The sequence below is a fragment of the Streptomyces sp. NPDC048172 genome (assembly GCF_043202595.1).
Classification (GTDB): domain Bacteria; phylum Actinomycetota; class Actinomycetes; order Streptomycetales; family Streptomycetaceae; genus Streptomyces.
Genome location: NZ_JBIDAT010000011.1, coordinates 223,519 through 273,973, shown reverse-complemented (window position 1 = coordinate 273,973; position 50,455 = coordinate 223,519). Strand labels below are relative to the sequence as shown.

The following is a 50,455-nucleotide window of genomic DNA, read 5'->3' as shown; positions in this document are numbered from 1 at the left end:
GTGTCGCAGACCGCGGGTTGTGGGTGGTTGCTCGCGCAGTTCCCCGCGCCCCTGAGGCCTCAGGGGCGCGGGGAACTGCGCGACAAGCCACGACGCAGCCGCAGTCTGCAACGCGCGGCACGGGGCAGCCCCTGCCCAGCGGCCACGTCGGCCTAGCCCCGACGGCGGAGCAGGAGCTCGAAGTGGCGCAGGTCGCGAGGGCCTCGGGCGAAGGTCTGGATCGCGAGCGGAGCGGCAAAGCGGCGGCGGGTCACGGCCTGCGGCGCGGCGAACTCGCGCAGGCCGTCGGCCCCGTGGATGCGGCCGAAGCCCGAGCGCCCCCGGCCGCCGAACGGCAGCGCGCCCACCGCCGTGAAGGTCAGCACGTCGTTGACGCTCACCATGCCGGTGCGCATGGCCCGCGCCAGCCGTACGCCGCCGCGCCGCGCGAACACCGCCCCGCCCAGCCCGTACGCGCTCGCGTTGGCCCGCGCCACACCCTCCTCCGCGTCCCGCACGCGGTTCACGACGAGCACGGGTCCGAACGTCTCCTCGCGCACCGCGTCCGCGTCCTCGGGGACGTCGGCGAGGACGACGGGCCCGGTGACGACGTCCGGCGGCACCACCGAGCCGGGGCCGCCCACGACGGCCCGTGCGCCGCGCGCGAGCGCGTCGTCGATGTGGCGCCGTACGACGTCGAGCTGGCCCGGCAGCGCCATCCGCCCGTAGTCGCCGCCGGTCCCGCCGCCCCTGATCTCCGGGGCCCGCCGGGCGATCCGGGCGAGGAAGCGCTCGTACACCCCCTCGGCCACGTACACCCGCTCGATGCCCGCGCACGACTGCCCCGCGTTGGCGCAGCCGCCCCAGAGCGCCGCCTCCACGGCCGCGTCCACGTCCGCGTCGTCCGCGACCACCAGCGCGTCCTTGCCGCCGAGTTCGAGCAGTACGGGCGTGAGCGAGGGCGCGCAGGCGGCGAGGACGCGCGCGCCGGTGCCGGGCGAGCCGGTGAAGGCGACCTTGTCGACCCCGGCGGCGCAGAGCGCGGCGCCCGTGCCGCCGTCGCCCGTCACCACGCCGAGGACGGGCATGTCCGGGACGGCCTCGGCGAAGGTCTCCGCGAGCCAGCGGCCCGTGCCCGGGGTGTGCTCGCTGGGCTTGAGGACGACGGCGTTGCCCGCGGCGAGCGCGTAGGAGACGGAGCCGAGCGGGGTGTGGACGGGGTAGTTCCAGGGGCCGATGACGCCGACGACCCCGTAGGGCCGGTACTCCACGGTGGACCGCTGGTTGAACATGAGCGGCCCCGAACGCACCGTACGGCGGCGCAGCACGGGCCCCGCGTGGCGCGCGGCCCAGCCCAGGTGCTCGAAGGCGGCGGCCAGTTCGACGAGCGCGTCCGCGCGCACCTTGCCCGCCTCGCGCTCCAGGAGAGCCACGATCTCGTCGAGGCGGCCCGCCATCACGCGCCGCCACCGCAGCAGCCGCGCGCCGCGCTCGCGGTGGCCCAGCGCCTCCCACGCGGGAGCGGCGGCACGGGCCTGCCCGACGGCCGCGCGTACGGCCTCCGGCTCCTCGTCCGCGCGCGGCTGCTCATGGCTCACGGTGCTCCGGGCGTACGGCATGGCACGATCCCTCCCTCGGTCAGAACGATACGGTCCGTTCTGACCTTAGCCCCGCCCGCCCCTCTGGTCGAGAGGTCAAGACGGTCCGTATCGTGTTGACCTCAGGAGCGACGACGGGAGCAGCACCATGGGCAGGACGCGGACCCTCCACGCCGTGGACGACGACGCCGACGCCGGGTCCACGCGGGGCCGCCGCGACCTGGAGGCGCGCGAGCGCATCCTGGCCGCCACCCTCGCGCTGCTCCAGGAGCGCGGTTACGCGCGCCTCACCATCGAGGGCGTGGCCACCGAGGCGTCCGTGGGCAAGGCCACCGTCTACCGCTCGTGGCCGAACAAGGCGGCCCTCGTCCTGGCCGCCGTCCAGGACCGGTTGACCGACGTCCCGACCGAGCCCACCGGCGACACCCGTGCCGAACTGCTCGCCGTGGCCGAGCAGGCGATGGCCCGCTTCTACGGCTCCGGCGAGGTCCGGCTCGTCCTCCCCGCCCTCATCGCCGAGGCGGCACGCGAGCCCGCGCTCCTGGAGCGGCTGCGCACCGAGGTCCTCGAACCCCGCAACGCCCAGGCCCGCGCCGTCGTCGAACGAGCCGTCGCCCGCGGCGCTCTCCCCGAGGACACCGACGTCGCCATGGTCCTGGAGCAGTGGGCCGGATACATGCTCTTCCGGGGGCTGTGGCACGACGACCCGCTGCCCGAAGGGACGGTCGAACGGCTCGTCGACGCGACCCTCGCCTCACCGCCGCGCAGTGCGGTCTGGCAGGCGCGGTGATCCGCCCCGTAGCATCACCGCCCATGAGCGGCGCACTCCGATTCGCGGGACGCACCATCATCGTGACCGGCGGCGGGGCGGGCATCGGCGCCGCCACCGCACACCGGCTCTCCGACGAGGGCGCGGCCGTGGTGATCCTCGACAACGAGGAGGAGGGCGGGCGGCGTACGGCCCGCGAGATCACCTCCTCCGGCGGCCGGGCCGCCTTCGTCCTCGGCGACGTGACCGACGAACCCGCCTGGGCGCGGGCCGTGGACACCGCGCGCCGGGGCTTCGGGCCCGTCGACGGGCTGGTCAGCAACGCGGCGCTGGTGCGCCCCGGGCCGGCCGACGCGATCTCGCTGCACGACTGGGAGGGCCAGCTCGGCGTGGGCCTCACGGGCTCGTTCCTGGGGGTGCGGGCCTGCATCAAGGACCTGCGGGAGCGGCGCGGAGCCGTGGTGCTGACGTCCTCGGTGCAGGCGCTGGTGGGCCTGCCGGGGCGTCCGGCGTACGCGGCGGCCAAGGCGGGGCTGACCGGACTGGGCCGTCAGCTCGCCGTGGACTTCGGCCCGGACGTACGGGTCAACAGCGTGCTGCCGGGGCCGATCCTGACCCGCGCCTGGAGCGGGATCGGGGAGGACGAGCGCGCCCGCGCGGCGAGCGAGACCGTGGCGGGGCGGCACGGACGTCCTGAAGAGGTCGCGTCCGTCGTCGCGTTCCTGCTCTCCGCCGACGCCTCGTACGTCACGGGGACGAGCATGGTCGTCGACGGCGGCTGGAGCGTGTTCAAGAACTCGCCCTGAGAACTGGGCAGAGCACTGGGCTGAGCGCCGGGCAGAGCGCCGGGCCGGAAACCGTCCCGCGAGCCCGGGGACCGGGGGCCGTGGGTGTCGGTGTCGGGGGAAGCCGGTGTCGGCTAGCGCGCCGGGGCCGGTTCCAGCTCGGCCGGGCCGACGCCCGCGCGGCGAGCCAGCGCGACGGCGGCGAGAGTGGAGTGGACGCCCAGCTTTCCCAGCACGTTCTGCATATGGGTCCGGACGGTGTGCGGCGAGAGATACAGGCGCTCGGCGACCGCCTTGCGCCCCAGCCCCGCCACCATGCACCGGAGCACCTCGCGCTCCCGGGGCGTGAGCGACTCGACGAGGCGCTCGCTCTCGGTGCGGTGCTTGCGCGTGGCTGTCAGCTCCTTGAGCACGCCGGTCAGCAGCGCGGGCGGCAGATGCGTCTCGTCCTTGAGGACGCCGCGGATCACCTGGAGCAGCCGGGAGAGCGAGCAGTCCTTGGCGACCCAGCCCCCGGCGCCCGCCTGGAGCGCGGCTGCCGCGTGCCGGGGATCGTCGCGCTCGGCGAGGACCACTGTCCTTAACTGCGGATAGTCCGCGCGCACGCGCGCCACCAGCGGCAGTCCGCCCGAGGGGTCGGGGGTCCGCGCGCCGTCGTCGAGCGTGCTGAGCGCCCGGCCCGGCACCTCACCGTTCGCGCTGCCGCCCACCACGCCGATCGGGCCGCCCAGGCCGGGGCTCGGACCGCCGGGGCCACCGGGGCCCCCGGGACCGCCGGGCCCTGGGCCCGGTCCATGTCCGGGTCCCGGACCACCCGGCCCTCCCGGACCACCCGGCCCGCCCGCTCCGGGCGACGGGCCGCCGTGGCCCGGTCCCGGTCCGGGATGCAGCGGCGCTCCCAGATCCGCGTCCACGAGCAGCACGTCGAAGCGGCGGCCCTCTGCCGAGGCACGCTCCAAGTGGCGCAGCGCGGCGGCTCCGCTGCCCGCCGCGGCGACCTCGACGTCCTGCTCCGCCGCCAGCGCGGCGGCCAAGGACTCGGCAAAAATGCGATGGTCATCGACCACTAGCACACGAATACGTTGCATGGCACCCCCTGGCAGTGCGGGCACGGCGCCCGGTGCGGGGACGCGAAACCGCACGACCGCCGCCGTGGTTCGCTGTTACCCCGCCTCCGGGCGTCGTACCCGGCTGTCTCGCCCCCTGATCAGCACACGCACCGGCCCCCACCGGCTGTGTGCATCAGAATCAGAGTACGACTGGGGTCGGACAACGGAAGCCAAACGGCAAAACTGTTTGGGCACGACGTCAGAAGTGAGACAACCTGACGCCCCAGGGGCCGAAGTTGACCCTTCATCCTCCTATGCGCCCGTCACACGCGCCGCGCGCCGGCGCTCGGCACCGCCTCGAACACCCTCGGCGCGCGGAAACCCGCCGTGCCGAACGCCGCGAGGACGGCCTCGGTGACCCGCTCCGCGTCGTCCGCCTCGACGAGCACGATCGCGGAGCCGCCGAAGCCGCCGCCCGTCATCCGGGCGCCGATCGCGCCCGCGGCGTTCGCGGACTCGACCACGGTGTCCAGCTCCGCGCACGAGACGCGGAAGTCGTCGCGCAGCGAGTCGTGTCCGGCGTCGAGCACCGGGCCGATGGCGCGGGTCTCGCCGTGCTCCAGCAGCTCGACGACCGTCTCCACGCGCCGGTCCTCGGTGACGACGTGCCGTACGCAGCGGCGCACGTCGGGGTCGTCGATACGGGCCGCCAGCTCCGCGTCCAGGTCCTCGTAGGGGATGTCGACGTCGCGCAGGGCGGGAACGCCGAGGATCTCCGCGCCCTTCTCGCACCAGCGGCGCTGCTGCGCGTAGGCGCCGTCGCTCAGGGTGTGCTTGACGCGGGTGTCGACGACGAGCAGCCGCAGCCCCTGCGCCGCGAGGTCGAACGGGATCTGGCGCTGGGACAGATCGCGGGTGTCGAGGAAGAGGACGTGACCCTCGGTGCAGCAGGCGGAGGCCATCTGGTCCATGATCCCGCAGGGCATGCCCACGAAGTCGTTCTCCGCGCGCTGGCACAGCTGCGCGAGGCGCTCACGGGAGAGCCCGAGGCCGTAGAGCTCGTCGAGGGCGAGCCCGGTGGAGACCTCCAGCGCGGCGGACGAGGAGAGCCCGGCGCCGGTCGGCACGGTGCTGGTGAAGTGCAGATCGGCGCCGCCCACCGGGAGCCCGTCCTCACGCAGCGCCCAGACGACACCCGCGGGGTACGCGGCCCAGCCGCCGTCGGCACCGGGGACGAGGGAGCCCAGCGTCAGCTCGTAGACCCCGCCGGGCACGTCGGCCGAGTGCAGCCGCAGCACCCCGTCGTCGCGGCGCGCGGCCTCGACACGGCAGGTGTGCGGGAGGGCGAGCGGCATCACGAAGCCGTCGTTGTAGTCGGTGTGCTCCCCGATGAGGTTGACGCGGCCGGGGGCCTCCCAGGCGCCCTCGGGATCGCGGCCGTAGATCTCGCGGAAGCTCGTGGGGCTCATGGGGCCAGCACCTTCTGTGTGAAGTTCCAGGCGTCCTCGACGATTCCGGCGAGTTCGGGGCGCTTGGGCTGCCAGCCCAGGGACTGGCGGGCGCGGTCGGCGGAGGCGACGAGGACGGCGGGGTCGCCGCCGCGGCGGGGGGCGACGGTCTCGGGGACCGGGTGGCCGGTGACCTCGCGGACGGTCTCGATGACCTCGCGGACGGAGAAGCCGTTCCCGTTGCCGAGGTTGCAGATCAGGTGCTCGCCCTCGCGCGCCGCGTCGAGGGCGAGGAGGTGGGCGTCGGCGAGGTCGGCGACGTGGATGTAGTCGCGCACGCAGGTGCCGTCCGGGGTCGGGTAGTCGTCGCCGAAGACGGAGATCGTCTCGCGGCGGCCCGCGGCGACCTGGAGGACGAGCGGGATGAGGTGCGACTCGGGGTCGTGCCGCTCGCCGAAGTCACCCCCGGCGCCCGCGTACGCGCCCGCGACGTTGAAGTAGCGCAGCGAGGCCGCGGACAGCCCGTAGGCGTGGCAGTAGCCGGTGATGAGCTGGTCCATGGCGAGCTTGGACGCGCCGTACGGGCTGGTGGGCGCGGTCGGCATGTCCTCCGTGATCGGGCTGCTCGCGGGCTCGCCGTAGACGGCGGCCGTGGAGGAGAAGACGAGCTTGGCGACGCCCTTCTCGCGCATGGCGCCCAGGAGTTCGAGGGTGCCGCCGACGTTGTTGCGCCAGTACTTCTCCGGCTCGATCACGGACTCGCCGACCTGCGAGGACGCGGCGAAGTGCAGCACGCCCTCGTACGAGCCGTCGAGCCACTCGGCCGCGTCCTGGATGCGGGCCTCGACGAACTCGGCGCCGTCCGGGACCCCGGCGCGGAAGCCGGTGGACAGGTCGTCGACGACGGTGACGGTGTGGCCGGCCTCCAGCAGATGGGCGGCGACCACGCTTCCGACGTATCCGGCTCCCCCGGTGACCAGGAACTTGCTCATGTGCTCGCTACCTCTCTCAGCCGCTGCGCCGCCGCCTCCGGCGGGACGTCGTTGATGAACACATTCATGCCGGACTCGGAACCCGCGAGGAACTTCAGCTTGCCGGGAGCCCGGCGGATGGTGAAGAGCTCCAGATGCAGGGCGAATTCCTCACGCGCGGCGAAGCGCTCCGCACGGCCCTGGCCGCTCTGCGATCCCTTGGGGAACGGGGCCTGGTGCCAGGCCGCGATGTACGGCGTACGGGGCTGGTCCGCGCCGAAGATCCGGTCGAAGCGGCGCAGGAGTTCCAGATAGAGCCCCGGGAACTCCTCGCGCGCCTCCTCGCTCAGCGCGAGCAGGTCCGGCACCCGGGGCTTGGGGTACAGGTGCACCTCGTACGGCCAGTGCGCGGCGTAGGGCACGAAGGCCGTCCAGTGCTCGCCGTCCAGCACGACGCGGTCGCCGACGGCGAGCTCGGCGGCCACCAGGTCGTCGAAGAGGTTGTCCCCCGCGGGCCGTTCGCCGTACGCCGCCACCGAGCGCAGCATCCGCTCGGTGCGCGGGGTGGTGAACGGATAGGCGTAGATCTGCCCGTGCGGGTGGGAGAGGGTCACGCCGATCTCCTCGCCGCGGTTCTCGAAGCAGAAGACCTGCTCGACGCCGGGGAGCTGGGAGAGCTCGGCCGTGCGGTCGGTCCAGGCGTCGAGGACGAGGCGGGCCTGCTCCTCGGTCAGGTCGGCGAACGAGGCGTCGTGGTCGGAGGTGAAGCTGACGACCTCGCAGCGCCCGGCGCCGGGGCGGCGCGCGAAGAGGGGGCTGCCGTCGTGGACCTCGTCGCCGGGGGCGCCGCGGAAGGAGGGGAAGCGGTTCTCGAAGACCGCGACGTCGTAGTCGGCCTCGGGGATCTCGCTCATCCGCCCGTCTCGCGAGGGGCAGAGGGGGCACTCGTCGGCCGGCGGGTGGTACGTACGGGCGTTGCGGTGCGCGGTGACGCCGACCCAGTCGTCGAGCAGCGGGTCGTGGCGGATCTCCGACGCGGTCTCGATCGGCGGCAGGGGACGCCTGTCGGCGGCGGTACGGACGGCTGATTCTGCGGTGGCGCTCAGGTCGTAATAGATGATCTCGCGACCGTCGGCAAGGCGGTTTGAGGTCTTCTTCACCGTGCGGGCTCCTCGTTGCTGGACCTCAACATAATCGCACACAACGAACCACGAGCCAACAGACGAAGTTGCCCAGCGCGGCCCGTGGATCACAAGCTACAAAAACGACATTCTGGATGCCAGATCACCGACACCCATCGAGATTCATCACAATCAAACAAACTCCAGCAACAAGTCCTTTCAGAAGGTGAAGCAAGGGGGGTACCTTCTCGTCCGTTCCCGTCACGCAATGAAGCGAGTGACCCATGTTGTACCTGGCCGAACGGCTACGGCTCCCCACCAACGGACTCGATTACACACTTCTCGGCATCTACTTCGCCGTCGTGCTCGGGATCGGCTTCGCCGCCCGGCGCAGCGTGAAGACCAGCCTCGACTTCTTCCTCTCGGGCCGGTCACTGCCCGCCTGGATCACCGGTCTCGCGTTCGTCGCCGCCAACCTCGGCGCCACCGAGATCCTCGGCATGGCCGCCAACGGCGCGCAGTACGGCGTCTACACCGTGCACTGGTACTGGATCGGCGCCATCCCCGCCATGGTCTTCCTCGGCCTGGTGATGATGCCCTTCTACTACGGCTCGAAGGTGCGCTCCGTCCCGGAGTTCCTGCTCCACCGCTTCGGGCCCGCCTCCCACCTGCTCAGCTCCGTCATCTTCGCGGTCTCCGCTGTGCTCATCGCGGGCGTGAACCTCTACGCGCTCGCGATCGTGCTGGAGGCCCTGCTCGGCTGGGAGCAGTGGATCGCCATCGTCGTCGCGGGCTTCTTCGTCCTCGCGTACATCACGCTCGGTGGGCTCTCCTCGGCGATCTACACCGAGGTGCTGCAGTTCTTCGTCATCCTCGCCGCGCTGATCCCGCTGACCATCGTCGGCCTCAAGCGCGTCGGCGGCTGGGACGGCATCTCCGACACCCTCAGCGGCAAGAAGGGCGAGGCCTTCATGACCGCGTGGGACGGCACGGGCATCGGCTCGGGCAACCCGCTCGGCGCCAACTGGCTGACGATCGTGCTCGGCCTGGGCTTCGTGATGAGCTTCGGCTACTGGACCACGAACTTCGCCGAGGTCCAGCGCGCCCTGTCGGCGAAGAACCTCTCGGCGGCCCAGCGCACCCCGCTCATCGCCGCGTTCCCCAAGATCCTGATCCCCGCCGTCGTCGTCATCCCCGGGCTGATCGCCCTGGTGATGGAGCCCGCGCTGGGCAAGCCGGGCAGCGGTCTGGAGTACAACGACGCGATCCCCGTGCTCATGCGGGACCTGCTGCCGAACGGCGTGCTGGGCATCGCGGTCACCGGTCTGCTCGCCGCGTTCATGGCGGGCATGGCGGCGAACATCTCCTCCTTCAACACCGTCTTCACCAACGACATCTGGCGGCCGTACCTGAAGAAGGACAAGCCCGACTCGTACTACGTCACCACGGCCCGCTGGACCACCGTGGTCGGCGTGCTGATCGGCATGGGCACGGCGTTCATCGCGTCCTCGTTCAGCAACATCATGAACTACCTCCAGACCCTGTTCTCCTTCTTCAACGTGCCGCTGTTCGTGGTCTTCATCATCGGCATGTTCTGGAAGAAGACCACGCCCGCCGCCGGGTTCTGGGGTCTGCTGAGCGGCACCGTGGCCGCGATGATCAACTACTTCTGGTTCTACAAGCAGGGCGTCATCGAGATCCCCAGCGACCAGGGCGCGAACTTCGTCTCCTCGATCGTGGCCTTCGTCGTGGGCGCCGTGGTGATGTTCGTGGTCACGATGGTCACCAAGCCGAAGCCCGTCGAACAGCTCGCCGGGCTCGTCTACGGGACCGTCTCGCCAGGCCTTGAGGAGCCGCCGGAGAAGGGCGACGACGCGTGGTACCGCAAGCCCGCGCTGCTCGGCTGGGGCGCGGTCATCCTTGCCGCCCTCTGCTACATCCCCTTCTCCTTCTGATCCGCGAGGAGCGCTGACGCACCATGACGACAGACGACGGCAACACCCCGCCCCGGTCCGACTCCGAGGCCGCACAGATCGCCCGCGAGGTCGAGGAGCTGGAGCGGAAGTCCGAGACCGCCGCCCGCCTCTTCGACGTACGCCGCATCATCGGCGGGCTCTTCGTGGTCTACGGAGTGATCGTCACGATCGCCGGGATCACCGCCTCGGACGCGGACATCGACAAGGCCGAGGGCATCAACATCAACCTCTGGACCGGCATCGGGATGCTGCTCCTGGGGCTGGCCTTCCTGCTGTGGCTGAAACTCAGCCCGACCATCCCGCCCCCGCCCCCCTCGGAGGCCGAGGCCGCGGAGGCAGCGGAGAGGTGACCCCGGAGGAGGGGGGAGCGTGCGGGCGGCGCCCGCTCACTCCCCCCTCCCCGCGGCCGCCGTTCCGGAGGCCCTGTCCAGCAGGCCCGTACGGGCTGCCAGGGCAGCGGCCTCCAGGCGCGAGCCCACGCCCAGCTTCATCAGCACCCGCTGGACATGCGTACGGGCCGTGCTCGGGGCGATGCCCATGCCGGCCGCTATGAGCCGGGTGTCCTCGCCCTCGGCGACGCGCACCAGGACCTCGACCTCGCGCGGCGTCAGCATCTGCAGCAGCCGCGCGCCCTCGTCGTCCGGCTCCGTCGCCGGGTTGAGCAGCTCGGTGAAGGACTGCTGCAGGAGCTGCGGCGCGACCGCCGCCTCCCCCGCGCGGGCCTTCACCATCGCCCGTTCGACACCCTCGATCCGCTCGTCGTGCCGCACATAGCCGGACGCCCCCGCCGCGAAGGCGGAGGCGATGCCACGCGGGCTGGGAACGGGACCGAGCACCACGACCGCGATCTGCGGTTTCTCTCTCTTGATCCTGACCACCGGGTCGAAGACGCCGGGCTCCGCCGGCGTCGCCGTGCCCAGCAGGCACACCTCCGGGGCCCGGCTGATCACCAGCTCGGCCGCACCGCCACTGGGCGCCGCCGCGGCGAGCACCCGGTGGCCCCGGAGTTTCAGGGCCGAGGCCAGCGCCTCGGCGAGCAGGCGGTGGTCGTCGACCACCATGAGCCGCACGCTCATAGAGCTACCCCCCACAGTCCTGAAGGGTCGGCACCCCCCAGTCCCAACCCCTCTCCTGTTCCTGGAAGCTACACGGTCACCGACAGTTCCGCTCCCCTTACGAGGGGAAATCCCCTCGGGTCGGCGTGAAGTGCCCGCCTCCGGGAACACGTACGGGCCCGCCATGGCAACCATGACGGGCCCACACGGAGTCCACAAGCGGAACGTCGGCTACTGGCGCGCTTCCGCCCGTTTCCGGCTCCTCACTCGGCGCCGAATCCGACGGCCAGCTTCGGCACGTCGTTGCCGACCGACGAGCTCCGCTCGGAGATCAGCTTGTCCGAGAGGAACATCCTCCGGCCGTCCCAGACGATCGGCTGGTCCACCGAGTACGAGCTGACGTTGATCGCCTGCTCGCCCTCGCCGACGTCGGAGACCGGCATCTTCAGCAGCCGGGTCTGCTTGCCCTTCTGCGGGTCGAGGCTGACGATCTCGCCGCCCGAGTCGTAGGAGGGGAGCTTGTACGCGAGGACGTTCGAGCCCTGCGTCTTGAACGGGATGATCGCCCGCTTCTCCCCGGCCGGGGACTTCCACTTGGCGCGGCCGGTGTTGAAGTCGAAGGCCATGACCTCGTTGGTCCTGCCGTACTCGGACGAGCCGGAGTGCTCGGCGGTCGAGAGGTAGACCGTGTTCTGGTCGACGGCCATGCCGTAGCAGCCGTCGACCTCCAGCTCGCAGGGCTTGTTGTAGCGCTTGCCCATGGAGATCTTGGCCTTGAGCTTCTTGTCCTCGCCGACCGTGAAGATGTCGCTGGTCAGCTCGTCGCCCGCGCCCGCCACCAGGACGACGGGGTCGGTCGAGGCGACGCGGACGTTCTTGGCGCCCTTGGGCATCTTGTACTTCCAGTTGGCCTTCCCCGTGTCCGGGTCGAGCTTCTGGACCGACACCTCGGGGTTGTCCAGGTCGTTGCCGCACTCGACGACGGCGACCAGGGACTTGCCGCCCGCGTAGCCGACGTCACGGCAGGTGCTGGGCGTGGCGCTCCAGATCTTCTTGCCGGTCGAGATCTTGTACCCGGCGGAGCCGCCGATCCAGGCGGAGGCGACGGTGTCGCCGCTGATCGCGACGTTCTCGATGCTGCGGGTGTCCGCGTTGGGCATCGTCTTGTCCTGAAGGATCTTGCCCTTGTTGACGTCCACGATGACCATGCGCGTGCAGTCGGCGCCGCTGGAGATCGTCTCCTGGACGACCATCGCGGCCAGGCCGTCCTTGGTCGTCTCGTTCGACGCGGCGCAGACGTTGCCCTTGAGCGGCAGCTTGTACTTCTGCTTGTTCGTCGCGAGGTCCATGCCGATCAGCGCGTTGACCGTGGACTTCGCGAAGACCTTGCCCGTGGACCAGGCGCCGACGACGGTGGTCACGTCCTTGACCTTGGGCGCGTCGATGTCGACGATCTGCTTGCCCTTGGTGCTCTTCGGCTTCGCGTTCGGGTCCGAGCCGCCGACACCCTGCGAGGTGCCGCCCTTCTTGCCCTTGGACTCGTCCTTCTTGTCCCCGCCGTCGTCCTTCGTGAGGAAGAACACGGAGCCGCCCGCCACGAGCAGCACGGCGACGACGGCCGCCACGATGATGATGACCTTGTTGTTGTTCCGGCCGGGCCCGCCCGCGCTGCCCATCGGCTGCGTCGTGTACATCCCGGGCTGCTGGCCCATCTGCTGCCCGTACGGACCGGGCTGGCCCATGGGCGGAGTGGGCGCCCCGAAGCCCCCGCCGGGCGGCGGGGTCTGCGGCGGCTGGCCGGGAGGTCCGGGCTGCTGCGGGTAGCCGTACCCCCCGGGCGGGGCCTGGGGGGCCTGCGGCGGCTGACCGGGCTGCTGGGGCGGCTGGCCGGGCTGCTGCGGGTAGCCGTACGACGGCTGCCCGGGCTGGCCCTGCGGGGGCTCCTGCGGCGCGCCGAAGCCACCCGGCGGCGGCTGACTCGGCGGCGGAGGCGGCTGCGACATGACAATCCCTCGTTACGGGCAGACCGGGCGCCCGGCACCTCAAACCCCCGTAGGGCCGAGCAACTCGGACATCATGGCCCGCCATCGGCAGACTTCTGAGCGGAAGTTCTTTCTACCATCGGACACTGCGGACCCAGGTCCCGGTTCCGTTACATACCCGTCACCCACGCATCGCCGTCACCCTCCGAAGCCCATGGCCAGGGGCGCGGCGTCCTTCTCGTACTTCCCGGAGAGCAGCCCGCGCTGGAGGAACAGATGTCCCCCGGCCCAGAGCACCGAATTGCTCGTGCCGACCGTCGGGACCCGGAACTCGTCCTGCGTGTCCGCGCTGTCGTCGGGCAGGGTGAGCAGGCCGCGCTGCTTGCCGCCGTCCGGCGAGACGCTGACGACCTGGCCGCCCTTGTCGAGCTTCGGCGGGACGTACGCCACGGCCTTGTCACCCTCCGTCGCGACCGGGTACACGGTGCGGTCCGCTCCCGCGCTCGACTTCCAGCGGAGCTTGCCGGTGCGGAAGTCGAAGCCCATGACCTCGTTCGTCCGCTCCAGCGTGCTGTCGCCCTTGCCCGTGTGCTCCTTGGTGGAGACGTAGACCACATCGTCGGTGGCCACGACGTTGAAGCACGCCTCGCCGCCCAGCCCGCCCAGGCCGCAGCCGGGCTCGTAGCGCTTGCCGAGGCTGAAGGTGCCCGCGATCGTGCCCTTGTCGTCGACCGTCATGACCTCGGACGCCGTCTCGCCGCCGGTGCCCAGCACCAGCACCACCGGGTCCGTGTCGATCACGCGGACGTCCCGTCCGTCGTCCAGGCCGCGGGGCAGCTTGACGTCCCAGGTGGAGTGGCCGGTCCTCGGGTCGAGCCGGTTGACGGTCAGCGAGCCCTCGCAGTCGAGGACGACCAGCAGCTTGGCGCCGCCGCCGTAGCGGGCGTGCTCGCAGGTCTCGCCGGTCTCTTTGCTCTTCCAGAGCGGCGGGCCGCCGTCGATGTCGAAGGCCGCGTAGCCGCCGATCCAGGAGAGGGCGACGGTGTTCTCCGCGACGGTCAGGCTGACGTCGCCGCCGCCGAAGATGTGCTCGCCCTTGGGGATGGGCTTGTCCCACAGCTTCTTGCCGGTGTCGAGGTCGAGGACGGCGACGCTGTTGCAGCCGCCGCTGCCGCCCTCGTAGGCGACGGCCGTGCGGTGGTCGGCGGTCATGTGCGGCGAGGCCGAGCACACGGGGCCGCCGAGCGGGACGCGCCAGGCGCGGGCGCCGTTCATCCGGTAGCCCTCGACCGCGTTGATCGAGGACTTGGCGTAGATCTTCTTCGTGGCCCAGCTGCCGTCGGCGCCCTGGCTGTCCTCGACGTGGGTGTCGGGCTGCTTCAGCGAGAAGAGCTGCTTGGCCGTGCCGCCGCCGGGGACGGCGCCGCCCTTGGCCTCGCCGCCGCCGTCGTCACCGCCGGAGAACGCCCATACGCCGCCCGCGATCAGCGCGACCGCCAGCACGGCGCCGACGATCGCGACCACCTTCGCGTTGAGCCCGCCCCCGCCGCCGGAGGGGGACACCGGCGGAACCGGAGGCATCGGAGGTGCCTGCCCGAAGGCGCCGGGAGGCTGGAGCGGAGGTGGCGGTGGCGGATTTCCGTCACCCTGGGGAGCACCCTGGGGAGGTTGCCACTGAGGCGGAGGAGGCGGCTGTGACATGGGAGTTCCTAGGGACGGAGGGGGTCACTCTTTCTACCACCGGCCCCGGAACTCTTGTCATGCCCCCTCGGTATCGGCCAGTTCAAGCCACCGCAGCTCCAGCGTCTCGCGCTGCTCGGCGAGTTCGCGCAGCGTCGCGTCCAGCCCCGCGACGCGCTCGAAGTCCGTCGCGTGCTCCGCCATCTCGGCGTGCAGCTTCGCCTCCTGCTGCTCGGTCTTCTCCAACTGCCGCTCGATGCGCTGCATCTCCTTCTGCGCCGCGCGCGAGAGCCCCGCGGGCTTGGCCGCCTTGGGCTCGGCGCTCGCCGCGGCGGGCGCGGGCGCGGCCGAAGCGGCCTCCGCGGCCCGTGCGCGCTCGCGCCGCTCCAGGTACTCGTCGATGCCGCGCGGCAGCATCCGCAGCGTCTTGTCGCCGAGCAGCGCCAGCACCCGGTCCGTGGTCCGCTCGACGAAGAACCGGTCGTGGGAGATCACCACGAGCGAGCCCGCCCAGCCGTCGAGCAGGTCTTCGAGCTGGGTCAGCGTCTCGATGTCCAGGTCGTTCGTCGGCTCGTCCAGGAAGAGGACGTTGGGCTCGTCCATCAGCAGCCGCAGGATCTGCAGCCGCCGCCGCTCACCGCCCGACAGATCGCCGACCGGCGTCCACTGCTTCTCCTTGGCGAAGCCGAACTTCTCGCAGAGCTGCGAGGCCGTCATCTCGCGCCCCTTGCCGAGATCGACGCGCTGCCGTACGGCCTCCACGGCCTCCAGCACCCGCAGCCCCGGGTCGAGTTCGGCGACCTCCTGCGAGAGATACGCCAGCTTGACCGTCTTGCCGACCTTCACATGCCCGGCGGCGGGCTGCTTCTCCCCCTCGGAGAACGCGGCGTCCGCCAGCGCCCGCAGCAGCGAGGTCTTGCCCGCGCCGTTCACCCCGACCAGGCCGATACGGTCGCCGGGCCCGAGCTGCCAGGTCAGATGCTTCAGCAGCACCTTCGGACCCGCCTGGACGGTGACATCCTCCAGGTCCAGCACGGTCTTGCCGAGCCGGGAGCCCGCGAACCGCATCAGCTCCTGGCTGTCGCGCGGCGGGGGCTCACCCTCGATCAGCTCGTTCGCGGCCTCGATACGGAACCGGGGCTTGCTCGTACGGGCGGGAGCGCCGCGCCGCAGCCAGGCCAGCTCCTTGCGCATCAGGTTCTGCCGCTTGGTCTCCTCCTGCTGCGCGATGCGCTCGCGCTCGGCCCGCGCGAAGACGTAGTCCGAGTACCCGCCCTCGTACTCGTGGATCGCGCCGCGCTGCACGTCCCACATGCTCGTCGCGACCTGATCCAGGAACCAGCGGTCGTGCGTGACGCAGACGAGCGCCGAACGGCGCGTGCGCAGATGCCCGGCGAGCCAGGCGATGCCCTCGACGTCGAGGTGGTTCGTCGGCTCGTCGAGGACGATCAGATCCTGCTCGGCGATGAGCAGCTTGGCGAGCGCGATGCGGCGGCGCTCGCCGCCGGAGAGGGGGCCGATGACGGTGTCGAGCCCCTGCGGGAATCCGGGCAGCGCGAGACCGCCGAAGAGTCCGGTGAGGACGTCACGGATCTTGGCGTTCCCGGCCCACTCGTGATCGGCCATGTCGCCGACGACCTCGTGCCGCACGGTCGCGGCGGAGTCGAGCGAGTCGTGCTGGCTGAGCACGCCGAGGCGCAGCCCGCCCGAGTGCGTCACGCGTCCCGCGTCGGGCGTCTCCAGCTTGGCCAGCAGCCGGATCAGGGTGGTCTTGCCGTCCCCGTTCCGGCCGACGACGCCGATACGGTCGCCCTCGCTCACGCCGAGCGAGACGCCGTCTAGCAGGGCGCGGGTGCCGTACACCTTGTCGACGGCTTCCAGATTGACGAGGTTGACTGCCATTTTTCTCCTGTACGGGGGGCCAGCGTCCCAGGGTAGGCCTGCCCAGCCCTTGCCGCGTCCCGCGCCCCTTGAAGTGCCCCGTCAGGGGCACGCCCCTGTCTCCCATGCGCGGCTCCGCCACGACCGGTCACAACGCCTCGGAGCTTGCCCCTTCTCCCTCAGGGGCGCGGGGCTGTGCTCGATATGCGGCTCCGCCGCGCGGGCGCGACCGGTCACAACACCTCGGGGCTTGCCCCCTCAGGGGCGCGGGCCTGTGTCCATTTGCGGCTCCGCCGCGTGGGCGCGACCGGTCACTGCACGTCGGGGCTTGCCCGTCAAGGGGCGCGGGGAACTGCGCGCCAAGCCACGACGCGGGCGCGCCCCGCGAAGCACAGCCCGGGGCACCCCGGGCGCGGCCCTTTCGCCGGAGCACCCGGCATGGGGGGCTGCGCTTGCCAACCCTGCGCCTTGCGCAGACTTCCCAAGCTTCGCAGGGGGCGGAGGGAGAAGCATGGGGGCGAACCCCCTCTTTGACGGCTAGCTTCCGTGGAGCATGAGGGCTATGCCGCCGACCATGAGCGCGGAAGCGCCGATGCGGGGCCAGCCGAAGCGTTCCTTGAAGAAGACGGCACCAATCGCCGCGCCCGCGATGATCGAGGACTCGCGGAGGGCCGCCACCGGCGCCAGAGGGGCTCGGGTCTGGGCCCAGAGGACGAGCCCGTACGCGACGACGGACAGCGCCCCGCCCAGCAGACCCCGCAGCGCGATGGGCCGCAGTTGGGCGACCAGTGCGCCACGGCGCGTGGCCAAGGCGTACGCCGGTATCGCCAGCCCCTCCAGGATCATCAGCCACGCGATGTACCCGAGGGAGGTGCCGGAGGCGCGTACGCCCACGCCGTCCACCACCGTGTACGAGGCGATGGCGAGGCCCGTGCAGACCGCGGCGAGGAGCGCGGGCCAGTCAGGGGCGGAGCCCTTGCCGCGCAGGCCCCACAGGGCGACGCCGACGAGGCCCGCCGAGGCGAGGAGGACGCCCGCCAACTGCCAGGCGTCCGGCATCTCGTGCACGAAGACGGCCGCGAGGACGGTGACCACGAGCGGCGCAGTGCCGCGCGCGATGGGGTACATCTGCCCGAACTCACCGAGGTGGAACGAGCGCATCAGCAGCATCTGGTAGACCACGTGCAGCACGACCGAGGCCAGCAGCGCGGGCCACGCCTCGGCGTCCGGCAGCGGCGCGAAGCAGGCGAGCAGCGCGCCGCAGAGCGTGCCGCCACCGCCGACGAGGGTGAAGGCGAGCAGCTGGTCCTTGATGCCGTGCGCCAGGGCGTTCCAGCTCGCGTGGGTGAGCGCGGCGGCGAGGACGGCCGCGACGACCAGCGGGGTCACCGGGCAGCGGCTTCGCGGACGTCCACGAGCGTGCCGCCCGCGTGGTCCACCAGCTCCTCCGGAGGCAGGGGGAAGACGGTGTGCGGGGTGCCCGCCGCCGCCCAGACGACCTCGTGCGCGAGCAGGCCCCGGTCGGCGAGCACCCGCATCCGCGAGACATGGCCGAACGGGGGCACGCCGCCGATCGCGTACCCGGTCGCCGCCCGTACGGTGTCGGCGTTCGCGCGCTTCACCGTGCCGCCGAGGGCCTGGGAGACCAGGCCGAGGTCGACGCGGGAGGAGCCGTCCATCAGCACGAGGACCGGCTCGCCGTCGACCTCGAAGATCAGCGACTTGACGATCTGGCTGAGCTCGCAGCCGATGGCGTCGGCGGCCTCCCTGGCCGTACGGGTCGCGTCCGGGAAGCTCCGGATCTCGACGCCGGAGAGGCCGAGGGCGGCGAGGGCCTGGGCGAAGCGGGGGTGGGCGGCGGGGGCTTGCGGGGCTTGCTCGGTCATGGCCGCGACGTTACCGCCAGGTGTACAGGGCACGCGAAGCCGTTTCGGTTACCGGAACGCCGAAGGGCGGACCGGCGTTGCGCCGGTCCGCCCTTCATGGGTTCGGGTGCGTCAGCCCGCGGCTTCGAGGACCTTGCGGACGACGGGGCCCGCGTTGTCGCCGCCGTGGCCGGAGGCCGGGACGACGGCGGCGGAGGCGACGTCGCCCTTGTACGCCGTGAACCAGGCGTTCGGCTTCTTCTGGCCGTCGACCTCGGCGGAGCCCGTCTTGCCGCCGACGTCACCGCTGAGCCCCGACAGGGCCTTGGCGGCGGTGCCGCTCGTCGCGGTGAGCTTCATCAGGGACTTGAGGTCCTTGGCGACGCCCGGCTTCATCGTGCGCGCGGCCTTCGCCAGCGAGCGCTTGTCCAGCGAGGCGGGCACGATGACCGGCTGCTTGAAGCTGCCGTTCTGCACGGTCGCGGCGACCGAGGCCATGGTGAGCGGGTTCATCCGCACGCCGCCCTGGCCGATGAGCGAGGACGCCATCTGCGCGTCGGACTGGACGGGGACGGAGCCGTCGAAGGTGCCGGTGCCCGTCTTCCAGTCGAGGCCGATGCCGAAGACGTCGCGGGCCTCCTTGGTGAGGTCGTCGTCCTTCAGCTTCTTGGCCTGGGTGATGAAGGCGGTGTTGCAGGAGCGGGCGAAGCTCTGCGCGAAGGTGCCGTTCTTGATCTCGAACTTGTCGAGGTTCTGGAACTTCCAGCCGCCGTACGTCGCGTACTTGGGGCACGGGTGCGACTTGCCCGGCGAGGCGAGGCCCTTGTCCAGCAGCATCGCGCCGGTGACGACCTTCATGGTGGAGCCGGGCGCCAGCGAGCCGCGCAGGGCGCTGTTGAAGCCCGTGGCCGGGGAGTTGGCGACGGCGAGGATCTCGCCGGTGCTGGGCTTGACGGCGACGACGGACGCCTTGGACTTGCCCTTGACCGCCTTCTCCGCGGCGGTCTGCGCCTTGGCGTCGAGGGTCGTCTTCAGCTCGCCGGGGGTGGACTTGGAGAGCTGGCGCAGGATGCCCTGGTTCTTGCCCTTGGCGTCGACGACGCGGGTCTGGACGCCCGAGGAGCCGTCGGTCTTGTCGCCGTAGCGCTTGCGCAGGTCGTCGAGGACGTCGCCGAGGGTGGGGTGGTCGTCCTTGGAGAGCGCGGCGCCGCTGCGGTCCACCGCGTTGATCGGCGGGGTCCCGGCCTCGTCGGTCTTGACCGCCTGGCCGTCCTTGAGCTTGGGGTGCAGGACCGAGGACTTCCAGCCGACGACGGCCTTGCCGGTCTTCTTGTCCCGCACGACCTCCAGCTGGGAGCCGTAGTTGAGGGTGGCCTTCTTGCCCTTGTAGGCGATCTGCGCGGTGACGGCGTAGGGCACCTTGGGGCCCTTGGCCGAGCGCGGCGCCGTGACGACCTTGGCGAAGCGGCCCTGCGTGCGGAGGCCCTTCAGCTCCTTGGCGGCCTGCGCGGTGTCGTCCGTGAGGCGGGCGGCCTTCTTGACGTCCCCGGCGGACCAGGCGGAGAGGAAGCCCTTGGCGGTGGTGCGGACCTCCGCCGAGCTGGGCGGGCCCTTCTTGATCTCGCCGTCGGGCCCCTTGCCGTCGTCGGGCGCGGCGACGCTCCCCTTCGTCTTGTCCTCGCCGCCCTCGTCGCTGTCGCTCCCGACCAGGGCATAGACGCCGACGCCGGTGAGTCCGACGACGGCGGCGGCCACCCCGCCGATCACGGCCATCTTCTGACTGTCACGCATTCGAGTCTCTGCCCCTCCGCCCCGCCCCGGCCGACATGGCCGAGGACCTGTGCGAGGCACCCTAGAGCACACCCGTCACGGCTCGTGTCCCGGTATGCCCGTTCAGCCCCGCTTCCTGGGGAAGTGCGTTCCAGGATTCACCGGTTCCGGCGGTTTGCGGCCCGAAGTGGAACCGGTACGGGAGTGACGTGAGTTGCCTCGGCCTCTTGAGCAGACGAACGAAACGGCGCGGATAGTTCCGGATGTCGGCCGGATTCTGCGAGGAACTCCCAGATCCGGCGGAGCTGTCAGATCCAGGTGTCGAACCACATGCGTTGCCGCCACTCGGACATGGGGATCGTCTGCCCGGTGTAGATGGGCCAGAAGTAGATGAAGTTCCAGACGATGAGCAGCCCCAGGACGCCGACGGCCACCACCCCCGTCGTACGGCGTCTGTCGCTCACGCCCGGTGGCCCGGCCAGCGCCCCCGCCGCCATCGCCAGCCCCAGGCAGAGGAACGGCAGGAACACCACCGCGTAGAAGAGGAAGATCGTGCGCTCCTGGTACATGAACCAGGGGAGGTAGCCCGCGGCGATGCCGCACAGGATCGCGCCCGCGCGCCAGTCCCGCCGGAAGAGCCAGCGGTAGACCACGTACAGCAGCGCCACGCACGCCACCCACCACAGCACGGGGGTGCCCAGCGCGAGGACCTCGCGGGCGCAGCCCTCCCGGTCGGCGCAGCCGTCGGAGCCCGCCTTCGGGGACTCGTAGAAGTAGGAGACGGGGCGGCCCAGGACCAGCCAGCTCCACGGGTTGGACTGGTACGTGTGGTGCGAGGTGAGGCTGACGTGGAAGTCGTAGACCTCGCTCTCGTAGTGCCACAGGCTGCGCAGCGGGCCGGGCAGCCAGCCCCAGGGGCCCGCGGCGCCCTCCCTGGCCGCCCAGTCCCGGAAGTAGCCGCCGGAGGTGGCGAACCAGCCCGACCAGGACGCGACGTACGTGCCCACGGCGACCACGGGCAGCGAGACGAAGGCGGGCAGCGCGTCCTTGCGGAGCATCGCGCGGAACGGGCGCGCGGCACCGGCCGTACGGCGCGCGCCCATGTCCCACAGGACGGTGAGGATGCCGAACGCGGCGAGCACGTACAGCCCGTTCCACTTCGTCGCGAAGCCCAGGCCCAGGCAGACGCCCGCCGCGATCCGCCAGGGGCGCCAGCCGAGCCCCAGCCGGGCGCCGGTCCACGCGTCGGGGCGCAGCTCTCCCGTACGTCCGTCCTCGTCGAGCGGCGGCAGTGCGCGGGCGAGTCTCTCCCGTGTCCTGTCGCGGTCCACGAGCAGGCAGCCGAACGCGGCCAGCACCCAGAACATCAGCACCAGGTCGAGCAGCGCCGTGCGGCTCATCACGAAGTGCAGGCCGTCCACGGCCATCAGGCCGCCCGCCAGGCAGCCGAGCGCCGTCGAGCGGAACAGCCGGCGCCCGATCCGGCAGAGCATCAGCACCGAGAGCGTGCCGAGCACCGCCGTCATGAACCGCCAGCCGAAGGGGTCGAGCCCGAAGAGCCACTCCCCCGCGCCGATGATCCACTTTCCGACGGGCGGGTGGACGACGTACGAGCCCTCCGGGGAGAGGGGGATGTGCTGGGGGTCGGCGAGGATCTTGTCGTTGGCCTTCTCGGGCCAGGTGCCCTCGTAGCCGTACTGCCACAGGGACCAGGCGTCCTTGGCGTAGTACGTCTCGTCGAATATCACCGCGTGCGGCGAGCCGAGCTGCCAGAAGCGCAGCACCCCGGCGACGAGCGCGACGAGCAGCGGGCCGCCCCACGCCGACCACCGCACCAGCTTCGCCGCGGTCCCGGGCGCGAGGCCGAACACCGCGGCCAGCCGTGGGTCCGGCTTCGGGAACGGGGGTTCCAGCCGGTCACGGACCCCCGGGCGGGGCCGCGCCGCGTAGCCGAAGCGGCGCAGTCTCGTCTGCCAGGAGGGCATCTCCTCCTGGTCGCCGCCGCTCTGCCGACGGTCGGGGTCCGCCACGGTGTCACTCGTCGTCACGCGGGCCATCGTAGGGACCGCCGCCCGCGCGCGCTGGGCGGCGTACGACGGCGGCGTCGCGCGCGGGGCCCCTGCTGGGACGATGGAGGCGTGACTGGAACCCTCGTGCTCGCCGGAACGCCCATCGGCGACCCCTCGGACGCCCCGCCCCGCCTGGCCGCCGAACTCGGCGCCGCCGACATCGTCGCCGCCGAGGACACGCGCCGCCTGCGCCGCCTCACGCAGGCGCTGGGCGCCGAGCCGAAGGGCCGCGTCGTCTCGTACTTCGAGGGCAACGAGGCGGCGCGCACGCCCGAGCTGGCCGACGCGCTGGAAAACGGTGCCAGGGTCGTACTCGTGACGGACGCCGGGATGCCCTCGGTGTCGGACCCCGGCTACCGTCTCGTCGCCGCAGCGGTGGAGCGCGGCGTGCGGGTCACCGCCGTCCCCGGGCCCTCGGCCGTGCTGACGGCGCTGGCGCTCTCGGGGCTGCCGGTCGACCGGTTCTGCTTCGAGGGCTTCCCGCCGCGCAAGCAGGGCGAGCGGCTCACCAGGCTGCGCGAGGTCGCGGACGAGCGGCGCACCCTCGTCTGGTTCGAGTCGCCGCACCGGCTGGAGGCCACGCTCTCGGCGATGGCCGAGGTCTTCGGCGCCGAGCGCCCCGCCGCCGTGTGCCGGGAGCTGACGAAGACGTACGAGGAGGTGAAGCGCGGCCCCCTGGGCGAGCTGGCCGCGTGGGCCGCCGGGGACGTGCGGGGCGAGATCACGGTCGTGGTGCGCGGCGCCGAGCCGCCCGAGCCGGGCGCGCTGGACGCCGCCGAGCTGGCCCGCAGGGTCGCGGTCCGCGAGGAGGCGGGCGAGCGGCGCAAGGAGGCCATCGCGGAGGTCGCGAAGGAGGCCGGGGTACCCAAGCGCGAGGTCTTCGACGCCGTGGTGGCCGCGAAGAATACGCGTTCCTGACGCCGCCCCCATGCCGACCAGCGGGTAAAGGACTAACGTAAAAAAGCAAAGGCAAGCCTTACATCCTCCGCTTCTTGGATACGCAGGAACAAAATCTGACCCAATAAAGGGAAAGGGACCTGCGTTCCCACCGGAGAAGGAGTCCACTGAGAAGTGGGCGCACCGCCCGGAGAGAGGAGCTGCCATGAAGCACGCCAGCAGCGGCACGGTTCACGAAGCGTACTCGTTCGCCTGCATGAAGTGCGGTTACGGCTGGGAGCAGGAGTACGAGATACGGCACCTCGAATACGCGGACGGTCGCCCGTTGATCGTGTATTACGCGGACGGGGAGCAGGTTCCCTCTCCGCTCACGCATCCCACGTGCCGCAATTGCGAGGGGCATGTCGTCAGGATCATGCGCTCCGGTCGTGTTTCGCTGGCAGAGGCGGCACTTCCGCACCACTGAACCGCACTTCTGAACCGTACTTCGCACGTCACGGCGGGGGCGCTTTATCATCGCGGGTATGCCGTCGGACAGTTCAGCGCCCCCGCTCCCCGAGCCGCTCCGGATCGCCGTGGCGGACTCGCACACGCACCTCGATATGCAGGACCCCTCCGTGGGGGAGGCGCTGAGCGCCGCCGCCTCGGTCGGGGTCACCACCGTGGTGCAGGTGGGCTGCGACCTGGAGCGTTCACGCTGGGCCGCCGAGACGGCCGCTGCACACGAGGCGGTGCACGCGGCCGTCGCGCTCCACCCCAACGAGGCGCCCCGGCTGCCCGGCGGCGAGCTCGACGAGGCCCTCACCGAGATCGAGAAGCTCGCGGCGCTGCCGCAGGTGCTGGCCGTCGGCGAGACGGGCCTCGACTACTTCCGTACCGGCGAGGACGGCGTCGCCGCGCAGCAGCGCTCGTTCCGCGAGCACATCGCGATCGCCAAGCGCCAGGACAAGGCGCTCGTCATCCACGACCGGGACGCGCACGCGGACGTGCTGCGGATCCTCGACGAGGAGGGCGCGCCCGAGCGCACCGTCTTCCACTGCTACTCCGGTGACGCGGCGATGGCCGAACACTGCGCGGCGAAGGGCTGGTTCATGTCCTTCGCCGGAAACGTCACGTTCAAGAACGCCCAGCCGCTGCGCGACGCGCTCGCCGTCGCGCCGCCCGAGCTCGTGCTGGTCGAGACGGACGCCCCGTTCCTGACCCCGATGCCGTACCGCGGTCGGCCTAACGCGCCGTATCTCGTTCCGGTCACGCTCCGGGCCATGGCGGAGACCAAGGGGATGACGGAGGACGCGCTCGCCACGCACGTCGCGGCCAACACGGCGCGCGCCTTCGGCTACCGGGCCCCCTAGCGACCCCCGGCGACCCCCTATCGGTCGCGACACAGAGTGGTCAAGCCGCTTTGGAGCGTGACCACCTGCTCCGCTACAGTCCCCGCCCGCCGGGCCTGTCCGACAGGCTCTCAACGGCCGGAGCGCTTGGAGTGACGTCGTGAGCCAGTCGCAGGAGAGCGTGGGGACGGTGCTGCAGCCGTCGCCCTACGAGGACTACGCGGGCTACGAGGCCCATGTCCCCTACGGCTACGGCTATGACTACGACCGTGATCCGTACGGGCCGTACGAGGACGTGCCGGGCCTGCCCGGCCTCCCGGAGGTCCCGGAGGCCCCGGAGGCCCCGGATCCGCTCGTCCCGCGTCAGCAGGCCGCCCGGCCGTTCCCCGCCACGGCGGAGGGCGGCCGGGCGGCCGCGCGCCGGGCCGCGCGCTCCCGCCGCACCTCCGAGCGCCCGGAGATGCTGCGGCGGCTGCTGCCGCAGGCGCTCGTCGTCGCGTTCCTGGCAGGCGGCACCTCGGCGTTCGTCGCCTACGACAAGTCCGTCACGCTCGACGTCGAGGGCGAGCCCCGCACCCTGCACACCTTCGCGGGGGACGTCGAGGAGCTGCTGGAGGACGAGGGCGTCGAGCTGGGGCGGCACGACGTGGTCTCCCCCGGCCGCACCGCGGACCTCGCCGACGGCGACGAGATCGACATCCGCTACGGGCGGCCCGTCCGCCTCACCCTCGACGGCCACCGGCACACGGTGTGGACGACGGCCCGCACGGTGGACGGCGCGCTGCGCGAGCTGGGGGTGCGCGCCGAGGGCGCGCGGCTCTCGGCGCCGCGCTCCGCGCCGATCGGGCGGAACGGCACCGCGCTGGAGGTGTGGACGGAACGCGGCGTCACCTTCCTCGCCGACAGCCGCGAGCACCGGGTGCGCACCAACGCCCCCACGGTCGAACGGGCGCTGCGCGAGGCCGGGCTCGAACTCCGCAACGACGACACGACCTCCGTCCCCCTCGACAGCTTCCCGCGCGACGGCCAGACCGTGACCGTGATGCGGATCACCGGCGCCGAGCAGGTCCGCGAGCAGCGCGTCCCGTACGAGACGGAGCGCCGCGACGACCCGCACCTCCAGGAGGGCACCGAGGTCGTGGCCCGGCACGGGAAGCCGGGCCTGCGCCGCACCACGTACCGGGTCCGTACCGTCAACGGCGTCAAGCAGAAGCCCCGGCGGCTGGGCACCGAGATGGTCCGCGAGCCCGAGACCGAGATCATCAAGGTAGGCACCAAGAAGCTCCCCGACACCGTCGAGGGCGCCGAGGGCCTCAACTGGGGCGCCCTCGCCCAGTGCGAGTCCGGCGGCGACCCGAGCTCCGTGGACGCCTCGGGCACCTACGGCGGCCTCTACCAGTTCGACACCCAGACCTGGCAGAGCCTCGGCGGCTCGGGCAGCGCGCAGGAAGCGCCTGCGGCGGAGCAGACGATGCGCGCGAAGAAGCTCTACGTCTCCCGGGGCGCGAGCCCCTGGCCGGTGTGCGGCCGTAAACTGTCGCAGTGAACTCAGCCCCCTCCCCTGACCCTGACCCCGGCGCGGGTGCCGACGCGGGTGCGCTGCTCGGGCCCGCCGATGTGCGGGAGCTGGCCGGTGCGCTCGGTGTGCGGCCGACCAAGCAGCGCGGGCAGAACTTCGTCATCGACGCGAACACCGTGCGGCGGATCGTGCGGACCGCGGACGTGCGGCCCGACGACGTCGTGCTGGAGGTCGGGCCGGGGCTCGGCTCGCTGACGCTGGCGCTGCTGGAGGGCGCGGAGCGGGTGACGGCGATCGAGATCGACGACGTGCTCGCCGCCGCGCTGCCCGCGACCGTGCGTACGCGGCTGCCGGAGCGCGCCGACCGGTTCACACTCGTGCACGCCGACGCGCTGCGCGTGACGGAACTGCCGGGCCCGGAGCCCACGGCGCTCGTGGCCAACCTGCCGTACAACGTGGCCGTTCCGGTGCTGCTGCATCTGCTCGCCACCTTCCCCGGCATCGAGCGGACGCTGGTGATGGTGCAGTCGGAGGTCGCCGACCGGCTCGCGGCGAAGCCCGGCTCGAAGGTGTACGGGGTGCCGTCGGTGAAGGCCGCCTGGTACTGCGAGGTGAAGCGCGCGGGCGCGATCGGGCGGAACGTGTTCTGGCCCGCGCCGAACGTGGACTCCGGGCTGGTCTCGCTCGTACGGCGCGCGGCGCCGGTCGACACGAGCGCGAGCAGGGACGAGGTGTTCGCGGCCGTGGACGCGGCGTTCGCGCAGCGCCGCAAGACGCTGCGCGCCGCGCTCGCCGGATGGGCGGGCTCGGCGGCGGCGGCCGAGGAGGCGCTGACGGGCGCCGGGATCGACCCGAAGGCACGCGGGGAGGCCCTCACGGTCGAGGAGTTCGCGGCGATCGCGGAGCACAAGCCAGTCAGGGAGGGGAACGGCGCGTGAGTGCCAGCATCACCGTACGGGTACCGGCGAAGGTCAACGTCCAGCTGGCGGTGGGCGGCCTGCGCCCCGACGGCTTCCACGACCTGGCCAACGTCTTCCTCGCCGTCGGCCTCTACGACGAGATCACCGCCACCCCCGACGAAGCGCTGGGGCTGACCGCCGAGGGCCCCGGCACGCACCTGATCCCGCTCGACGACCGCAACCTGGCGGCGCGTGCCGCGCGGCTGCTGGCCGAGCGGCACGGGATCGAGCCGCGCGTGCGGCTGCACATCGCCAAGGACATCCCCGTCGCGGGCGGCATGGCGGGCGGCAGCGCCGACGCGGCGGGCGCGCTGCTCGCGTGCGACGCGCTGTGGGGCACCCGTACCCAGTACGACGAACTCCTCGCGCTCTGCGCCGAGCTGGGCTCCGACGTGCCCTTCAGCCTCGCGGGCGGCGCCGCGCTCGGCCGGGGGCGGGGCGAGCTGCTGACGCCGCTGGAGACGGGCGGGGAGTTCCACTGGGTCTTCGCCGTCGCGGACGGCGGCCTGTCCACCCCGGACGTCTACCGCGAGTGCGACCGGCTGCGCGAGGCGGCCGGGCTGGGCGCCACGGTGGACGCCGTGCCCGACCCCGAGCCCTCCCCCGCGCTGCTGGACGCGCTGCGCACGGGCGACGCGGCGGCCCTCGCCGCCGCGCTCACCAACGACCTGCAGCCCGCCGCCGTCTCGCTGCGCCCCTCGCTGGCCCGGACGCTGGAGGCGGGCCTCGCCGCGGGCGCCCTGGCCTCGCTCGTCTCGGGCTCGGGCCCGACCTGCGCGTTCCTGGTCAAGGACGCGGAGTCGGCCGCGCGGACCGCCGAGGCGCTACGGGCCTCCGGCACCTGCCGCACGGCCCGTACGGCGGTCGGGCCCGCGCCCGGCGCCTCGCTCGTCTGACCGCCGCGTGTACCCTCACCCGGCCCGACATCGCGGAGGGGGCCGTTCCGGCAAGCCGGGTGAGGGGGTCTCGATGAGCCCTCAGTGGGTGAGGGCGGCCTGCGGGTCGGACTGCCAGTAGGTCACGAAGGGGTCCTCGCCGAGCTTCGTGGCCTGCGGCAGGGAGACGTCGACGGGGTCGCCGACGGAGCCCTTGCCGGACTTGCCCGCGAAGTGGATCTGGAGATTGCTGACGGACCGCAGTCCGTCGCTGCTCTCGTCCGCTCCGGACAGGCCGACGGCCGCGTACGCCGACTTCCCGGGCTCGACGCCGACGACGGACTGCGGCTGGGACTCCTCCAGCACACGGGTCGGGGCCTGCGCCTCGTCGAAGCGGAGCAGGGGCGCGGAGAAGGCGTCGCAGCGCTCGCTGCTGTTGTTGGTGATCTTGATGAGCAGGTGGTTCACGGGGCGCTCGGCCTTGGTGACCGTGGCCCGTACGTTGGCGCCGGAGCAGGGGTCGCCGGCCTTCGCGCCGTCGCCGCCCGCGATGGTGCCGGGCGCGTCCTCGTCGGAACCGCCACCGTCGCTGCTACCGCCGTCGCTGTTGCCGCCGCTGCTGCCGTTCCCGCCGCTGGAGCTGCCGCCGTCGCCGGAGCCGCCGCCGTCGCTGCCGCCGTCGCCGCCCCCGGAGCCCGAGGACTCGGAGGCGGACTCGGAGGCGGCAGGTCTGTCGCCGCCCGAGGTGTCCTTGTCGTCCTGGCACGCGGTCAGCGAGAGCGTGGCGGCCAGCGCGGTGACGGCGAGCAACGTGTGCCTGCGGCGAAGACGTACGGCGTGCATGACGAATGGCCCCCTGAGCCTGCGTGAAATCCCGTGGAACGCCCGGCGGAGGAGCTGAGCGCTCGGCGCCGCGGCGTGATCACCACGTTCGCCGGGCTGGCCCGCAAGGCGCAACGCCCGGCGGCCTTTTGGGGATGCTGGAACGCTTTCACGTCTCTGACCTGCGCAGATCCGGCCACCTGGAACGCACTTCTGGGACGCGTGGGATGCTGGGGGCATGACACCGGACCAGGAGGGGGACTCCCTGGCGGCGCTGCTGCGGGAGTTGAAGGAGCGGTCGGGCCAGAGTTACGGCGCTTTGGCGAAGCGGCTCCACATGAGTACGTCCACACTGCACCGCTACTGCAACGGCGACGCCGTACCGGCCGAGTTCGCGCCCATCGACCGCCTCGGGCGATTGTGCGGCGCGAAGCAGGACGAGCTGGTGGAGCTGCACCGCCGCTGGATCCTCGCGGACGCGGCACGGGGGGCCAGGAAGAAGGAGAGCGGCGGCGCGTCCGCGGCCTCGGCCGCCTCAGCCGCCTCGGCGGCCGCCGCCGCGCCCGAGGCCCGCCCGGCGGAGGCGCCGTCCCCGGAGCGGCCCGGGCAGTCGGCACAGAGCACGCGGGGCACACAGGGCACACAGGGCACCCAGGGCACACAGGGCGCGCAGAGCACTCAGGGCACGCAGGGCGCACGGACCTCGCAGAACGCGGAGGCTCCGCAGGCCTCGCAGAACGCGCGGACCACACACATGCCGCAGGTCCCGAAGTCCGCACAGCCCACGGCCCCCTCGCGCCCCGCGCAGGCGTCCGCTTCCGCGTCCTCGTCCTCGCCGCGCCCGCCCGAGCCGCCCCTGACCAGCACGAGGCCCGGCGGCCCCGTGCGCGAGGAGAAGAAGCGCAGGCTCCCCATCCTGATCGGCGCGGCGACCGCCCTCGTCGTCGTGCTCGGCGTGGGCGTCACGAACGGGCTCTTCGGCGACGACAGTTCCTCCGGGGACCGGGCCGCCGCGAAGGACGGCGAGGCGGCGCGGGACTCCTCGGGCGGTCCGTCGGACTCCGCCTCGGCGAAGGCCGAGAAGAAGGCGAAGGACGGCAAGGACGGCGACAAGTCCCCCGGCAAGGACGGCGGGAAGGGCGGCGCCGACGGGGAGAAGGGCGCGCCCGGCAAGGGCGGCGGGACCGACGGTTCGGGCGAGGCCCCGCTGTCGGTGAGCCTCAGCGACAGCGTCTGGAACAACAAGAACTGCCTCCAGTCGTTCCTCATCGACCGCGAGCCGGAACAGGTGGGCGAGTTCACCGGGGACTCCACGACCGCCTGGGCCCGGGGCTTCGGGGGCGTGGACGCGAAGGACTCCAACATCGGTGCCGTCGTCCAGGGCACGGGCGACCGGAAGGTGGTCCTGAAGGCCCTGCGCGCGAAGGTCGTCAGCCGCGGCCCGGCCCTCAAGTGGAACCACTACGACTCCGCCAGCGGCTGCGGCAGCGGCGCCCTGGTCCCGGCCTCGTACGACATCGCGCTCGACAACGCGGCCCCTCAGGTCAGGCCGGTGCCGGGCGAGCACCAGGGGAAGCCCACACCGGCGAAACCGTTCCCTCGCACGATCAGCGCGGACGACCCGGAGGCGCTGGCGGTCCAGGCCAAGACCGCGAACTGCGACTGCCGCTGGTACATGGAGCTGGACTGGAGCAGCGGCGACCGGAGCGGAACGATCCGCATCGACGACGGCGGGCGCCCGTTCCGCACGAGCGGCGTGACCTCCAAGAAGCGCTACACCTTCAGCGACAAGCCGCCGTACTGGGTGCTCACCGGGCCGGACGGAATGGTCGTGGACCAGCCGCCCGCAGAGCCCTCAGGACAGCCTGAGGGCGGGGATCGTTAGTCACCGACTTGTGCATCGTGCCGGTGACGTAGCCGAAGGAGAGCCCCGACCCGGGGTCGGCGAAGCCGAGCGAGCCGCCCCTGCCCGGGTGTCCGAACGAGTCGGGCCCGAGCATGGGTGCCGCCGGGCCGTGCAGCATGAAGCCCAGCCCGAAGCGGGTGCTGACGACCAGCACGCGGTCGGGCCCCGCCGACTCCTCGGAGCGGGCCTGCGTGAGGGTGGCCGGGGTGAAGAGCCGCGGCCCGCCGTCCGGCAGGGGCCCGATGAGCGCCGCGTAGAAGCGGGAGAGGGCGCGGGCCGTGCCGATCCCGGCGGAGCCGGGGAGTCCGGCGGCGCGGTAGGCGGGCGCGTTCTCGTCGGCGGCGGGGTCGATCGCGCCGAAGGCACGGCGGGTGAGCGACTCCGGGTCGGCGTAGGCGTCGACGACCGACTGCCGTGGCCGCACGCGCAGTCCGCCGCGCTCGGGCTCGGGCGTGGGCACGTACGCGATACGGGCGACGCGCGGGGCCTCCGCCTCCGGCAGGCCCAGCCACAGGTCGAGGCCGAGGGGCCGGGCGATCTCGTCGGCGAACCAGCGCCCGATGGTGCGGCTGCCGCCGGTGACGCGGCGCACCAGCTCCGCCAGGAGCCAGCTGTAGGTGTGCGGGTGGTAGCCGTGGCCGGTGCCGGGGCGCCACTCGGGCGCCTGCGCCTCCAGCGCACGCGCCCCGCTGACGCCGTCCACGGCCTGCGCGGGGGTGAGCGGGGTGTCGAGCACGGGCACCCCGCCGCGGTGCGAGAGCAGGTGCCGCACGAGGAGCCGGTCCTTGCCGTTCGCCTTGAACTCCGGCCAGTACGTGCCGACGGGCGCGTCCAGGTCGAGCTGGCCGCGCTGGTGCAGCAGGTGGAGCACGGCGGCCGCCGGGCCCTTGGTCGCGGAGTGCAGCACGACGGCGGTGTCCTCGCGCCAGGGGGGTGACGCCGGGTTCTCGGGGTCGGTGACGCCGCCCCACAGGTCGACGACCTTGCGCCCGTGCCGGTGCACGGTCACGGCGGCGCCGGTCTCGCCCCGCGCCTCGAAGTTCCGCACGAAGGCGTCCCGTACCGGCTCATAGCCCTCCGCCACCGTGCCGTGGACGGTCCCGGTCTCGACCTCTGCCACGCTTCCTTCGCTCCTGTCCGCCTTCGCGCGTCTTCTGACCGCGTGTGCTGTCCATGGTCCTATGCGCTCGGCACGCTCACGGAGCGGGGGTCGAAGCCGAAGGGGAGCTCCAGGCGGTGCGCGGACATCAGCCCGGGGTCGGAGAGCAGTTGCTGCGTGGGCCCGTCGGCGGCGATCACGCCGTCGCCGAGGATCACGGAGCGGGGGCACAGCTCCAGCGCGTACGGCAGGTCGTGGGTGACCATCAGCACGGTCACGTCGAGGGAGCGGACCAGGTCGGCGAGTTCGCGGCGCGCCGCCGGGTCGAGGTTCGAGGAGGGCTCGTCCAGGACGAGGATCTCCGGGTGCGAGGCGAGGACGGTGGCGACGGCGACGCGGCGGCGCTGGCCGAACGAGAGATGGTGCGGCGGCCGGTCCGCGTACGCCTCCATCCCGACCCGCTCCAGCGCCTCGCGCACCCGCGCCGCCAGTTCCTCGCCGCGCAGCCCGGACGCGGCGGGGCCGAAGGCGACGTCCTCGCGGACGGTGGGCATGAAGAGCTGGTCGTCGGGGTCCTGGAAGACGATGCCGACCCGGCGCCGCACCTCGGCCAGATGCCGCTTGGTGACCGGGAGTCCGGCCACGGTGACGGAGCCCGCGCCGGGGGTGAGGATGCCGTTGAGATGGAGGACGAGGGTGGTCTTGCCCGCGCCGTTCGGCCCGAGGAGGGCGAGGCGCTCGCCGCGCGGGACGGTCAGGTCCACGCCGAACAGCGCCTGGTGACCGTCGGGGTAGGCGTAGGCGAGGCCGGAGACCTGGAGGGAGGGGGGCGGCGTTTCAGGAGTCTCAGGCGTCACAGGCGTCACAGGGTCCATCCCAGGAGGCAGATCGCGAGGGCGGTGAGCGGGAGCGCGGCGGAGCGTGCCCACTCGGCGCGGGTGGCGCCCGCGCCGCCGGTGAGGGGCATGGTGCCGTCGTACCCCCGGCTGAGCATGGCGAGATGGACGCGCTCCCCGCGCTCGTACGAGCGGATGAACAGCGCCCCGGCCGACTTGGCCAGCACGCCCCACTGGCGCAGGCCGCGGGCCTCGAAGCCGCGCGAGAGGCGGGCGATCCGCATCCGGCGCAGCTCGTCCGCGACGACGTCGCCGTAGCGGACCATGAACGCGGCGATCTGGCACAGCTGCGCGGGCAGCCGCAGCCGCTGGAGCCCCGTCAGCAGCGCGTCGAGCGGCGTGGTCGCGGCGAGCAGCACGGAGGCGGCGACGCCGAGGGTGCCCTTGGCCAGCACGTTCCAGGCGCCCCACAGGCCGGACTCGGAGAGGGAGAGGCCGAGCACGGCGACCCGCTCGCCCTCGGCGACGAACGGGAGCAGCACGGCGAACGCCACGAAGGGGACCTCGATCAGCATCCGCCGCAGCGCGTACCCGGCGGGAACCCGGGCCACGGCGCCGACGGCGACGAGCACGGCCGCGTACGCGGCGAAGGCCCAGAGCGCCTCGCGGGGCGTGGAGACGACGATCAGCACGAAGGTGAACGCCGCCGCGAGCTTGCAGTGCGCGGGCAGCGCGTGCACGGGGGAGTCCCCGTGCCGGTAGAGCTTGTGCGCGTGCCCGGCGGACATCTCAGTGCCCGACGCCCTGCGAGGAGGGGGTCTCTTCGGGCCGCTGTTCCTGCTCCTGTTCCTGCTCCGTACGGCGACGGCGGAGGACGACGAAGACGCCCGAGCCGACGGCCAGGGTCGCGCCGACGCCGATGACGCCCGCGAGGCCGCCGGAGAGGCGGGCATTGGTGATGTCCTCCACCCCGTAGTCCGCGAGGGGCGAGTCCTTGGCGGAGTGGTCCTTCTCCTTCTCGTCGATCCCGTTGTCCGCGGCGACCTTCTCCAGGCCGTCGGGGTCGGCCGAGGCGTAGAAGCTGAGGCCGCCCGCGCAGACGAGGGCGACGGCGAGGCCCGCGAGCCAGAGACGGCGCGGCCGTACGCCCGTACGCGCGGGGGCGGCGGCGGCCTCCGGGGCGGGCTCGGGCTCCGCCCGGGTGGGCTCACCCGTGACCGGCGAGGGGCGCAGCACCAGCGGCACGGCGAGGCGGTCGCGCGCCGCGTGCACGAGGTCGGGGCGGACGGCGGCCACGGCACCCACCGTCAGAGCCGTGATCGCCGCCTCGCCGAGGCCGATCAGCACATGCACGCCGACCATCGCCGCGAAGACCTTGCCCAGCGAGACGTCGGCGGTGCCGCCCAGCGCGTAGAGCCCCCAGAAGGCGACGGCGGCGGCGGGCACGGAGACGAGCGCGGCGACGAACGCGGCGGCGGTGACGGCGCCCCGGCCGCGCGGCAGGAGGCGCAGCAGCAGCCGGAAGAGCCCGTAGGCGACGAGGACGGTGACCACGCCCATGTCGAGGATGTTCACCCCGAGGGCCGTCAGGCCGCCGTCGGCGAAGAGCACCGCCTGCAGCAGCAGGACGACGGAGACGCAGAGCACCCCCGTGTACGGGCCGACGAGGATCGCGGCGAGGGCGCCGCCGAGGAGATGGCCGCTGGTCCCGGCGGCCACGGGGAAGTTGAGCATCTGGACGGCGAAGATGAAGGCGGCGACGAGACCGGCGAGGGGGGCCGTGCGCTCGGCGCCGCCCAGCTCACGGCGGGACCCTCTGAGGGAGACGGCGACAGCTCCCGCGGCGACGACTCCGGCGGCGACAGAGGTCGGCGCGTCGATGAATCCGTCGGGAACATGCATGACGGCACTCCGCTCGGCGTGGGAGGTGGCCTGTTGAAAATATGAGCCACCTGCAAACCATTTGCAAGAGTGCGACGGCGGTGCGTCAGCGGAGGGAAAGGCGCTCGAAGCGCAGCGGGCCGACGACGATCGCGCCCCTGCGCCCCCCACGTCCCCCGGGCCCCCCGGGCACGTCACGGCCGTCACGCTCGTCACGCTTCTCGCCCTGCGGCTCGTCGTCCGCGGCGGCCCTGGCGGCGGAAATTCTCGGTTCGGCCGGGTCCGCGGATCCGGCCGGAACGGCCGGGCTGTCATGGTGAGGGGACTTGGTGGTCATCTGAGGCTCCCGTGGCAGTCGTGAGCCAGCTTAGGCAGCTAATGCCCGATATGTGAGTGGCGGGGGTCACAGTTTCCAGGGCTGTGGTACAGCTCACCCGGTCCACCGGGTGACTGACCAGGCGCGCTGCGCGTCTGACTAGACGAAGGGGCAACCCGGAACCAAGCGGCCCAGGTGTCCCCGACCCAGAGGGAGCAGACGTGTCACAGGTCATCGAGCACACCGTGCAGGCCCAACTCATCACCAGGCCGCCAGCGACCCGGTCACTCGCAGCGACTCTCCGCTACGACGTGATCGACCCGCTCGCCGTGCGCATCGTGTTCCCGTCCGACATCTCCCTCGACGGCGACGAGGTCGCCTGGACCTTCTCCCGCGACCTCCTCGACGCGGGCCTGCGCGGCCCGGCGGGCGAGGGCGACGTCCATGTGTGGCCCTGCGGCCTGGAGCGCACGGTGATCGAGCTGCACGCCGGCGAGGGCGTGGCCGTCCTGGAGTTCCGCGCCGGGGACCTGTGGGGCTTCCTGCGCTGCGCGTACGACGCGGTCCCGGCCGGAAGCGAACGCACCCACCTGGAACTGGACGAGACCTTGGAAGCGCTCCTCCGGAACGTGTGAGCGCCGGGCAGGGGCGCGGGGAACTGCGCGCCCGGCCACGACGCAGCCGCGGCCTGCGACGCACCGCAAGGGGCACCCCGTACTCAGCCCCATCGAACGACACGAGGCCGCCGACCACCCGAAGGTGATCGGCGGCCTCGCGCGTGGCCCCGTCAGCCCGACGCCGGAGGCGCCGTCAGACTCCGGTCCGCTCAGGGCTCCGCTGAGCCGGTATCGGCGCGGTCTGCCCCGCTCCGGCGCCGTCCTCCAGGTGGTGCCGCAGCTTCTCACCCTCGACGTCGACGTTGGGCAGGATCCGGTCCAGCCACTTCGGCAGCCACCAGGCACGGCGGCCCAGCAGCGCGAGCACGGCGGGCACGATCGCCATCCGTACGACGATCGCGTCGAAGAGGACCGCGATGGCGAGCCCGAAGCCCATCATCTTGATCATCGCGGCCGAGGCCCCGATGAAGCCCGCGAAGACGCTGATCATGATGACGGCCGCGGCGGACACGACCCGGGCGCTCAGCCGGAAGCCGGAGATGATCGACTCGCCGGGGCCCTCGCCGTGGACGTACGCCTCGCGCATCCGCGTCACGAGGAAGACCTCGTAGTCCATCGCCAGGCCGAAGATCACGCCGATCATGAAGATCGGCATCATGCTCATGATCGGGCCGGTCTGCTCCACCCCGATGAGGCTGGCCGCCCAGCCCCACTGGAAGACCGCGACGACGGCGCCGAGCGCGGCCAGCACGGAGAGCAGGAAGCCGAGCGCGGCCTTCAGCGGCACCAGGACCGAGCGGAAGACGAGCATCAGCAGCAGGAACGCCAGGCCGACCACCAGCGCCAGATACGGCACCAGCGCGTCGTTCATCACCTGCGAGAAGTCGATCGTCACCGCGGTCGAGCCGGTGACGAGCAGCGTGGCGCCCGTCGCCTTCTTGATCGAGTCCTGCTGGTCGCGGATCGCGTGGACGACGTCCTCGGTCTTCGAGTCGCTCGGGCCCGTCTTGGGAACGGCCGTGAACGTCGCGGTGTCGGCGCTCTTGTTGAACTGGGCGGGCGTGACCGCGACGATGCCGTCGACCTTCGCGATCCGCTTCTCGATCTCCTTCGCGGCCTGCTTCGGGTTGTCGCTGTCCCGCAGGTCGGCCACCGGCATCAGCGGGCCGTTGAACCCGGCGCCGAAGCCGTCCGAGAGCAGGTCGTACGCCTTGCGCTGGGTGGTCTCCGCGGGCTCGTTGCCCTCGTCGGGGAAGCCGAGCTGCATGCTGCCGACCGGAATGGCCAGCACACCGAGCCCCAGCACCGCCGTGACCAGGACCATCACCGGACGGCGCAGCACGAAGGCGGCCCAGCGGGCGCCCGCCTTGGGCTTCTGGCCCACGGCGTTCGCGGCCGGCGGGGCACCCGTCTCGGGGTTGGCCTTGCGCACCTTGCGGCCGAAGATCCGCTTGCCCACCATGCCGAGCGCGGCCGGGACCAGCGTGAGGGCCACCAGGACGGCGATGACGACCGTACCGGCCGCCGCCATGCCCATCCTGGTCAGCACCGGGATGTTGACCACCGCCAGGCCGACCAGCGCGATCACGACCGTCAGACCGGCGAAGACCACCGCCGATCCGGCGGTTCCGACCGCCCGCCCCACGGCCTCCTCGCGGCTGCGGCCCTCGGAGAGCTCGGCGCGGTAGCGGGAGGCGATGAACAGCGCGTAGTCGATGCCGACCGCGAGGCCGATCATCATCGCGAGCGTGCTGGTGTCGGCGGAGAGATCGAGGGGGACGGCCAGCGCGGTGATCGACGAGATGCCGATGCCGACGCCGATCAACGCCGTGATCAGCGGAAGTCCCGCCGCGACGAGCGAGCCGAACGTCAGGATCAGCACGATCGCGGCTATCCCGATGCCGATGATCTCGCCGTTGCCCATGTCGGGCATGGTCATCAGCGCGTCGCCGCCGGTCTCGGCCGTCAGCCCGGCCTTACGGGCCGACTCCGCGGCGGCCTCGATCTTGTCCCGGGTCTTGTCGGTGATGTCGGTGGACGGGACCTTGTAGACCGCCGAGGCGTAGGCGATGCTCCCGTCCTTGCTGATGGCCCCGCTGCCCTTGGCGAACGGGTCCGAGACACCGGCGGCCTGCCCGCCCTTCAGGGCGCTCACGGCCTCCTCGACGGCCTCCCTGTTGTCGGTGGCCGTGATCTTCTCGCCGGTGGGCGCGCGGAAGACCATACGGGCCTGGGCGCCCTCCGCGTTGGAGTCCGGGAAGCGGTCCTCCAGCACGTCGAAGGCCTTCTGCGCCTCGGTGCCGGGGAGGGCGAAATCGTCTTCGGGCGGGGTCGAAGCGGTGGACGCGCCCACTCCGGCGGCGACGAGCAACGCCACCCATATCAGGGCGACGAAGCGGCGGCGCCGGAAGGCGAACCTGCCGAGTTTGTACAGGAAGGTGGCCACGAGAGGGTTCTCCGGTTTAGATGCGGACGGGGACAGCGGGATCGGGGATTCCCCTCGGTACACGCGCGGGCACGGGCACCGCTGGAATGACAGCTCATGTCAAACGACGCCTACTCGCAGGCAAAGGATGAGCCATCCCGCGGATTGAGGGGTACGTCACAACTTGCCGCGGCCCAATTCCCCCCGAACCATGGGATAGGTGACCGACGAAGGCGCCTATCTCCGATACCCGCATCTCCACGGCGATCTCATCTGCTTCGCCGCCGAGGACGACCTGTGGGTCGCACCCCTGCGACCCGGGCGCGCCTGGCGGCTGACGGTGGACCGTACCCGGATCAGCCATCCCCGCTTCTCCCCGGACGGCAGCCGGATCGCCTACGCGAACTGGCGCAGCCTGGATCCCGAGATCTATCTGGCCCCCGTCGAGGGCGGCCCCGCCGCGCGGCTCACCTACTGGGGCGCAGCCGACACCCGCGTCTGCGGCTGGACGCCGGAGGGCGACGTGCTCGCGGTGGCCTCGCACGGCCAGCCCTTCTCGTACTACTCGTGGGCCTACCGCGTCCCCGTGGACGCCGCCAGCGGCACCGGCGGGCCGGGCAGCAAGCTGCCGTGGGGGCCCGTCTCCGACATCGCGGTGGCCGAACAGGACGGCGAGCGGCGCACGTTGCTGCTCACCGGCACGCCGCCGCACGAGCCCGCCTCCTGGAAGCGGTACCGGGGCGGCGCGATGGGCCGCCTGTGGCTGCACGGCGAGCGGCTGCTGCCGGACCTCGAAGGGCACCTGGACAGCGCGATGTTCGTGGGCGGCCGCATCGCGTTCCTCTCCGACCACGAGGGTGTGGGCAACCTCTACTCCTGCCTGCCCGACGGCTCCGACCTGCGCCGCCACACCGACCACGACGCGTTCTACGCCCGCCACGCGTCCACCGACGGACGGCGGGTGATCTACCAGTGCGCGGGCGAGCTGTGGCTCGTGGACGACTTCTCGCACCGCGCGAAGCCGCGGCGGATCGACGTCGTCCTCGGCGGGCCGCGCGCCGGGCGGCGGCCGTACCAGGTCCCGGCCGCCGACCACCTCGACTCGCTCGCCGTGGACCCCACGGGCCGCGCGAGCGCCGTCTGCGTGCGCGGCAGCCTGTACTGGCTCACCCACCGCGACGGCCCGGCCCGCGCCATCGCCGACGAGCCGGGCGTCCGGGTCCGGCTCCCCGAGATGCTGGGCGATACGGGCCGTATCGCGTACGTCACGGACGCGGACGGCGAGGACGCGATCGAGGTCGCCGACCTCCCCAGAGCCTCGGCCCCGCGGCCCCCGCTGAGACTCGCCGCGGGGCGGCTGGGCCGGGTCCTGGAGCTGGTGTCCTCGCCGGACGGCGGCACGCTGGCGGTCGCCTCGCACGACGGGGGGCTGCTGCTGGTGCGCGTGCCGGACCCGGAGGCCTCCGGCGATCCGGACCCGGGCGTCACCGAGCTGATCCGCTCCGTGAACGGCCCCGTGCACGACCTCGCGTTCTCGCCCGACTCCCGGTGGCTGGCGTGGGCGCACCCCGGGGTCGGGCGCTCGCTCTCCCAGATCAAGATCGCCAAGGTGACGGAGACGGCCACCATCCTCGATGTGACCGACGGCCGCTTCGAGGACGAGCAGCCCGTCTTCACGCGCGACGGCCGCTTCCTCGCGTTCCTCTCCTGGCGCGGCTTCGACCCGGTGTACGACGTGCACACCGGCGACCTCTCCTTCCCGCTCGGCTGCCGCCCGTATCTCGTGCCGCTCTCCTCCGCGACGCTCTCCCCCTTCGCGCTCACCCCCGAGGGCCGCCCGGCGGCGGGCGGCCTCGACCCGCAGCCCGAACCCCCGGGCGGCGAGGGCGAGGGCGAGGACGAGCGGACGGTGCTGGTGGAGGCGGAGGGACTGGCGAGCCGCGTGACGCCGTTCCCGGTGACCGCCTCGAAGTACTCGGCGCTCTGCCCGGTGAGCGGCGGCGGGCTGATCTGGCTGCGGTTCCCGATCTCCGGCGCGCTGGGCGAGACGTTCGTGAACCCGGCCGACACCTCGGGCCGCCCCACCCTGGAGCACTTCGACCTCACCAAGGCCCGGCGTACCGAACTCACCAGCGAGATCGACTGGTTCGCGCTCAGCGGCGACGGCTCCCGGCTCGTCGTCAACGACGAGGGCGAGCTGCGCGTGATCCCCGCCGGCGAGACCTCCGACGCCGACTCCACGACGTACATCGACCTGCGCCGCGTCCTGCACGACGTGGACCCGGCCGCCGAGTGGCGGCAGGCGTACGAGGAGGCGGGGCGGCTGATCCGGGCGTACTTCTGGGACCCGGGGATGAGCGGCATCGACTGGGACGCGGTCCTCGACCAGTACCGGCCGCTGGTCGAACGGGTCGCCTCCCCCGACGAGTTCGCCGACCTGCTGCGCGAGGTGCTGGGCGAGCTGGGCACCTCGCACGCGTACGTCGCCCCGGCGCGGCGCGACGAGGGCCCGCCGCACTACCAGCGCCCCATCGGCCTGCTCGGCGCCAACCTCGTCCGCACCCCGCACGGCGAGTGGCGGATCGCCCGCGTGCTGCCCGGCAACTCCTCGGACTCCCGCGCCCGTTCGCCGCTCGCGGGCGCGCCCGTACGCGAGGGCGCGGTGCTCACGCACATCGACGCGCGCCCCGTCGACCCGGTCCAGGGCCCGGCGCCGCTGCTGGGCGCAGCGGGCGGCACCACGGTGGAGCTGTCGCTGCGCCAGGCGGGGCCGCGCCGCGTGGCCGTCGTCCCGCTGATCGACGAGCGCCCGCTGCGCTACCAGGACTGGGTGGCCCGCCGCCGCGACGTCGTCCGCGACCTGAGCGGCGGCAAGTGCGGCTATCTCCACATCCCCGACATGGGCGGCTCGGGCTGGGCCCAGTTCAACCGCGACCTGCGGATGGAGGTCTCCCGCCCCGCGCTGATCGTGGACGTACGGGGCAACGCGGGCGGCCACATCAGCGAACTGGTGCTGGAGAAGCTGACCCGCACCATCCTGGGCTGGGACCTCACGCGCAACGCGCAGCCCGTCTCGTACACGAGCAACGCGCCGCGCGGCCCGGTCGTCGCGGTCGCGGACGAGATGACGTCCTCGGACGGCGACATGATCACGGCGGCCTTCCGCCTGCTGGGCAGGGGCCCGGTCGTCGGGACCCGCACCTGGGGCGGCGTCGTCGGCATGACGGGACGGCACCGGCTCGGCGACGGCACGGTGATCACGGTGCCGATGAACGCGGCCTGGTTCGGCGGTGGCCTGGGCTGGGGCGTCGAGAACCACGGCGTCGAGCCCGACATCGAGGCCCTGCGCACCCCGCTGGACTGGGCCGAGGGACGGCACGCGGTCCTCGACACGGCGGTGACGGTCGCCCTCGACCTCCTCGAACGGCACCCCGCCAGCACCCCGCCCGACTACAGCCGCGTCCCCGACCGCAGCCGCCCGCCGCTGCCGCCCCGCGAGGAGGAGACCTGACATGCGAGCTTTGCCCCGTTATGCCACTCTGGTGAGCGCCCCCAGTACACAACGCGAGGAGTGACGATGGGCATCGCCGACCAGTTCAAGGACAAGGCCAAGGACCTCCAGGACAAGGCCAAGGAGAAGATGGGCGACGCCAAGGGCGACGGCGACGAGAAGTCCCGCGACCAGGGCGGGGGCGGCGACATGAAGGACAAGGCCCAGGACGCGGCCGACACCGCGAAGGACAAGTGGGAGAACCGCTGACCCTCCCCCAGCGCCCTCCGGGCGCCACCCACGAAGAGGGACCCGCCCACCAGGCCGGGTCCCTCTTCGTACGCCGTACGTCAGGTCAGTGGTTCGCGCGCTCCTTCTCGTCCGCCGCGCCCCCGGCCCCCACCAGGCCGTTCGGGACGCCGCCCGCCTCCTCGATGAGGGTGCCCGCGCGCTTCATCTCGCGCTGGGCGAAGGGGCCGCCGAGCACCATCGGCAGGTAGCCGCGTATGCCCTGCATGCCGCGCAGCCACCACTGCGCGTACACGTGCGCCGAGCGCCGCTCTATGCCGTCCACGATCCGGTCGACGGCGGGGCCCAGCGGATACGTCTTGTTCGTCGGCCACGGCAGTCGCGCGCGCACGCCACGCATCAGCTCGTCCGCGTCCGCGCCGCGCACCATGTCCGTGTCGGTCCAGCTCAGATAGCCGACGCCGACCCGCACGCCCTTGTACGCGACCTCGGCGCGGAGGCTGTGCGCGAACGCCTCGACGCCGGACTTCGACGCGCAGTACGCGGTCATCATCGGCGCGGGCGTGATCGCCGCGAGCGAGGCGATCTGCAGGAAGTAGCCGCGCGACTCGGCCAGTACGGGCAGGAAGGCCCGGCCCGTCACCGCGCCGCCGATCAGGTTCACCTCGATCACCCGCCGCCAGGCGACGGGGTCGGAGTCCATGAACGGACCGCCCGCCGCGACGCCCGCGTTGGCCACGACGATGTCGACCTTGCCGAACCGCTCCTTGACCTCGCGCGCCACCCGCGCCATCGCCACGTGGTCGGTGACGTCCGCGTGCCAGTGGTCGGAGTCGGTGTCCAGCCGCTCGCTGACCTGCTTGAGCGCGTCCGGCTCCAGCCCCACGAGCGCGATCTTCGCGCCCCGGGCCGCCAGCTTGCGGGCCAGCAGCTCCCCGACGCCGCGCGCGGCGCCCGTGACGACCGCGACCTGTCCCTCCAGGCTCACCCGGCTCATGCGCTCTCCTTCACTGTGCTGCGGTGGTCGAGGTGGCCCCGGCCGAGGTGGTCCCGTACGAGCTCGGCGAGGACCGCGCTCACCGTGCCCGGCTCCTCCAGCGGCGTCATGTGCCCGCGTCCCGGCAGCTCGTGCAGCCCGGCGCAGTGCGGCAGCATCGCCGCGAGCTGCCGCGCGTGCGAGACGGGCGTGAGCCGGTCGTGGGTGCCGATGATCACGGCGGTCGGCGCGTCCAGGTGCGGCACCTTGACGGCGAGGTCGAGTTCGGCGAGCACCCCGCCCCACGCGGCCCGTACGGGCGTGGGACAGGCGTGCACGATCTGAGCCGTCGCCTCGACGGTCTCCCTGCGCGGGCGCCGCCCGAGCGTGCCGTACGCGAGGGCCTTACGGGTCAGCGGGGTGACGGGCCCCAGCGGGGCCTTGGCGCCCAGCATCATCCGGTGCGCGGCCGTCCGCATCCGCTCCGAACGCAGCGGGATCACGCGGGCCTCGCCCGTCAGATGCTGCGCCCCGGTGCTGCACAGCAGCAACGCGGCGGCGTGCTCGCGCAGCTGGTCCCGGCCCGCGGCGGCCATGAGCGTCATGCCGCCCATGGAGTGGCCGCCGATCACGGCCCGTTCGCCCGGCTCCAGCGCCGCGTCGAGGACGGCGCACAGGTCGTCGGCGAGCATGGCGGTGCTGTACGCCGCGGGGGTACGGGCAGCCGGGCTGCGGCCGTGGCCCCGCTGGTCGTACGCGATCACGCGGTGCCCGCTCGCGGTCAGGTCGCGGATGACGGGCGCCCAGAACCGCGTGCTGCAGGTCCAGCCGTGCGAGAGCACGACGGCGGGCGCGTCCTCGCGGCCGTAGACCTCGACGGGGAAGCGGATGCCGTCGCCGGAGCGCGCGACGAGTTCACGGTCGGGCGCGGGCGGGGCGTACTCCCCGGTGAGGCCGCCGCGGCTCGCGGGGCCTGGTGTCGTGGCGCTCATCGCTCGTTCTCCTCCGGCGTGTTCTCGGCGGCGGTCGTGGCGGCGGTCGCGGCGCCGGTCCCTGGGCTTCGGCTGGCGCTCCCGGCGAGCAGGGGCGCCTTGCGGCGCCGGACGGGGCCGTCCTGGCCGTCCTGGCCGTTCCCGTGCCCGTTCCTGGGGGCGGCCCGCAGCACCTCGTACTCCTCCAGCCAGACCTCGCGGGTGATCTTCCGGAACTCGGCCGTCGTGCCGGGCCAGACCGCGACGGGGCGCCCCTCGGAGTCGAGGTACCAGCTGGTGCAGCCGGTCTGCCACACGCTGCCCTTGATGCGTTCGCGCAGCTTGGTGTTGTAGCGGTGCTGCGCGATGGGCCGTACGTCGAGCGCGGCCTTGTCGCCCGGGGTGCCGCCGCCGAGGGTGTCGAGCTTGCGGACGTAGTCGACGATGTAGTTGAGCTGGGCCTCGATGATCAGGATCATCGAGCTGCTGCCGAGCCCGGTGTTGGGGCCTATGACGAAGAGGAAGTTGGGGAACCCGGTGGTGGTCGTGCCGCGCAGCGCGTTCATCCCGTCCGCGGCCCAGGACTCCGCGAGCGTCTCCCCGTCGGTGCCCTTGACGCAGTCGGCGACGGGCATCTCGGAGACGTAGAAGCCGCTGCAGAACACGATCGCGTCGACCTCGGTCTCGCGCCCGTCGGCGGCGATCAGGGTGTTGCCGCGGATCTCCTTGAGGCCCGAGTCGACGAGGTCGGTGTTGGGCTGCGCGAGCGCCGGATAGTAGTCGTCGGAGAAGAGGGTGCGCTTGCAGCCGATCCGGTAGTCGGGGGTCAGCTTGCGGCGCAGCTCGGGATCCTTGACGGCGCGCTTCATGTGGCCCGTGGCCACCTTCTCCAGCACGGCGAGCAGCTTGGGGTGGTTCGCGTAGACCTGCGTACCCAGCTCCAGCGCGCTCCACAGCGCGAACCGGGCCAGCTTCTGGGTGCTCGGCACCTTGCTGTGCAGCCGGCGCTCCAGTCGCGTGATGCGCCGGTCGCCGCGCGGGACCACCCACGCCGGGGTGCGCTGGAAGACGGTGAGCCGGTCCACGACGGGCTGGATCGCCGGAACGATCTGGATCGCGGAGGCCCCGGTCCCGATGACGGCGACGCGCTTGCCGCGCAGGTCGTAGTCGTGGTCCCAGGTGGCCGAGTGCACGACCTTGCCCTCGAACGTGTCGAGCCCGGGGATGTCCGGCGTCTTCGGCGCCGACAGCGGCCCGGTGGCGGAGACGACCACGTCGGCGGTGAGGCTGCCGCGCGAGGTCTCCACCCGCCAGTGCAGCTCCTCCGCGTCCCACATCATCTGCTGGACCTCGGTGCGGAGGTGCAGATGCTGGCGCAGCCCGAAGGTGTCCGTCACGCCCTCCAGGTACTCCCGGATCTCGCTCTGCGGCGCGTAGGCCCGCGGCCAGTGCGGATTGGGCGCGAACGAGAACGAGTAGAGGTGCGAGGGGATGTCGCAGGCGCACCCGGGATACGTGTTGTCGTGCCAGGTCCCGCCGATGGCCTCGCGCCGCTCCAGGATCACGAAGTCGGTCACACCCGCGCGCCGCAGCCGTACGGCGGCGCCGAGGCCGCCGAAGCCGGAGCCGACCACCGCCACCCGTACGTGCGAGGGCAGCGCGCGCTCGTTCCGCTCCCCGCCCCGCTCCTCGCTCTCCTTGACCACACTCCCGGCCGCCATACGCCGCCTCCCGCGAGAATCCGGACCCATCCGAGCCCATCCGAACCGCGCCAGTAATCACTGGCACTATCGGAGCGTAGGACAGCGGGATACCGATGGGTAGGGGTCACGCGCAGGAAAGTTACCGGGGGTCGCACCCCCGGGGTCCGCACGACGGGAGACATAGGCTGACCCCGTGGCGAGCGCAAACGAGCAACCCAGCACAGAGAGCGCGGACGGGGCCGGAGCCGAGGCCGAGGCCCGGGGGCGTCGTGAGTACCGTGCGTCCGAGCTCGCGGAGGCCGCGGGCATCACCCCGCGCACCCTCCGCTTCTACCGTGAACGCAAACTCCTGCCGCCGCCCCGCCGCGAGGGCCGTATCGCCTGGTACGACGGCCACCACCTGGCCCGCCTCCGCACCATCGCGGCCCTTCTCGCGCGGGGCCACACGCTGGGCGGCATCGCGGATCTGATGACGGCGTTCGAGAAGGGCCGCGACGACCGCGCGGCGGCCGAACTCCTGGGCCTCGACTCGTCCTTCACCACCCCGTTCTCCGAGGAGACCCCGGTCCGCCTCACCCCCGAGGAGCTGGCCGCCTACTTCGGCGACGAGGAGATCACCGCGGAGAACCTCGCCGCGTCCCTCGACATCGGCTACGTCGCCGTCGAGGGCGACGGCTTCGTCCACGCCAGCCGCCGCCTCCTCGAAGCCTCCGCCCAGCTGGTCGACAAGGGCATCCCCCTGGCCGACGTCCTCGCCGCGGGCCGCGAGCTCCGCACCCAGACCGACACCATCGCCGCCACCTTCGCCCGCCTCTTCCGCACCCACCTCCTCCCCCGCGTCGACACCACGGACCCCGCCGCGGTCAACGACCTCCTGGAACGCGTCGGCCCCCTCTCCAAGGCCGTCGTGGAAGCCGAACTGGGCCTGGCCCTGGACCGCCGCGTACGGGCGGAACTGGAGGAGTGGCTGCGAGGCGAGGGGTCCTCCGCCACGGAGGGCGAGCGGGCCCCCTAGGGGCCTAGCGGGCCTTCCCCGCCCGGTACATGGCGAGGATCAGCAGCCCGATGCTCCGCTGGTCGAACGGGACGAGGGAGTCGAGGGAGTGCCGGGCGGCCAGTTCGTTCAGCTCGCCGAGGACGGCGGCGTGGCGGCCCATCTCCATCTCCAGGCAGAGACGCTGCTCCTGGACCCGGCGCCGTTCCCCCCGCAGCCGGGCACGGAGCGCCCTGGCCCAGTCGCAGGTGAACTCCGTCAGCGGCTCGCCCGACCACTCGCTCTCGGCGGTGTGCAGCTTGCCGACGGCCAGTTGGCGGTCGCCCCGTTCCGCCGCGGCCGTCGCCTCCCGGCGCAGCCGCCGGAAGCGCAGCAGATCGACGTCCTCGGGGTCGAACCGGAGCCGGTAGCGGTCGTGGGAGGGGCGGTCGATGCCGAGACGGTCGCCTCCCGCCTCGTGCAGCACGGGGCGCAGCCGGGAGACGTAGGCGTGGAGGGCCGCTCCGGGGTCCGCGGGCGGGGCGGTCGTGGACCAGACGCGGCACGCGAGGGTCCCGACCGGGACCGGTGCGCCCCGCGCGTGGAGCAGTGCGGCGAGGACACGGCGCTGCTTCAGGGGTCCGAGGTCGAACTGCCGTCCCTGGTCCCAGAGTTCCAGCGGGCCGAGCGCGAGAAGGTCCATCGTCGCCCCCTACAGGGTTGCGATCACCTCTGCCGCACCCACAGATCCCGCACATCTGTGCGGCGTAACTCTCACTTTGGCGCCGCACGGAGGGGGAGCGAGAAGAGGCGCACCGTAGCGCGCGGGAGGCGCATGACGGGCCGGGGCGTACGACCGCTCCCGCACCCCGTCACCTCGGCGGCGGTTCCCGCTCCGCCCCTTCGGCCAGCCGCACCGGCAGCCGCTTCACCCCGTGGATGAAGTTCGAGACCAGCCGCCGCACCTCTCCCTCGGGACCAGGGACGCGCGCGTACGGGGGGAGGGTCCGGGCGGCCTCCTCGTGGAGGACGCGGAGCTGGAGGCGGGCGAAATGGGCGCCCAGGCAGACGTGGGGGCCCTCGCCGAAGGCCAGGTGGGGGTTGGGATCGCGGGTGAGGTCCAAGCGGTACGGCTCGTGGAAGACGCGCTCGTCGAAGTCGGCCGAGGCGTGGAAGACGACGACCTTCTCGCCCGCGCGGACGCGCTGCCCGGCGAGTTCGGTGTCCCGGACGGCCGTACGGCGGAAGGTCAGCACGGGGGTGTGCCAGCGCAGCAGTTCCTCCACCGCGCGCCGTACGGCCGCCGTGTCGCCCTCTGCGACCCGCTCGCGCAGCGCGTGCTGGGCGGAGGGATGGTCGGCCAGGGCGAGAAAGGCGCCGGGCGCCGCGCTGCGTACGGTGTCGTTCCCCGCGACGGTCAGCAGGAAGAAGAACATCTCCAGTTCGGCACCGGTCAGTTCCGTCGCCAGGGCCGTCAGGACGTCGTCGGACGGGTGAGCGCGCTTGTGGGCCGCGAGGGAGCGCGCGTAGGCGAACATCTCGCCCAGCATGGCGGGGGAACGCGGATTGGCCGGTCTGCCGTCCGGGCCGAGGACGGTCACGGCCTGCTCGGGGTCCTGGTAGCCGATGATCCGCTCGGTCCATTTGAGCAGCAGTCCGCGGTCACTGGGCGGCACGCCCAGCAGGTCGGCCAGGTTGAGCAGCGCGTAGTCGTCGGTGACGGCGCCCACCAGGTCGCAGCTGCCGCGCTCGCGGGCCTCGTCCCTGGCCGTCGTCAGCAGCCGCCGCGCCCGCGCCCGTACGTCCGCCTCGAACCGCTCCACGCGGCGCGGGGTGAACGCGCGGCTGACCAGGGTGCGCAGCCTGTTGTGCGCGGGCGGGTCCTGGTTGAGCATCATCCGCCGGATGAACGGCAGGTCCCCGGGGTCGGGGTCGCGGATCTGCGTGGCGCCCTCATAAGAGGAGAAGTCGTCCGGGGAGCGCAGCACCCGCACCACGTCCGCGTGCCGGGTCACCGCCCAGAAGCCGGGCCCCTCGGGCCAGCCGAACACCCCGTGCTCCTCCTGCCACGCGACGGGACGCTCGTCGCGCAGGAGGCGGAAGTCGTCGTGCGGGATCCCCGCCGCGTACCGGCGGGGGTCGAACACATCGGGGACGGGAACGGCCGCGCGCACCGGCGTCCCTCAGCCGTCCGTGCCGACCGCGCCGTCCGCGCCGTCCGCGCCGTCCGCGCGCAGGAAGTCCTCGACCGCGCGGACGAGTTCGAGCGGCGTCTCGTCGGCCGGGTAGTGGCCCGCTGCGGCCAGCTCGACCATGTCGGCGTTCGGGTACCAGGCGAGCCAGGTGGCGCGCATGGCGTCGGCGTTCAGCTCCGGGTCGTGCGCGCCGACCACCACCCGTACGGGCAGCTCCGCGCCCTCCACCCGCTCCTGGAAGTCCTCGTCCGCCCAGGAGGAGAACCAGGTACGGAACGCCTTCTGATCGCTGACCTCTTCAGAGGTACGCACCATCGCGTCGAGCCAGGCGTCCGGATGGCGGTTGCCGGTGGTGAAGTCGATGATGGCCCTGCGGTTCTCCCTGCGCTCGTCCGCCTGGGCGAAGAGGGCGCGCGACTCCTCGGTGAACTGGACCCCGCTCGCGGGCACCGGCGAAACGCCGACCATCCTGCGCACCCTTCCGGGCGCGAGGGACAGGACGCGCTGGGCGACCTTGCCGCCCATGGAGTGACCGACCAGCGAGAAACGGTCCCACCGGAGCGAGTCGGCCAGGGCCAGCAGGTCTTCCGCCGCCTCGGCGGTGGTGAACTCCCCCTGGGCGTCCCGCACCTCGCCGTAGCCGCGCAGATCCGGCAAGGCGTAGCTGAACGACTCACGGTCCAGCGCGCCCAGGACGCCCGCGTAGGCACCACGGTCGGAGAACCAGCCGTGCACGGCGATCACATGGTGCGGTCCCTCGCCGACACGCGTGTGCGGCAGTACGAGCGGAGCCATCGGCCACCTCCCCAGCGGGCGGAGCCCCCTTGCCCCGCACGGGCCCCACCCTCGCGCCGCCCCCTGGGCCCCCGCAAGACCACACGCGGGGCGCCAGGACATGACTCAGCGGTCGAAGACCGCCGTGACGGGCGCGTGGTCGCTCCAGCGCTCGTCGTGGCTCGCGGCGCGCTCCACACGCGCCTCCACGGCCTTCGCGGCGAGCCCCGGCGTCGCGACGCAGTAGTCGATCCTCCAGCCCGTGTCATTGTCGAAGGCCCGGCCCCGGTACGACCACCACGAGTACGGTCCGGCCACGTCGGGGTGGAGGGCCCGGACGACGTCCGTGTAGCCGCCGTCGGCCGGGTCGAAGACCTGGGAGAGCCAGGCGCGCTCCTCGGGCAGGAAACCGGCGTTCTTGCGGTTGGCGCGCCAGTTCTTCAGGTCGGCCTCCTGGTGCGCGATGTTCCAGTCGCCGCAGACGACGACCTCGCGCCCGTCGGCCGCCGCCTTCTGGCGCAGCTCCCGCAGATACGGCAGGAAGGCGGCCATGAACCGCTCCTTCTCGTCCTGCCGCTCCGTGCCGACCTCGCCCGAGGGGAGGTAGAGGCTGGCGACCGTCACGCCCGGCAGCTCCGCCTCCACGTACCGTCCCGACTCCTCGAACTCGGCCGTGCCGAAGCCCACCCGGACCCGCTCGGGCTCGCTCCGTGTGAGCAGCGCCACACCCGCGCGGCCCTTGGTCGAGGAGGGCGCCCAGACGGCGTGCCAGCCCTCCGGTTCGCGGACGGCGTCGGGGAGCTGGTGCGGCTCGGCGCGGACCTCCTGGAGGCACACCACGTCCGCGTCGGTGGCCGCCAGCCACTCCGCGTAGCCCTTCTTGGCGGCTGCCCGCAGCCCGTTGACGTTGACCGTCGTCACCTTGATCACAGTTTGCTCCGCTTGCTCCGGGTCGCGCTCGGTCCAGCAGCTTACGCGGAGGGCCCGCACGGGCCGGGAGGGGCCATGGCGCGCGGAGTGTGCCGGACCTCACACGCGCGGCGGCCGTGAGACCACAGGAGCCACTTACGATTCCAGGCATGCGGATCGTTCCCGTCCCTTTCGACCACCCCGACGCGATGAAGCTCAACGAGATCGTGCTCCAGGAGTACGCCGTCCGGTACGGCGACCCCGAGGGCGACGCCACTCCGCTCGACCCGTCGATGTTCGCGCCGCCGCGCGGCCTGTACCTGCTCGCGTACGACGACGCCGAGCGCCCGCTGGCGACGGGCGGCTGGAGGTCGATGGACGCGAACGGGGAGAACTACAGGGACGGCGACGCCGAGCTGAAGCGGATGTTCGTCGTGCGTGAGGCCCGCGGCCTCGGGCTGGCCCGCCGGATACTGGGTCTCCTGGAGGAGGACGCGCGGCAGGCCGGGCGTACCCGGATGGTGCTGGAGACCGGGATCGAGCAGCCGGAGGCGATCGCCCTCTACACGTCCTCCGGGTACGAGCCGGTCACCGAGAAGTTCGGCCACTACCGTTTCGAGAAGGAGAGCCGCTGCTTCTCGAAGCCCCTGCGCAAGGGATGAACGACGGGAAGGCGTGACCTCTTAAGAGGTCACGCCTTCCTGGTCTGGAACCAGGGCGTCAGTTCTTCCGGA

The 50,455-nt window shown here is 72.5% G+C and carries 43 protein-coding genes (1 of these 43 cut by a window edge); 16 read left to right on the top strand and 27 right to left on the bottom strand.

The annotated features are described in order from the left end of the window. Nucleotides 1-152: 152 nt before the first annotated feature. On the bottom strand, nt 153-1,598 hold the full coding sequence (locus ACGF3A_RS38575) for an aldehyde dehydrogenase family protein (protein WP_393735196.1): 1,446 nt from the start codon (nt 1,596-1,598) through the stop codon (nt 153-155). Nucleotides 1,599-1,725: 127 nt separating this feature from the next. Between ACGF3A_RS38575 and ACGF3A_RS38570 the strand changes: the two genes are divergently transcribed. Then, nucleotides 1,726-2,367 (top strand): TetR/AcrR family transcriptional regulator, encoded by a 642-nt coding sequence (locus ACGF3A_RS38570; RefSeq protein WP_393735195.1) that lies wholly within the window; start codon nt 1,726-1,728, stop codon nt 2,365-2,367. Between the two features lie 23 nt (nt 2,368-2,390). Next, on the top strand, nt 2,391-3,152 hold the full coding sequence (locus ACGF3A_RS38565; protein WP_393735194.1) for an SDR family NAD(P)-dependent oxidoreductase: 762 nt from the start codon (nt 2,391-2,393) through the stop codon (nt 3,150-3,152). Between the two features lie 113 nt (nt 3,153-3,265). On the opposite strand, the gene ACGF3A_RS38560 is transcribed toward ACGF3A_RS38565, so the two are convergent. From ACGF3A_RS38560 to galT, 4 genes are all read right to left on the bottom strand, one after another. Continuing rightward, entirely contained in the window at nt 3,266-4,219 is a 954-nt protein-coding gene (locus ACGF3A_RS38560) for a LuxR C-terminal-related transcriptional regulator (protein WP_393735193.1), read from the bottom strand. A 284-nt stretch (nt 4,220-4,503) separates the two neighbouring features. Further along, nucleotides 4,504-5,649 (bottom strand): galactokinase, encoded by a 1,146-nt coding sequence (gene galK, locus ACGF3A_RS38555; RefSeq protein WP_393735192.1) that lies wholly within the window; start codon nt 5,647-5,649, stop codon nt 4,504-4,506. After that, a complete protein-coding gene (gene galE, locus ACGF3A_RS38550; RefSeq protein WP_393735191.1) occupies nt 5,646-6,620 on the bottom strand; it encodes a UDP-glucose 4-epimerase GalE in 975 nt (324 codons plus the stop codon). Before galE ends, galK begins: the two co-directional genes overlap by 4 nt. Further along, nucleotides 6,617-7,759 (bottom strand): galactose-1-phosphate uridylyltransferase, encoded by a 1,143-nt coding sequence (gene galT / locus ACGF3A_RS38545; RefSeq protein WP_393735190.1) that lies wholly within the window; start codon nt 7,757-7,759, stop codon nt 6,617-6,619. Before galT ends, galE begins: the two co-directional genes overlap by 4 nt. A 245-nt stretch (nt 7,760-8,004) precedes the next feature. Here galT and ACGF3A_RS38540 point away from each other — a divergent pair, with 245 nt between their 5' ends. Both ACGF3A_RS38540 and ACGF3A_RS38535 read left to right on the top strand, forming a co-directional pair. After that, nucleotides 8,005-9,675, top strand: coding sequence for a sodium:solute symporter family protein (locus ACGF3A_RS38540; protein WP_393735189.1), 1,671 nt, complete (start codon nt 8,005-8,007; stop codon nt 9,673-9,675). Nucleotides 9,676-9,698: 23 nt separating this feature from the next. After that, a complete protein-coding gene (locus ACGF3A_RS38535) occupies nt 9,699-10,046 on the top strand; it encodes a hypothetical protein (protein WP_393735188.1) in 348 nt (115 codons plus the stop codon). A gap of 36 nt (nt 10,047-10,082) precedes the next feature. On the opposite strand, the gene ACGF3A_RS38530 is transcribed toward ACGF3A_RS38535, so the two are convergent. The 8 genes from ACGF3A_RS38530 to ACGF3A_RS38495 form a co-directional block, all read right to left on the bottom strand. Then, on the bottom strand, nt 10,083-10,772 hold the full coding sequence (locus ACGF3A_RS38530) for a LuxR C-terminal-related transcriptional regulator (RefSeq protein WP_393735187.1): 690 nt from the start codon (nt 10,770-10,772) through the stop codon (nt 10,083-10,085). Nucleotides 10,773-11,014: 242 nt separating this feature from the next. Then, nucleotides 11,015-12,754 (bottom strand): PQQ-binding-like beta-propeller repeat protein, encoded by a 1,740-nt coding sequence (locus tag ACGF3A_RS38525; RefSeq protein ID WP_393735186.1) that lies wholly within the window; start codon nt 12,752-12,754, stop codon nt 11,015-11,017. Nucleotides 12,755-12,931: 177 nt separating this feature from the next. After that, complete coding sequence (locus ACGF3A_RS38520; protein WP_393735185.1) at nt 12,932-14,296, bottom strand: PQQ-binding-like beta-propeller repeat protein; 1,365 nt, start codon at nt 14,294-14,296, stop codon at nt 12,932-12,934. Between the two features lie 195 nt (nt 14,297-14,491). Further along, nucleotides 14,492-16,315, bottom strand: a complete 1,824-nt coding sequence (locus ACGF3A_RS38515) for an ABC-F family ATP-binding cassette domain-containing protein (RefSeq protein WP_393735184.1) — start codon at nt 16,313-16,315, stop codon at nt 14,492-14,494. A gap of 516 nt (nt 16,316-16,831) precedes the next feature. Next, nucleotides 16,832-17,683 (bottom strand): EamA family transporter, encoded by an 852-nt coding sequence (locus ACGF3A_RS38510; RefSeq protein WP_393735183.1) that lies wholly within the window; start codon nt 17,681-17,683, stop codon nt 16,832-16,834. Further along, a complete protein-coding gene (locus ACGF3A_RS38505; protein WP_393735182.1) occupies nt 17,680-18,180 on the bottom strand; it encodes a YbaK/EbsC family protein in 501 nt (166 codons plus the stop codon). Before ACGF3A_RS38505 ends, ACGF3A_RS38510 begins: the two co-directional genes overlap by 4 nt. Before the next feature lie 111 nt (nt 18,181-18,291). Beyond that, nucleotides 18,292-19,950, bottom strand: coding sequence for a penicillin-binding transpeptidase domain-containing protein (locus ACGF3A_RS38500; RefSeq protein ID WP_393735181.1), 1,659 nt, complete (start codon nt 19,948-19,950; stop codon nt 18,292-18,294). Between the two features lie 287 nt (nt 19,951-20,237). Continuing rightward, nucleotides 20,238-21,986 carry a dolichyl-phosphate-mannose--protein mannosyltransferase gene (locus tag ACGF3A_RS38495; protein ID WP_393735180.1) on the bottom strand — a complete coding sequence of 583 codons (1,749 nt, stop codon included), beginning with the start codon at nt 21,984-21,986 and terminating at the stop codon, nt 20,238-20,240. An 81-nt stretch (nt 21,987-22,067) separates the two neighbouring features. Here ACGF3A_RS38495 and rsmI point away from each other — a divergent pair, with 81 nt between their 5' ends. The 6 genes from rsmI to ACGF3A_RS38465 all read left to right on the top strand — a co-directional run bounded on the left by rsmI (nt 22,068) and on the right by ACGF3A_RS38465 (nt 27,600). Further along, nucleotides 22,068-22,916, top strand: coding sequence for a 16S rRNA (cytidine(1402)-2'-O)-methyltransferase (gene rsmI, locus ACGF3A_RS38490; RefSeq protein WP_393735179.1), 849 nt, complete (start codon nt 22,068-22,070; stop codon nt 22,914-22,916). Between the two features lie 184 nt (nt 22,917-23,100). Beyond that, the gene (locus ACGF3A_RS38485; protein ID WP_393735178.1) at nt 23,101-23,361 is read left to right on the top strand and encodes a hypothetical protein; all 261 of its coding nucleotides are present in this window, start codon (nt 23,101-23,103) and stop codon (nt 23,359-23,361) included. Nucleotides 23,362-23,419: 58 nt separating this feature from the next. Beyond that, nucleotides 23,420-24,247, top strand: a complete 828-nt coding sequence (locus ACGF3A_RS38480; RefSeq protein ID WP_393735177.1) for a TatD family hydrolase — start codon at nt 23,420-23,422, stop codon at nt 24,245-24,247. A 139-nt stretch (nt 24,248-24,386) separates the two neighbouring features. Beyond that, entirely contained in the window at nt 24,387-25,772 is a 1,386-nt protein-coding gene (locus tag ACGF3A_RS38475) for a ubiquitin-like domain-containing protein (protein ID WP_393735176.1), read from the top strand. Then, nucleotides 25,769-26,683 (top strand): 16S rRNA (adenine(1518)-N(6)/adenine(1519)-N(6))-dimethyltransferase RsmA, encoded by a 915-nt coding sequence (rsmA, locus tag ACGF3A_RS38470; protein ID WP_393735175.1) that lies wholly within the window; start codon nt 25,769-25,771, stop codon nt 26,681-26,683. The genes ACGF3A_RS38475 and rsmA overlap by 4 nt, the downstream gene beginning before the upstream one ends. Further along, nucleotides 26,680-27,600 (top strand): 4-(cytidine 5'-diphospho)-2-C-methyl-D-erythritol kinase, encoded by a 921-nt coding sequence (locus ACGF3A_RS38465; RefSeq protein WP_393735174.1) that lies wholly within the window; start codon nt 26,680-26,682, stop codon nt 27,598-27,600. Before rsmA ends, ACGF3A_RS38465 begins: the two co-directional genes overlap by 4 nt. 81 nt (nt 27,601-27,681) lie before the next feature. Here ACGF3A_RS38465 and ACGF3A_RS38460 read toward each other — a convergent pair whose 3' ends face one another. Further along, a complete protein-coding gene (locus ACGF3A_RS38460) occupies nt 27,682-28,422 on the bottom strand; it encodes a DUF4232 domain-containing protein (protein ID WP_393735173.1) in 741 nt (246 codons plus the stop codon). A 217-nt stretch (nt 28,423-28,639) separates the two neighbouring features. Between ACGF3A_RS38460 and ACGF3A_RS38455 the strand changes: the two genes are divergently transcribed. Further along, a complete protein-coding gene (locus ACGF3A_RS38455) occupies nt 28,640-30,286 on the top strand; it encodes a helix-turn-helix domain-containing protein (protein ID WP_393735172.1) in 1,647 nt (548 codons plus the stop codon). Here the strand turns inward: ACGF3A_RS38455 and ACGF3A_RS38450 are convergent. From ACGF3A_RS38450 to ACGF3A_RS38435, 4 genes are read right to left on the bottom strand one after another with little or no spacing between them, the layout of a single operon-like run. Further along, on the bottom strand, nt 30,210-31,427 hold the full coding sequence (locus ACGF3A_RS38450; RefSeq protein WP_393735171.1) for a serine hydrolase domain-containing protein: 1,218 nt from the start codon (nt 31,425-31,427) through the stop codon (nt 30,210-30,212). The two genes, ACGF3A_RS38455 and ACGF3A_RS38450, sit on opposite strands and share 77 nt — an antisense overlap. 59 nt (nt 31,428-31,486) lie before the next feature. Continuing rightward, the gene (locus tag ACGF3A_RS38445) at nt 31,487-32,281 is read right to left on the bottom strand and encodes an energy-coupling factor ABC transporter ATP-binding protein (protein ID WP_393735170.1); all 795 of its coding nucleotides are present in this window, start codon (nt 32,279-32,281) and stop codon (nt 31,487-31,489) included. Next, on the bottom strand, nt 32,269-33,030 hold the full coding sequence (cbiQ, locus tag ACGF3A_RS38440) for a cobalt ECF transporter T component CbiQ (protein WP_393735169.1): 762 nt from the start codon (nt 33,028-33,030) through the stop codon (nt 32,269-32,271). Before cbiQ ends, ACGF3A_RS38445 begins: the two co-directional genes overlap by 13 nt. 1 nt (nt 33,031) lies before the next feature. After that, nucleotides 33,032-34,144: an energy-coupling factor ABC transporter permease gene (locus tag ACGF3A_RS38435; RefSeq protein ID WP_393735168.1), complete on the bottom strand. Its 1,113-nt coding sequence runs from the start codon at nt 34,142-34,144 to the stop codon at nt 33,032-33,034. A gap of 516 nt (nt 34,145-34,660) precedes the next feature. Between ACGF3A_RS38435 and ACGF3A_RS38430 the strand changes: the two genes are divergently transcribed. Then, a complete protein-coding gene (locus ACGF3A_RS38430; protein ID WP_393735167.1) occupies nt 34,661-35,074 on the top strand; it encodes an SsgA family sporulation/cell division regulator in 414 nt (137 codons plus the stop codon). Nucleotides 35,075-35,249: 175 nt separating this feature from the next. On the opposite strand, the gene ACGF3A_RS38425 is transcribed toward ACGF3A_RS38430, so the two are convergent. Beyond that, entirely contained in the window at nt 35,250-37,502 is a 2,253-nt protein-coding gene (locus ACGF3A_RS38425) for an MMPL family transporter (RefSeq protein ID WP_393735166.1), read from the bottom strand. 199 nt (nt 37,503-37,701) lie between these two features. Here ACGF3A_RS38425 and ACGF3A_RS38420 point away from each other — a divergent pair, with 199 nt between their 5' ends. Beyond that, entirely contained in the window at nt 37,702-40,992 is a 3,291-nt protein-coding gene (locus ACGF3A_RS38420) for a S41 family peptidase (protein ID WP_393735165.1), read from the top strand. Nucleotides 40,993-41,058: 66 nt separating this feature from the next. After that, entirely contained in the window at nt 41,059-41,241 is a 183-nt protein-coding gene (locus tag ACGF3A_RS38415) for a hypothetical protein (protein WP_393735164.1), read from the top strand. An 85-nt stretch (nt 41,242-41,326) separates the two neighbouring features. Here the strand turns inward: ACGF3A_RS38415 and ACGF3A_RS38410 are convergent, their stop codons facing one another. Genes ACGF3A_RS38410 through ACGF3A_RS38400 form a run of 3 tightly spaced genes read right to left on the bottom strand, consistent with a single transcriptional unit; the run spans nt 41,327 to nt 44,888 of the window. Further along, complete coding sequence (locus ACGF3A_RS38410; RefSeq protein WP_393735163.1) at nt 41,327-42,217, bottom strand: SDR family oxidoreductase; 891 nt, start codon at nt 42,215-42,217, stop codon at nt 41,327-41,329. Further along, nucleotides 42,214-43,188 (bottom strand): alpha/beta fold hydrolase, encoded by a 975-nt coding sequence (locus ACGF3A_RS38405; protein WP_393735162.1) that lies wholly within the window; start codon nt 43,186-43,188, stop codon nt 42,214-42,216. The genes ACGF3A_RS38410 and ACGF3A_RS38405 overlap by 4 nt, the downstream gene beginning before the upstream one ends. After that, on the bottom strand, nt 43,185-44,888 hold the full coding sequence (locus ACGF3A_RS38400) for a flavin-containing monooxygenase (protein WP_393735161.1): 1,704 nt from the start codon (nt 44,886-44,888) through the stop codon (nt 43,185-43,187). Before ACGF3A_RS38400 ends, ACGF3A_RS38405 begins: the two co-directional genes overlap by 4 nt. A 175-nt stretch (nt 44,889-45,063) precedes the next feature. Between ACGF3A_RS38400 and ACGF3A_RS38395 the strand changes: the two genes are divergently transcribed. Continuing rightward, on the top strand, nt 45,064-45,885 hold the full coding sequence (locus ACGF3A_RS38395; RefSeq protein WP_393735160.1) for a MerR family transcriptional regulator: 822 nt from the start codon (nt 45,064-45,066) through the stop codon (nt 45,883-45,885). A gap of 4 nt (nt 45,886-45,889) precedes the next feature. On the opposite strand, the gene ACGF3A_RS38390 is transcribed toward ACGF3A_RS38395, so the two are convergent. From ACGF3A_RS38390 to ACGF3A_RS38375, 4 genes are all read right to left on the bottom strand, one after another. After that, the gene (locus ACGF3A_RS38390; protein WP_393735159.1) at nt 45,890-46,546 is read right to left on the bottom strand and encodes a BTAD domain-containing putative transcriptional regulator; all 657 of its coding nucleotides are present in this window, start codon (nt 46,544-46,546) and stop codon (nt 45,890-45,892) included. Between the two features lie 169 nt (nt 46,547-46,715). Next, entirely contained in the window at nt 46,716-48,017 is a 1,302-nt protein-coding gene (locus ACGF3A_RS38385; protein ID WP_393735158.1) for a cytochrome P450, read from the bottom strand. 9 nt (nt 48,018-48,026) lie between these two features. Continuing rightward, complete coding sequence (locus tag ACGF3A_RS38380; protein WP_393735157.1) at nt 48,027-48,833, bottom strand: alpha/beta fold hydrolase; 807 nt, start codon at nt 48,831-48,833, stop codon at nt 48,027-48,029. 105 nt (nt 48,834-48,938) lie between these two features. Next, complete coding sequence (locus tag ACGF3A_RS38375) at nt 48,939-49,742, bottom strand: exodeoxyribonuclease III (RefSeq protein WP_393735156.1); 804 nt, start codon at nt 49,740-49,742, stop codon at nt 48,939-48,941. Nucleotides 49,743-49,891: 149 nt separating this feature from the next. Between ACGF3A_RS38375 and ACGF3A_RS38370 the strand changes: the two genes are divergently transcribed. Continuing rightward, a complete protein-coding gene (locus tag ACGF3A_RS38370) occupies nt 49,892-50,383 on the top strand; it encodes a GNAT family N-acetyltransferase (protein WP_393735155.1) in 492 nt (163 codons plus the stop codon). A gap of 58 nt (nt 50,384-50,441) precedes the next feature. On the opposite strand, the gene ACGF3A_RS38365 is transcribed toward ACGF3A_RS38370, so the two are convergent. Then, on the bottom strand, nt 50,442-50,455 hold the 3' end of the coding sequence (locus ACGF3A_RS38365; protein ID WP_393735207.1) for an ankyrin repeat domain-containing protein. It continues 712 nt past the right edge of the window; only the last 14 of its 726 coding nucleotides appear in the window; its start codon lies off the right edge, out of view; the stop codon is at nt 50,442-50,444.

Coding starts and splice junctions, on each gene's coding strand:
- ACGF3A_RS38575 (WP_393735196.1), bottom strand. CDS start 1,598: ATGCCGTACGCCCGGAGCACCGTGAGCCATGAGCAGCCGCGCGCGGAC.
- ACGF3A_RS38570 (WP_393735195.1), top strand. CDS start 1,726: ATGGGCAGGACGCGGACCCTCCACGCCGTGGACGACGACGCCGACGCC.
- ACGF3A_RS38565 (WP_393735194.1), top strand. CDS start 2,391: ATGAGCGGCGCACTCCGATTCGCGGGACGCACCATCATCGTGACCGGC.
- ACGF3A_RS38560 (WP_393735193.1), bottom strand. CDS start 4,219: ATGCAACGTATTCGTGTGCTAGTGGTCGATGACCATCGCATTTTTGCC.
- galK (WP_393735192.1), bottom strand. CDS start 5,649: ATGAGCCCCACGAGCTTCCGCGAGATCTACGGCCGCGATCCCGAGGGC.
- galE (WP_393735191.1), bottom strand. CDS start 6,620: ATGAGCAAGTTCCTGGTCACCGGGGGAGCCGGATACGTCGGAAGCGTG.
- ACGF3A_RS38540 (WP_393735189.1), top strand. CDS start 8,005: ATGTTGTACCTGGCCGAACGGCTACGGCTCCCCACCAACGGACTCGAT.
- ACGF3A_RS38535 (WP_393735188.1), top strand. CDS start 9,699: ATGACGACAGACGACGGCAACACCCCGCCCCGGTCCGACTCCGAGGCC.
- ACGF3A_RS38530 (WP_393735187.1), bottom strand. CDS start 10,772: ATGAGCGTGCGGCTCATGGTGGTCGACGACCACCGCCTGCTCGCCGAG.
- ACGF3A_RS38525 (WP_393735186.1), bottom strand. CDS start 12,754: ATGTCGCAGCCGCCTCCGCCGCCGAGTCAGCCGCCGCCGGGTGGCTTC.
- ACGF3A_RS38515 (WP_393735184.1), bottom strand. CDS start 16,315: ATGGCAGTCAACCTCGTCAATCTGGAAGCCGTCGACAAGGTGTACGGC.
- ACGF3A_RS38505 (WP_393735182.1), bottom strand. CDS start 18,180: ATGACCGAGCAAGCCCCGCAAGCCCCCGCCGCCCACCCCCGCTTCGCC.
- ACGF3A_RS38500 (WP_393735181.1), bottom strand. CDS start 19,950: ATGCGTGACAGTCAGAAGATGGCCGTGATCGGCGGGGTGGCCGCCGCC.
- ACGF3A_RS38495 (WP_393735180.1), bottom strand. CDS start 21,986: ATGGCCCGCGTGACGACGAGTGACACCGTGGCGGACCCCGACCGTCGG.
- ACGF3A_RS38485 (WP_393735178.1), top strand. CDS start 23,101: ATGAAGCACGCCAGCAGCGGCACGGTTCACGAAGCGTACTCGTTCGCC.
- ACGF3A_RS38480 (WP_393735177.1), top strand. CDS start 23,420: ATGCCGTCGGACAGTTCAGCGCCCCCGCTCCCCGAGCCGCTCCGGATC.
- ACGF3A_RS38460 (WP_393735173.1), bottom strand. CDS start 28,422: ATGCACGCCGTACGTCTTCGCCGCAGGCACACGTTGCTCGCCGTCACC.
- ACGF3A_RS38455 (WP_393735172.1), top strand. CDS start 28,640: ATGACACCGGACCAGGAGGGGGACTCCCTGGCGGCGCTGCTGCGGGAG.
- ACGF3A_RS38445 (WP_393735170.1), bottom strand. CDS start 32,281: ATGGACCCTGTGACGCCTGTGACGCCTGAGACTCCTGAAACGCCGCCC.
- cbiQ (WP_393735169.1), bottom strand. CDS start 33,030: ATGTCCGCCGGGCACGCGCACAAGCTCTACCGGCACGGGGACTCCCCC.
- ACGF3A_RS38435 (WP_393735168.1), bottom strand. CDS start 34,144: ATGCATGTTCCCGACGGATTCATCGACGCGCCGACCTCTGTCGCCGCC.
- ACGF3A_RS38415 (WP_393735164.1), top strand. CDS start 41,059: ATGGGCATCGCCGACCAGTTCAAGGACAAGGCCAAGGACCTCCAGGAC.
- ACGF3A_RS38410 (WP_393735163.1), bottom strand. CDS start 42,217: ATGAGCCGGGTGAGCCTGGAGGGACAGGTCGCGGTCGTCACGGGCGCC.
- ACGF3A_RS38405 (WP_393735162.1), bottom strand. CDS start 43,188: ATGAGCGCCACGACACCAGGCCCCGCGAGCCGCGGCGGCCTCACCGGG.
- ACGF3A_RS38400 (WP_393735161.1), bottom strand. CDS start 44,888: ATGGCGGCCGGGAGTGTGGTCAAGGAGAGCGAGGAGCGGGGCGGGGAG.
- ACGF3A_RS38390 (WP_393735159.1), bottom strand. CDS start 46,546: ATGGACCTTCTCGCGCTCGGCCCGCTGGAACTCTGGGACCAGGGACGG.
- ACGF3A_RS38380 (WP_393735157.1), bottom strand. CDS start 48,833: ATGGCTCCGCTCGTACTGCCGCACACGCGTGTCGGCGAGGGACCGCAC.
- ACGF3A_RS38370 (WP_393735155.1), top strand. CDS start 49,892: ATGCGGATCGTTCCCGTCCCTTTCGACCACCCCGACGCGATGAAGCTC.